The organism is Amycolatopsis sp. NPDC052450, assembly GCF_044547565.1.
Taxonomy (GTDB): Bacteria; Actinomycetota; Actinomycetes; order Mycobacteriales; family Pseudonocardiaceae; genus Amycolatopsis.
Map to the genome: position 1 here is coordinate 1 of NZ_JBIUAQ010000037.1, position 54,540 is coordinate 54,540.

The following is a 54,540-nucleotide window of genomic DNA, read 5'->3' on the forward strand; positions in this document are numbered from 1 at the left end:
CCGTAGCGACCCCGCCGGCGGGGCGCGCGTGTTAAACACCCCCGTCGGTGCTTGGGTTCAGTCCCGGTGGCCGGGGGGGGCCGCCCCCCCCCCCCGGCCCCGCCCCGCCTCTTTACGCCCGGAGCGCGTTTAGCCCCCTAATCGCGATCCGGGGCGCGCGTCGCCTTTAGCGGGCTAAACGCGATCCGGCGGCGGGGTGCGTTCAGCCCCCTAATCGCGATCCGGTCGTCGCGGAGGGGTTCCGCACGGAACCCGACCGGGTGTACAGACGTCTCAGAGCCCGAGGCGTGGGGTGACCGCGTGTGCGCTAGCGTTCGAGCATCACAGCCGCCTCGTTTGTCCCGGGAGTCCCGCGCGCCCCGGGGTGCCGGTCGAACGACAGGAGAGCATTCGGATGTCCTATCCCAGCGGTGGGCCCGGCTACCCCCAGCAGGGTGGCGGCCAGCAACCCCCTCAGTCCCACCCCGGCTCGGGAGCGTTTCCGCAGCAGCAGGCGCCGTCACAGGCCCCTCCGCTGAACCTGGCGCTGCTGCTCGCGCTCGCCGTCGCCGTCCTCGGCCTGGTGCAGTTCTTCATCGGTTTCTCCGACGAGGCCGACGCCGCCGGGCAGGTCTCGGTCTTCCTCCTGGTCAGCGGTCTGCTCGCGGGTTTGCACGCGCTGCCGCGTGGCCCGAAGACGCTGCCGTTCGCCGCGTTGTTCAGCGTCCTCGGCGCGTTCGGCGCACTGGACCTGATCATCGGCTACGGGAGCGGCCGTGAGGAGGTCTCGGTCCCCGGCATCCTCACCGTGGTGCTGATCCTCGGCATCCTGCAGATGCTGGTCGCGGTCGCCGCGCTGCTGTTCGAGCACGACGTCATCAAGCTGCCCGCCGCGAAGCCGCAGCAGCAGGCGCAGCAGGCCCCGTACAGCCAGCAGTTCCCGCAGCAGGGCCCGCAGGGTCCGTTCGGCCAGCAGGGTCAGCAGGGCCCGGCCGCCACCCAGGTCCAGCCGTTCCCCGGCGCGGGCCAGCAGGGTCAGCAGCAGGGCGAGCCGTCCGGTCCGTTCTCGCAGCCGGGCGGGTTCCAGCCGCCGGTCACGCAGCCGCCGGGTCAGCAGGCCACGACGTACGCGCCGCAACAGGGTCAGTTCTTCCAGCAGCCGCCGTCCTCCTCGCCGTCGGAGTCGGGCCAGAACCCGGGCACGCCGCCCGGTGGATTCGGCCAGCAGAGCTGATCTTCCGAACCTGAAACACCCGCTGTGACTCTCCGTGTCACAGCGGGTGTTTTCGTTTTTCCGGGTTACCCGACCGGGTGGGTTGGGCCACGTGCGCTGTCCGGTGGCGGCGTGCCTCACCCGGACGGCTCAGTCCGGATGTCATGGTGCGGATCATGAAGCTGCTCACCCGCGACGAACGCCCGCCGGGCGAAGAGCCGGTGAGCGACCTCGTCCCCGAGCCGGAGGTGTCCAGGGCGAAGCGGGTTCGTGTGTTGCTCGCCGCGGCCTGCGCACCCCTGCTTTCCTCCTATACCGCCGTCGCGGCCGTCCTCGCCGTGGTGTCGTTCGCCGCCGACCGGTCCCGGTTCTCCGCCACCGGAGCGCTGCTCGCCGCCGGCCCGGGCTGGCTCGCTTCGTGGCAGGTGGAACTCGAACTCGGCGGTCATCCGCTCGGCGTGCTGCCGCTGCTGCCGACGCTCGTGGTCGGCTGGCTCGCGGCGAGGACGGCCGCGCGCGCCGCCCGTCGCCTCGGCGGACGGACTCCGGCGGACGCCGTCCCGGTGGTGACGGTGATGGCCGGGGCGCACGCGTTGTTCGGTGTGCTCATCGCCCTGATGGCAGGCGGTTCGCCGATCGGGGTGAACTCGCTGACCGCGTTCTGCGTGCCGGGGCTCCTCGCCGGGCTCGCCGCCGTCGCGGGAATCGCCAGGGTCTGCGGGCTTCCGGCCGTAGTGCGGGACCGGTTCGACCCGGTCGCCGTCCACGGCCTGCGGGCGGGTGCGCTCGGCCTCGCCGCGTTGATCGCCTGTGGCGCGGTGGTGTTCACCGCGGCCACCGCGCTTTCCTGGTCCACTGTGGACAGTCTGTTCGAGCCGGGCTTCGGCGTGAGCCTCGGCATGTTCGTGCTTTCCGTGGCGTACCTGCCGAACGCGGTCGTCGCCGCACTGTCGTTCACCACCGGACCGGGCTTCTCGATCGGCTCGGTGACCGTCGGCATGTTCGGCTACCAGGAAGGCAAGCTGCCCGGGGTGCCGGTGCTGGCGGGGATCCCGTCGCACCACGCGGTCTGGTGGCCGGCGTTGCTGCTCCTGCCCGCGCTGGCCGGTGCGCTGGTCGGCTGGCGGATCCGCGCGATCGACGAAGACCCGATGCTGAGGATGCGGGCGGTCGCCGTCGCGGGCGCCCTCGTCGCGTTCGGCTGCGTCATCCTCGGGACCCTGTCCGGCGGAAGGCTCGGCGACGGGCCGTTCGACCCGGTCAGCGTGCCGGTCGGGGTCGCGTCGGTGATCGCGTTCTGCTGGATCGTCGTCCCCGGCGGGTTCGTCGCGTTCTTCGCCGGACCACACGAGGCTCCCGAACCGCCGGGTGAACCCGAGGACATCGCCGAAGTCGAAGAAGAAGCCGTCGAGCCCGAAGACGACGAACTCACTGAGGAAACCGAAGCCGAAGAGGCCGAAGAATCGGCGGAGGACGTCGACGAGACCCCGGCGGAACCAGAGCCGGAAACCGAGCCCGAGCAGGACGTTGCCGTCGATGACGCTGTGACCGAGTCCACCGACGGGTCCGGCGACGAAAGGGCCCCCGGCGACGACCGTTAGGGTTGTCGCGACCAGGTGAAGCGCCGTACGCCCGAGTGCGTACCGCCGTGGCAAGGAGCCCGTTCTGGCTAGTCGGTTGGACCTGCCCACTCCGGTGAAGCTCGTCGTCCTCGCGTCCGGTTCCGGCACGCTGCTGCAGGCCGTGCTCGACGCGGTCGAAAAACCGAACTTCCCGGCGAAGGTGGTCGCCGTCGGAGCGGACCGCGCCGGGATCGCGGCGCTCACCCGGGCCGAACACGCGGGCGTGCCGTCGTTCACCGTGCGGATGGCCGACCATCCGGACCGCGCGGCGTGGGACAAGGCGATCACCGAAGCCGTCGCCGCCTACCAGCCGGACCTGGTCGTTTCGGCGGGGTTCATGAAGATCCTCGGCGCCGAATTCCTCGCGCGGTTCCCCGGCCGCGTGATCAACACGCATCCGGCGTTGCTGCCGTCGTTCCCCGGCGCGCACGCCGTGGCCGACGCGCTGGCGATGGCCGTCAAGGTCACCGGGTCGACGGTGCATTTCGTCGACGCCGGAGTCGACACCGGGCCGATCATCGCGCAGGAGCCGGTGATCGTGGAGCCCGACGACGACGAAGACGTCCTGCACGAGCGGATCAAGGCCGTGGAACGCAGGCTCCTGGTGGAAACGATCGAAAAGCTCGGCCGGAGCGGGTGCGCGGTCGAGGGACGAAAGGTGAGGTTTTCGTGAGTACCGCACAGGGACAGCGTCCCGTCCGGCGCGCGCTGATCGGCGTCTCCGACAAGGCAGGCCTGCTCGAACTCGCCACCGGGCTGCACGCGGCCGGTGTCGAGATCGTGTCGACCGGCGGAACGGCGAAGGTCATCGCGAACGCCGGGGTGCCGGTGACGCCGGTCGAGCAGGTCACCGGGTTCCCGGAGTCCCTCGACGGCCGCGTCAAGACGCTGCACCCGCGCGTGCACGCGGGCCTGCTCGCCGACCGCGACCGCCCGGAGCACGTCGAGCAGCTCAAGCAGCTCGACATCGCGCCGTTCGACCTGCTCGTGGTCAACCTGTACCCGTTCACGGAGACCGTCGCCTCGGGCGCGAGCCCGGAGGACTGTGTCGAGAACATCGACATCGGCGGCCCGGCGATGGTGCGTGCCGCGGCGAAGAACCACAACAGCGTCGCCGTCGTGGTCGACCCTTCACGCTACGAGTGGGTGCTGGACCGCGTCGCCGCCGGTGGTTTCGAGCTGGCCGACCGCAAGCGGCTCGCCGCGCAGGCCTACGCGCACACGGCGGCGTATGACACCGCCGTCGCCTCGTGGTTCGCCAACGTCTACGCGCCCGCGGACGACTCCGGCTTCCCGGACTTCACCGGCGCTTCGTGGGAACGCGGCGACGTGCTGCGCTACGGCGAGAACCCGCACCAGAAGGCCGCGCTGTACAAGCACTGGCGGCCGGGCCTCGCGCACGCGGAACAGCTGCACGGCAAGGCCATGTCGTACAACAACTACGTCGACACCGACGCCGCGCGCCGCGCCGCCTACGACTTCGAAGCCCCGGCCGTCGCGATCATCAAGCACGCCAACCCGTGCGGGATCGCCGTCGGCGAGGACATCGCCGAGGCACACCGGAAGGCGCACGCGTGCGACCCGGTTTCTGCCTACGGCGGGGTGATCGCGACCAACCGGCCGGTGAGCCGCGAGGCCGCCGAGCAGATCTCCGAGGTGTTCACCGAGGTCGTCCTGGCGCCGGACTTCGACGCCGAGGCGCTGGAGATCCTGCAGCGCAAGAAGAACGTGCGGCTGCTGAAGCTGCCCGCGATCACGTCGCCGGATCCGATCGAGTTCCGGCCGATCTCCGGCGGCATGCTGGTGCAGACCGTCGACACGATCTCCGCCGAGGGCGACGACCCGGCGAACTGGACGCTGGCCACCGGCGCGCCCGCCGACGAGCGGACGCTGGCCGACCTCGAGTTCGCGTGGCGCTCGCTGCGCGCGGTGAAGTCGAACGCGATCCTGCTGGCGAACGACGGCGCGACCGTCGGCGTCGGCATGGGCCAGGTCAACCGGGTCGACTCCTCGCGGCTCGCGGTCTCGCGGGCGGGCGACCGGGCGAAGGGCTCCGTCGCCGCGTCGGACGCCTTCTTCCCGTTCCCGGACGGGCTTGAGGTCCTGCTCGAGGCCGGCGTCCGCGCCGTCGTCCAGCCGGGCGGCTCGATCCGCGACGCCGAGGTCATCGCCGCCGCCGAGGCCGCCGGGGTCACCCTGTACCTGACGGGCACGCGCCACTTCGCCCACTGACGCCGGATCGCCTTTAGCGGGCTAAACGCGATCCGGCCCCGGACTTGCGTTTAGCCCCCTAATCGCGATCCGGCCCCGGACTTGCGTTTAGCCCCCTAATCGCGATCCGGGGGTGCCCGGGGCGTTCTCGGTGCCCGGCCGCGGCCGTCGTGCCATGCTGGCCGCGGATCGCGTTTAGCCCGCTGAACGCGATCCGGACGTACGTGAATCGGTAGGGGAGGATCGGTGCACCAGCCAGCGCAGGGGTACGGCCAGGGGCCGGGTTTCGGCCCGCCATCTGGGCAGGGCTACGGACAGCAGCCGGGTTACGGCCCGCCCCAGCCCGGCTACGGACCGCCTCCCGGTTACGGCCCGCCCGGCTACGGGCAGCCGCCCAAGAAGAAAAAGACCGGGCTGATCGTCGGCCTGGTCGTGGGCGGTGTCGTCCTGCTCGGACTCGGCATCCCCGGCGGAATCTTCGCGTCGGAGTACTACTCGTCGGTCGGCAAGGCGCCCGTCTCGCAGCAGCCGCCCGCCGAATGCCAGGTCTCTCCGGAGGTCCTGAACAAGGCGGTCACCACCAGCTACCAAGGCGTCCGCGAGAACGAGATCAAAGCGGGCAAGATCGTCATCAAGCAGTACGGCTGCTCCTGGTTGCCGCCGGAGAGCGACAACGTCCACGACCGTTCCCTCCAGATCATGGTGTACCGCCACGAGGGGCCGGATGCCGAGAAGCGCGCGGCGGAGTCTTCCGCCGGGTCGGCCGCGCCGTCCGAGCGTCAGCAGCAGGTGCAGGGCATCGGGGAGAAGGCGGTCCTCGTCACCCTGGACACCGACAGCGCCTTCAGCGGCGCCGAGCTGCGGTACACCCAGGGCGTGTACGTCGTCATCGTCACCTACAAGGGCTGGGACAAGGGGTTCTTCACGAACTCGCCGATCCCGCCGGCAGAGTCCGCCGAAGCGGCGAAGTCCGTCGGCGCCGAGATCGCGAAGAAACTGCCCCGTTAGCCGTACAGGCCGTTCAGCCAGGCTGTCCACGCCTTCTCGGCCTTGTCCGCGTCGGCGTCTTCGGCGAACAGGTGGTGTCCGATGCCGACTGGCCAGCCCCAGACGTTCCGGCCGTAGAAGCGGTACAGCGCGTTTTCGGTCCGGACACCGATGAAGGCAGGCGTCAGGTAGTCGACGACGCCTTCGACGCCAGGGACCTCCAGGTACACCCGGTCGCCGACGGCCGTCGCGCCGAGGGCGGCCCGCACGGCCTCGAACGCTTCCGGAGCCTTGGACGCTTCGGGCGCGTCGGTCTTGAAGTACTTCGCCTGACGTCGGTTGAAGTGCGTCAGGTACTCGCCCAGCGAGTGGTAATAGAAGGACGTGTGCTGCTCGCACGCGTCGTATTCGACGTCCCAGTCGTCGAGGACCGTGGTGTGCTCGTAGCGCAGGTACGTGCCGCCGTCCTTCGGTTCGAGGACGTATTCGAGCGTGTTGAACCAGCCGTTCTCGTTCTCGGCGTAGGTGACGAAGTGCTGTGACGGCTTCCAGACGGTCACCATGCCGCCGTTCGGGGTGAGGCCGGACTCGGCGCCGCCGTCGCGGGGTTCGTATCGGATCGGCCAGAGCCAGCCGCCGCTGCCCGTGGTGATCGCGGCCCAGGTGTCGGCGGGCGTGGTGGGCAGGAAGCCCTCGAAGCGGACCTCGGATTCCTTCGTCATGGCTGTTCCTCTCTCGTATGCCTGCAAGAGAGCGACGCCTGGCCGGGGGCCGTTTCGACAAACGGATCGCGATCAGCCCGCTAAAGTCGACGTGACGCAGGTCACATTCGAGGGTGTCGAGGCATGGGGGACGGCGGCGTCCCTGGGGTGTCCGCGAAGGCAGCGACCCCGAGGAGAGCGACATGCAGCAGAGCACGATCGACGAGATCCTGAACCGCCCGCTCAGCCAGGAGCTCCTGGCCCGCGACCTGGCCCGGCTGGCCTACACCGCGCTCGACGGCACGCCGCGGTCGATCCCGATCGGCATCCACTGGAACGGCGAGGAGCTCGTCCTGTGCACCCCGACGAACGCGCAGAAGTTGCCGGCGCTTCGCCGCAATCCCGCCGTCGCGCTGACGATCGACACCGAATCCCACCCGCCGAAGATCCTGCTCATCCGCGGCACCGTCGAACTGGATCACGTCGACGGCATCCCCGACGAGTACATGCAGTGGAACGGCACCTACGAGATGACGCCCGAGCAGCGGGTCGAGTGGGAGGAAAACGTGCGGTCGCTCTACGACGGCATGGTCCGCGTCGTGGTGACGCCGACCTGGGTCAAGCTCATCGACTTCGAGACCACCCTTCCCTCCGCCGTCGAAGAGCTCCTGCGCCGGCAGGCAGCGCGTCAGAGCGCCTGAAAGGAACTGTCATGGCCCTCAAGAAACTGGAACACGCCGCCGGACGGCCACGGAGGGCTGGAGCTGATCAAGTACCGGACGCCTGAGGGGCAGGCCGATTCGCGCCTGCCGATGAACACGCCGGGCATCCGCCATTTCGTGTTCTCGGTGGAGGACATCGATGACGTCCTCGGGCGGCTGTGGCGGCACGGCGGCGAACTCGTCGGCGAGCTGGCGGAGGAGCTCGTACGCCAGGAAGCGTAGGCGAAAAGCCGCGTCTCGACGGATTCTCGCGAAGTCTCGCGCTGTCAGCATTTCGCCATGACGTTGACAGGAATCCTGGCCGCCGCGCTGATCGTCACCGGCGCGCCCGCCATCACCGCGGACGACGTCCGTGTGCACACCGGAGTGCTCGAAGGTGCCCGGTACCGGGTCGAGGTGCCGGCGAACTGGAACGGCAAGTTGTTGCTGTACAACCACGGGATCTATCCGCCGGGCCATGTTCCCGAGGAGATCGAACTCGCCAACCGGGCGGAGGCGAAACCCGTTCTCCTCGGCGAGGGGTACGCGCTGGCCGCGTCGCTCTACAGCAAGCCGATCGGCTTTTCCGCTCGCGAAGCCGTGCACGATCAGACCGCGCTGCTGTCCTGGTTCGACCGCATCATCGGCCGCCCGGCGCAGGTGCTCACCTGGGGAGCCTCCGGCGGCGGGCTCAACGCGGTCCTGCTGGCCGAGCGGCTCCCGCACCGGATCGACGGCACGCTGGCGATGTGCGGTCCCCTCGCGGGTGGTTCCGCGTTGTTCGCCCAGGCACTCGATCTGGGGTTCACGGTCCGGACGCTGCTGGCGCCCGAACTGGAGGTCGTCCGCATCGCCGACCCGGGAGCGAACCTCGCGAAAGCTCGTCAAGTGGTCGCGAAGGCGTTGGAATCACCCGATGGACGGGCGCGGCTCGCTCTCGCCAACGCGTTCGCCGACGTCCCCGGCTGGTCGACGGCACACCGTCCTCGTTCCGCCGACGTCGCCGCGCAGATCCGCCAGCAGACGGAGTTCGTCTTGGCGGTCTACGACCAGTTCTCCTGGGGTGCTCACCGGGCCGATGTGGAGACGCAGGCAGGCGGGAACCCGACCGGGAACACCGGAGTGGACTACCGCGCCCTGCTCGCCCGGTCCAGTGAACGTGACCTCGTGACCCAGGCCTACCGTGACGCCGGCCTGGATCTCGGCGCCGATCTGACCGCGCTCGCCGCCGCGCCCCGCGTGAAGGCCGACAAGGCCGCCGCCCGGTGGCTCGACCGCGTCGGGACGCCGACCGGACACGGTCGCCGGCCCGTCGTCACGCTGCACCCGATCGGCGACGGCGTCGCCCCCGAACACGAGCGGACCTATGGCGACCGCGTCGATCCCGAGCGGATCCGGCAGCTGTTCGTGAACCGGGGCGGTCACTGCCAGCACACCGCCGCGGAGGAATTGACGGCGTTGCGCGTGCTGCGGGACCGCGTCGAGACGGGCCGCTGGCCGTCGACGTCGCCGGAACGGCTGAACGCCGAGGCGAACCGGTTCGGCCCGGAGTTCCGTTTCCTCTATGACTGGCTGCACGGTGAAGGGGGCACCGCCGCGGCGGGTTTCCGGCGGTATCACCCGGCGCCGCTTCCTCGCGTGGCCTGACGGTCCGGCTCTCACTCCCCGTGGTAGCGCAGGCCGGTGCGCTTGAGGACGACCCAGTGCTCGCCGGGCCGGTCCGCGACGACCGGATACCACCGCGGAGCGACCGCGGCGGTCAGTTCGTCCCCTCGTTCGATGAGGGAGCTCACCGCGGGTTCGCCCACCACGATGAGCGCGGACCAGTCGACGTGCGCCAGCAGGTTGTCCTCGGTGACCCCGAACCGGTCATCCAGCAGGGTGACCAGGTCGTGCCCGGTGTCCGGGCCGGAGTGGACTTCGCCGACCTCGGGCACGTCTTCGACGACGGGCTCGACGTCATCAAAGTCCTCGTCTTCATCTTCTTCGTCGTCTTCGCGTTCTTCGGACCACACGTAGTGGTCGAGCCTCGAGATGGCGTTGCTCAGGTCGAAGGCCTGCTCGTCGGTCATGCACAGTGTCACGGTGTGCCCGTCGGTCAACGTGAACGTCAGTTCCGCTTCCGGGTGGCCGCTGGTGCCGGGCTCCGCTTCGACCATGCCCGCCACGGTCCCGGCCAGTGCGGAGTCCGCCGGGCTCGTGCCCCACCCCAGCGACGGCAGGTTCGCGGCCATCTCCAGCACGCAGGTCGCGGCGGTCCAGAACGCGTCCTTGTCCCGGAAGTCCTTGCGGCTGCTGGTCAGGGTCCGTCCGCCGCCCAGCGGCTCGGTGCGGGCGTCCACCTGGCCCCGTCCGGTCCCGTTCTCCCAGATCGCGGTGACCGTGACCTGGTTGGCGAGGCGTTTGCGGTAGTTCTCGATATGGCCCTCCCTGGCGAGTTCCCAGCCGTTCACCGTCTCGGGCCAAGCGTCGTCCACTGCGGGTTTCCTTTCCTGACACGGGGATTCCCGGTCTCGGACGTGACAGGTCCGGTGATCGTTCCCGGTTCGCTTGACAACCGCTGCGCCACCCGGTCTACTGGAGTCATCGAACAAGCGTTCGAAGTGTCGCCTTCCCCGCGACGCGTCCGGTGCCGTCCACAAAGGACGGTCCAGATGTCGTGGGGAGGCGGGTCCGTTGACAGCGGAGGTGGTCGAGGCACGGGCCTTGCCGTTGGCGAGGCTGGCGGCCTTGCCAGGAGTGAGCACGGCCAGTGGCGTGGCTTCCGCGGCCGAACACGCGAGGACGACGGGAAGGGTGCTCCCGGTGTCCCCGGCGTTGTCCGGTCTGCTGCCCGCCGCGGGGCTCCGGCGCGGGAGCACCGTTTCGGTGCTGGGGTCCACGTCACTGATGCTCACCCTGCTGGCCGCCGCGACCGCCGGCGGTGCGTGGGCGGTCGCGGTCGGCCTGCCCGCGCTCGGGGTGGTCGCCGCCGCGGAACTCGGGGTCGAGGTGGGCAGGCTGGCGCTGGTCCCCCGCCCCGGTGCCGAGTTCCCGGCGGTGACCGCGGCCTTGCTCGACGGCTTCGATCTCGTGGTCGTCGGTCCGGGGCTGGCCCGGCCCGACGTGGCGAGACGGCTGTCCGCCCGTGCGCGCAACCGTGGTTCGGTCCTGCTTTCGCTGGGGTCCTGGCCCGGCGCGGAGGTCGAGCTGAGCTGCCGTCGCTCGAGCTGGACCGGCTTCGACGGCGGGGGCGCGGGTCATCTGCGTGCCCGTGAGGTCGAGGTGCGGGCCGGTGGCCGGGGTGCGGCCGCCCGGCCGATGTCGGCCTTGCTGCGGTTCACCGGCGAGGGCGAAGTCGAGCGTGCCGACTTCCCCGCGACCAGGTGGGGGACGGCATGAACCCGCCTGTGCGCATGCTGGTGCTGTGGTGCCCGGACTGGCCGGCGGTCGCCGCCGCGGCCGTCGCGGGTGAACCCGTCGGCCGCCCGGCCGCGGTCTTCTCGGCGAACCGCGTGGTCGCGTGCACCGCGGTGGCCAGGGGGTACGGGGTCCGCCGCGGGATGCGGCGGCGCGAGGCCCAGTCCTGCTGCCCGGAGCTGGCGGTCTTCGGTGAGGACGACGGTCGTGACGCCCGGCTCTTCGAGTCCGTCGCACGGGCGGTGGAGGAGCTGGCCGTCGGTGTCGAGGTGGTCCGCCCCGGGATCGTCGCCGTTCCGGTCCACGGCGCGGCCGGGTACTTCGGCGGTGAGCACGGCCTCCTGGAACGGCTGGTGGACGAGGTGTCCGTGGCGGCGGGGGTGGAAAGCCAGGTCGGCGTCGCCGACGGCCTGTTCGCCGCGACGCTCGCCGCCCGTCGTTCGACGCTGGTCGAGCCCGGTGGGACGGCGGAATTCCTGGCTCCGCTGCCCATCCGCGAACTGGACCAGCCCGAAGCGGGCCGGACCGAGCTGGTCACCTTGCTCAAGCAGCTCGGCCTTCGCACGCTGGGCGCCTTCGCGGCGCTCGAAGAAAGCGACGTCTCCGCGCGCTTCGGAGCGGAGGGTGTGCTCGCGCACCGGCTGGCACGAGGACGGTCCGAACGTCCGCCGTCACGCCGGCGTCCGCCGCCGGAACTCTCGCTGGCGAAGGCGTTCGACCCGCCGATCGACCGGGTCGACGCCGCCGCGTTCGTGGCGAAAGGGCTCGGCGAACGGTTCCACGCCGGGCTCGCCGCGCACGGGCTGGCCTGCACCCGGCTCGGTATCTACGCGACCACCGAGACCGGTGAGCAACTCGGCCGGGTGTGGCGTTGTGCCGAGCCGCTGACCCCGCTCGGGGTTGCGGACAGGGTGCGCTGGCAGTTCGAAGGCTGGCTGAAAGCCAAGGACCGCCCCCATTCCGGCGTCGTGCGGCTGCGGCTGGAGCCGGAGGAGACCGTCGAAGGCCGGTCGCTGCAGCTCGGGTTGTGGCAGACGGGAGCGACGGGCGTGCTGCGTCCGTCCACAGAGGACGAAGGTCTGTCCGGTGAGCGGGCAGGCCGTGCGCTGGTGCGGGTGCAGGGCCTGCTCGGCCCGGAGAGCGTCTTCACCGCGGTGCTCGACGGCGGCCGCGATCCCGCCGAGCGGGTCCGGCTGGTGCCGTGGGGCGACAGGCGGGAGAAGTCGGCGCAGGCGGACGCGAACTGGGCCGGGAGGCTCCCGTCGCCCTCTCCGGCCACGGTGTTCGTCCCGCCGGTTCCCGCTCAGGTGCTGGACGGGAACGGGCGCGCCGTGGAGATCACCGCGCGGCGCCGGGTCAGCGCCGCGCCGTTCCTCGTGAGCTTCGAGGGCGGTGAGCCGCGCGAGGTCCTCGCCTGGGCGGGGCCGTGGTTCGTCGGCGTCCGGGCCGGGGCGGGGCACGCGCGGTCGGGGACCCGGATGCGGTTGCAGGTGCTGCTGGCCGACGGGGCCGACGCCGAGGAGGCGGTGCTGCTCCGCTTCGAGCACCACAAGAATCCGATGTGGACACTGGAAGGGAAGTACGACTGAACATGGACGAGGAGTACACGCGGCTGGTGCGACGCTGGCTGGAAGAACCGGCCATCCCGGTACAGCGTGCCGAGTTGGACACCGCATGGGCGGCGTGCGTCCCGCGCGCGGAAGTGTTCGTCCCCGCGCCGAGAAGCTCGACCGAGAACCGGTGACCGATGGGCTGGAACAACCCTCCGCGGCCGTGGAAGGACCTCGCCCGCGAGCTCGCCGGCGAGGTCCCGCCCGGTGACGGCGGCGACAGCCCCGCGTGGAGTGCCAAACGTGAGGGCTATCAGCCGCCCGCGGACCTGTCCGGGCTGATCGGCGACGACGACGGGGCCACCGCGCGCCGGGTGCCGTACGCCGAACTGCACTGCCATTCGAACTTCAGCTTCCTCGACGGGGCGAGCCATCCCGAGGAACTGGTGGAGGAGGCCGCGCGGCTGGGCCTGGACGCGATCGCGCTCACCGATCACGACGGCATGTACGGCGTCGTGCGGTTCGCCGAAGCGGCGCGGGAGCTGGGTGTGCACACCGTCTTCGGCACGGAGCTCAGTTTCGGCCTGTCCGGGCCGCAGAACGGGTTCGCCGATCCCGAGGGCGAGCACCTGCTCTTGCTGGCCAAACAGCAGGACGGCTACTTGAGCCTGAACCGGGCGATCACCGCCGGTCAGCTGTACGGCTTCGACAGGCAGTCGTTGTCCCCGAAGGAAAGGGCGGAGAAGGGCAGGCCGGTTTATGACCTGCGCGCGGTCGCCGAAGAGGTCCGAGGGAAGTGCGTCGTGCTCACCGGTTGCCGCAAGGGCGCGGTGCGTAAGGCGCTCGTCACCGACGGCCCCGCCGCGGCCGTCGAGAGACTGAAGGAACTCATCGACTGCTTCGGCCGCGAAAACGTCTATGTCGAGCTGATCGACCACAGCCTTCCCTTGGACAGCACGCACAACGACCTGTTGAGCGATATGGCCAGGGAGTTCGGTCTCCCGACGGTGGCGACCACGGCCGCGCATTACGCCCGGCCGGAGCGGGCCCCGCTCGCCGACGCGCTCAGCGCCATCCGCGCCCGGCGGGGCCTGGAGGACATGGAGGGCTGGCTGCCCGCCGCGGGGACGGCGTTCCTGCGGTCGGGGGAGGAGATGGCCGAGATCTTCGAGCGGTATCCGGGTGCGGTGCAGCGGGCGGCGCTGCTCGGCCGGGAGTGCGCGTTCGAACTCCACCACATCGAGCCGAAGCTGCCGCCGTTCGACGTTCCGGAGGGGCATACCGAAGCGTCCTACTTGCGGTACCTCACCAGGAAAGGCGCGGAGGAGCACGAGAAGAACAAGGACGAGGAGTACCGCGAAAAGGCCAGGAAGCTGATCGACCACGAACTGGAGGTCATCGAAGAACTGGGGTTTCCCGGCTACTTCCTGATCGTCTGGGACATCGTGAACTTCTGCCGGACCAACAAGATCCTCTGTCAGGGCCGGGGATCGGCCGCGAACTCGGCGGTCTGCTACGCGCTCGGCATCACCAAGGTCGACGCCGTGCGCTACGGCCTGCTCTTCGAACGGTTCCTCGCCCCGGATCGCGACGGGTACCCGGACATCGACCTCGACATCGAATCCGACCGCCGTGAGGAGGCGATCCAGTACGTCTACGAGAAATACGGGCGGCTGAACACCGCGCAGGTGGCGAACGTGATCACCTACCGGGCCCGGTCCGCGGTCCGGGACGCGGCACGGGCGCTGGGGTACTCGCCCGGCCAGCAGGACGCGTGGAGCAAGCAGATCGACCGCTGGGGTGCGTTGCGCGCCACGGAAAAGGACCACGATCACGACATCCCCGAGGAGGTCGTGGAACTCGCCTGCGCGCTGGAGGACTTCCCGCGGCATCTGGGTATCCATTCCGGCGGGATGGTGATCTGCGAGCAGCCGGTGAGCGAGGTCGTCCCGATCGAATGGGCCCGGATGGAGAATCGCAGTGTCGTGCAGTGGGAGAAGGAGGACTGCGCCGCGGCGGGGCTGGTCAAATTCGATCTGCTCGGCCTCGGAATGTTGTCGGCCCTGCATTATATGATCGATCTTGTCCGTGATCACAAAGGGGAAGAGGTCGACATCTCCGAATTGGATCTCAAGGATCAGAACGTCTACGAAATGCTCTGCCGCGCCGACGCGATCGGCGTCTTCCAGGTGGAGAGCCGTGCGCAGCTGGCCACCCTTCCTCGCCTGCGCCCCAAGAAGTTCTACGATCTGGCCGTCGAGGTCGCGCTCATCCGTCCGGGCCCGATCCAGGGTGGTTCGGTGCATCCCTACATCCGGCGCAAGAACGGCCAGGAGAAATGGGATTTCGACCATCCGAAGCTGGTCAACGCGCTGGAAAAGACCCTCGGTGTGCCGTTGTTCCAGGAACAGATGATGCAGATCGCCCTCGACGTCGCCGATTTCACCCCGGCGGAGGCGGATCGGCTTCGGCACGCCATGGGGTCCAAACGTTCCGAACAGAAGATGGAACGGCTCAAACGGCGTTTCCTCGAAGGCGCCGCGAAGAACGACATCGGGGGAGAGCTGGCCGAGAAGATCTTCGGCAAGCTCAAGGCGTTCGCGAACTTCGGTTTCCCGGAAAGCCACGCGCTGAGTTTCGCCTTGCTGGTGTTCGCGAGCGCGTACTTCAAGTACTACCACCCGGACGCGTTCCTGGCGGGGTTGCTGCGCGCGCAGCCGATGGGGTTCTATTCGCCGCAGTCGCTGGTCGCCGACGCGCGGCGGCACGGGGTGCGGGTGCTCGGCCCGGACATCAACGCGAGCCTCCCGCACGCGACGCTGGAACCCTTGCCGGAAGGGGGAAAGCTGCTCGCCGTGCGGGGTGGCCTGTCCACCGTGCGGATGATCGGCGAGAAGCTGGCTAACAAGATCGTCGAGGAACGGGACCGTGACGGCCCGTTCGCGGACCTGGTCGAGGTCGCCCGGCGGGTACGGCTGACCAAACCGCAGGTCGAGGCGCTGGCGGCGGCAGGCGCGTTCGGTTGTTTCGGCGAGACCAGGCGGAGCGCGCTCTGGGCGGCGGGTGCGGTCGCCGACGAAAGCCCGGAGAAACTGCCGGGGCTCACCACCGGGGTCAAGGCGCCGATGTTGCCCGGCATGGACGAAATCGACGTCGCGGCCGCGGACGTCTGGGCCACCGGGGTGTCGCCGGACAGTTTCCCGACCCAGTTCATCCGCGAGCACCTCGACGAACTCGGCGTCGTCACGGCGGCGGGCCTGCGCGAGGTCCCGCACGGCACCCGGGTGCTGACCGGGGGCGCGGTGACCCATCGCCAGCGGCCGGCGACCGCGGGCGGCGTCACCTTCCTGAACCTCGAAGACGAGACGGGGATGATCAACATCATCTGCACGATGGGGGTGTGGCAGCGTTATCACCGGGTCGCCCGCGGCAGTCCCGCGCTGCTGATCCGCGGCGTGGTCGAGCGCACCGGCGAGGTGGTGAACGTCCTCGCCGAACAGATCCGGCACCTGCCGCTGCGGATCACCGCCAAGTCCCGTGACTTCCACTGAACCCTCTTGACGATCATCGGAGGGTCATGCTGAAGTTGATCCAGCGTCGCAGTGCACCCGGCAAAGAGACCGTCGCGGGCATGGAGGCGCCAGACCATGGGAAATCATGGAAACCCCTTCTCGGACGAACGGCCGGTTGACGGCGTTCGGAAATCAACTTGTTCAGGTTCACGACTGGCTGCGTAAAGAGCTGGCCGCGTTGCACGACGACCTCGGGTCGGTCGCGGACGGGCGTGCCGAGCGGCTGCGCGATCTCCGAGCGCATTGCCTCACCTTCTGTTCGGCGCTGACCAGGCATCACACCGGGGAAGACGGCGGCGCTTTCCTCGTGCTGGCGGAGAAATTTCCCGAATTGCGGCCGTCGCTCGAAGAGCTCGCGCACGACCACGAGGTCATGACCGGGATCATCGAACGGCTCGAAGAGCTGGTCGCCGGGGTCGGCCCCGGGTCGAGTCAGGACGAGATCCTGCACGTCCAACGGGAACTGGACGGGCTCACGGCGATCATGGAGACGCATTTCCGGTACGAGGAGAAGCGGATCGTCGAGGTGCTCGACTCGCTGGACATGCCGGAGTGGCAGGAGTCGAAGCCGACTTTCCTGCTCAAATCCCATTAGGACACGATCTGTCCTATACGGGCTCTAGCGTTCTTCTCATCGCACACGACGACCGAGGAGAACTCCGATGAGCAACCCGATCCCCGACGGCTACCACACGGTCACCCCGTGGATCATCTCGCGCGACACCGCGGGCGTGATCGACTTCCTCAAGCGCGTTTTCGACGCCGAGCCGCTGGGTGACCCGGTGTACGTCGAAGGCGGGAAGATCGGGCACGCGGAGGTCCGGATCGGCGACTCGGTCGTCATGCTGTTCGACTCGCGTGACGACTGGGTCGACACCCCGGCGTATCTGCGGCTCTACGTCGAGGACAGCGTGGAGACGCAGCGCCGGGCCGTCGAGGCGGGCGCCGAAGAGGTGACGAGGCAGACCGAACTCTTCTTCGGCGATCGTGTCGGCCGGGTCCGTGACCCGTTCGGCAACCTGTGGTGGATCCAGACCCGGCTGGTGGACCTCGACCATCCGGAGATGGAGCGCCGGATGAACGACCCGAAGTTCGTCGAGGCCATGCGCTACGTCTCCGGTTCGGAGATCATTCCCAGTCGCTGAGGTCGGTAGGGTGGCGACAGCGACGCGGAGGTGAGCCGGTGGATCGCCACCCGCTCCGGGGCAACCCCGGGGAGTACGAAGACAGCGAGACAAGGCGCCCCGCGCGAGGGCGGCATGCTCCGCGTGCGAGTCCGCGCGGATGACAGGAGAAAGAGTCACCTCCGCGTCGCTCCTCGAACCCATGCCGGTCTGGCGATTCCAGGTGGCCCGCTGGGCGACCTTCGACGACTGCGCCGCCGCACTCGACCTGACGCCCGGCGAACTCTCGTGGTTCGCCGACGCGAAGGGCTGGAACAGGCGTGCGGCCGAGCCGGTCCGGCACTACACCTACCGCTGGATCCCGACCGCTTCGGGCGGCGTGCGGCTCATCGAGAGGCCGAAGCCGCGGATCGCCGAACTGCAACGCCGGATCGTGCGGCACGTCGTCGAGGCGTTGCCGGTGCACGAGGCGGCGCACGGGTTCCGGCGCGGACGTTCGGCGATGTCCTGCGCCGCGCCGCACGCCGGGCGGGAAACCGTGGTCAGGATGGATCTCGAAGGGTTCTTCCCGACGGTGTCCGCGCGCCGGATCTCGGCGCTGCTCGCCCTCGCCGGGTATCCGGCCGCCGTGGCGGAGGCGCTGGCGGGCGTGCTCACCACGGCCGTTCCGCCCGATGTCCTCGCCACCGCGCCCGAGGGGCGGCGGGATCCGGCGCGTGTGCGGCTGCTGAACAATCTGGCGGCCACGCATCTGCCGCAGGGTGCGCCGTCGTCGCCTTCGGTCGCGAACGCGGTCACGCACCATCTCGACCGGCGGCTCGACGGCCTCGCGCGTGTGCTGGGCGCCGCCTACACACGGTACGCCGACGATCTGGCGTTTTCCGGGGATTCCCTGCCGCTGCACCGGTTGCTGCCCGGTGTCCGGCGGATCGTGACCGGCGAAGGCTTCCGGCTGCGAGACGACAAGACCTCGATCGCCGGAGCACACCAGCGGCAACGCGTCGCGGGCCTGGTGGTCAACAGCGCGCCCGCCGCGACGCGCGCCGACTACGACGCCCTGCGCGCACTGCTGCACAACTGCGCCCGAACCGGTCCGGAGGAGCAGAACCGGACTGCGCATCCGGACTTCCGGGCCCACCTGCTCGGCCGGATCGGCTGGATCGCAGCGTCTTCGCGGGCACGGTCGGTGAAGCTGCGCTCGATGTTCGACAGGATCACCTGGCCCTGAGCGGGTATGCGATCCTGGACGAGTGATCGAGACTGCGGAGGACTACCGAGAAGCCGTTCTTTCCGAGCAGTGGTGGGAAAAACGCAGTTTCGTCGGCTGTGATTTCACCGAAGCCGACCTGCGCGGGCTGCGCACCCAGGGGTGCACCTTCGACCAGTGCGACTTCACCAAGGTCGACTTCGAGGGCTCGCGCCACGAGGCGTCGGCGTTCCGGTCGTGCACCTTCGATCGCAGTGTGCTCGCGAGCACGCGGTGGAGCTCCTGTTCGATGCTGGGATCGTCCTTTGTGGACTGCCGGTTCCAGAAGGTCGCCTTCACCGAATGCGATCTCTCGCTGGTCTCGCTCAGCAAGGCCCGTTTGTCCAAAGTGGACTTCGGTGGCCTGCGCCTGCGTGAGGCGAACCTGCTCGAAGCGGATCTGACCGGCGCCGACCTGCGAGGTGCGGATCTCACCGGCGCCCGGCTGGCCGGCGCGAAACTCGAAGGCGCCGACCTGCGTGGCGCACGGCTCGACGCCAACGGGCTGGTGCAGGCGAACCTCGCCGGTGTCCACGTGGACACCGAAACCGCGGTCGCCTATGCCGCCGCGCACGGCCTCGTCATCCACTGACCCCGCGTGCAATGAAGGGGCCTTTCATCGCAAAATTTGCGATGAAAGGCCCCTTCATTGCACAACGGACTAGTCGATCGGCGGTTCGCCCGGGTCCAGCTCGATGAGGTCGCCCTCGGCGAGCAGCTCTTCGATGGACGCCGGCAGCAGGTACGCCGAACCGCCACCGGGCTGGTTGAACCACGGGATCGCGACACCGGCGAGCGCTTCGAGCGGACGCTGCACGCGGTACACGTGGTACGGCCGGTTCACCCACTCCGGCACGAGCGAGCGCTCCTCGAACGGCGTCCCGGCCGCGTAGGTCAGGTTGCCGTTCGGGCCACCGAAGCGGTCCAGCTCACTGCCCGCGGGCAGCTCGCGCAGCTCCTTGCCGCGGAACAGCGTCAGCGGCGGCTCGCCGTTGAGCGGCGAGATCGGCCAGTTCTGCTTGGCGTCGGGCGCACCGGCGGCGTTCGCCGCGACCGGCGGACGGGCCGGTTCCTCGCGCCGCATCGGCGGCGGCGGAGGCGGCGTGACCGGCGGCTCACGCCGCGGCGGCGCGGGCGGCGGGCTCGCCAGCACCGGGTTCGGCCGCGCCGGGGGCGGCGGCGGGACCGGCGCGGGGGCGGGCTCGTCGTCCAAATCGTCGCCGAGCAGTTCCTCGGCCGTCGTGAACGCGGTCTGTTCCTGTGCCGGGATCGATTCCCGCGGCGGCACCGGATGCGAACCGGTCGCGATCTCGGGGGAGAGCGTCGCCAGCACGGGCGGCGCCGGAGCCTGCTCCTCGACCGGCCGCTCTTCCACGGCGGGCTCTTCCTCGGGCGGCGGAGCGCCGTTCGGGTTCAGCAGGACCTTGCCGAGCATGAACGCGGCCGCGTCCTCGGCGTCGCCGAACACCGCCGGGTTGGCCAGTTTCCCGTCGTACCAGCCGACCCGCCAGCCGCCGCCGTCGACCTGCTCGACACTCCAGCCGTGGTCGGTGGGGGAGCCGATGCGGTAGACGTCCTCGGGCACGTCGAGGTCGTCGAACTTCGCCTGCAGTTCGTTCAGCACCGGCACGGGGTGCTCGGCGCGGCGCGGCCGCTCCGGGGCCGCGCGGCGCGGGGCGTCCTCGCGCCGCGGCTCGGGCTCGGGGCGGGACACGGGCACGGGTACCGGCGGCGGGGCATCGACCTGCGTGATCTCGTTGTCCGACGGCGGGGGCACGTCCGGCTCCGCGTCGTGCGTGAGGAGGGGCAGCTCAGGACCGGCGTCGGCCTGCTCGACCGGCGTGTACCCGGTGGTCGTCTCCTCCTCGGGCGGCGCGTACGGCTGGTCTTCTTCCTGCCGGGCATACGCGTCCTGCTCTTCCACGAGGGGCGGCGGCTCGTAGGCGTCGACCTGCGCGGGCCGCGCGTACGTGGTGGCCTCCGGGTCGGCGACCTGCGGTTCCGGCGCGGGTTCGGCGCGCTGATGCGACGCGTCGTCCTGCCGTTCCTCGTCGGCGTACACGTCCTGTTCGGACTCGTGGAACTGCGCCTCGTCGTGCGCGTACGGGTCTTCGTAGCGGCCTTCGTACTGCTGCTCGGCGGCGGCCTCGTGGAAGTCCTGTGCCTGGTAGTCCTGGGTGTCGTAGTCCTCTTCGTACCGCTGGGCCTGCTCGGCCTGATCGGGAACGGTGGACTCGGCGGCGGGGACGGCCGCGGCCGCCGCGACCGGTGCCGCGGCAGCCGCGGCCGCCGCTACCTGGTCCGGACCCTGCTGATGCGGCGGCGGGACAGGCGGCTGAGCGGGCTGGTTCGGACCGGGCTGTCCGGCAGCGCCCTGGCCGGCCTGTTGAGGCGGCACCGGGCCGTTCTGCGGCGGGCCCTGCGGAGGCGGGCCGACGGGCATGCCGTTGGGGCCACCCGGTCCACCCGGGCCGTTGGGGCGCTGTTGCGGGGGCTGATTCCCCCGGGTGAGGTACCCCGCCGCGGCCTGCAGCGTCGGGGCGTCGACCTCGGGCAGCGTGAAATCGTTCTGCCGGACGTGGTCGATCAGGTCGAGTTCCGGTGAGACGCCGTACTCGCGCAGGTAGAAGTTCACGGCGGCGGGCCAGATCCACTGCCCGTCGCTGTGGAAGGCGACCGGGACGGTGGCCTCGGGGGTCTGCGCGAGCCGGTCGATGTCGTAGCCGCGCTCGGTGACCACCAGCGGTGCGCGGTCGAGGTAGTCGAGCAGCCTGTCCTGCTCCTCGATCTCCAGGTCGGGCCGGTTGATCACCGGACGCCCGGCCGGGCCGATGGTGTCGAAGATGCGGGCGATGCGGAAATGCGGCCCGGGCTGCTCGGGGCCGAGGCCGGACATGCGCCGGATCAGCCATTCGGGCACGTTCTCCTCGGAGCGGGGGAACATGCGCAGTTCGTCGGAGAGCGCCTGCGGAGGCGGCGCGAGACGCCACTGGGGCTCGTCGCGGTTGTACTCGAGGTTGTAGCTGGACGGGTGATCCAGCTGGTAACGGGCGTTGAACCAGGTGCCGCGGCCGTCGCGATACATCCCGGCGCGGAGCCTGCCGAACAGCGTCGCGATGTCATGCGTCGCGACCCACTCGTGCGCGGTGCCGTCCTCGGTGATGATCTCGCCGGTCATCTCGTGGTACCTGCCGACGGCTCGGTACTCGGCGGTCACCTTCCGCCAGTCGCGCGGCGCGGCCCGCAGCAGGGCGAGGCCGATCTGTTTGACCAGGGTGTCCTGCTCGGTCGCGTTCAGCTGAGTCGTCGGTTGTGCCACGGTCACATTTTGACCGTATCCGCGCTCGCGTGCACCCCGCATGTGGGTTTTGCCGCTATTGACAGTTCAGAAGACGCCCTGACCTGGTGTCTGCTCACTCACCCGGGATACTGGCGGCGTGAACCGATCTGCCCGCGAGACCCTGAAGGACGAGGACTGATGGCGGTGGCCGGACAGCGGCGTGACCGTGGGGCACTGCTCCATCACCTGCCGTTCCTGGTGGTGATGCTGGTGGTGGCCGTCGCCGCTCTGCGGATCGGCCAGTACCACTGGCGGCAGGGCGCCGCGCTGATCGGCGGCGCGCTGCTGCTCGCCGGCCTGCTCCGGGCGGCACTGCCCGAGGCGAAGGCCGGGCTGCTGGCCATCCGGGGCAAGCCGGTCGACGTCCTGACCTACGGCGCGCTCTCCGTCTTGATCCTGTTCATCGCGTTCACGATCACCGGCGGGCCCCTGTCCTGACTCGGCTCAGGAGGCCATGGCGGGGCTGAGCCGGGCTTCGCGGCGGTCCAGGCCGCCGGACACCACTGCCAGCGAGAGCCCCAGGACGGCCAGCGACGCGCCGACCCAGTTGGGGGCGACCAGGCCGAGGCCACCCGCGATCACCAGGCCACCGAGGTAGGCGCCGATGGAGTTCGCGATGTTGAACGCCGACTGCACGGCCGCGGAGACCAGCGACGGCGTCCCGCCCGCCTTCTCCATGATCCGGGCCTGCATCATCGGGCCGATCATGAACCCGGCGAGGCCGACGAAGAAGATCGTCACCGCCGCGCCGACCTTGCCGTTCGCGGTGAAGGTGAAGATCGCCAGCACCGAAGCGAGCCCGATCAGCGAGACGTAGAGACTCGGCATCAGCGCCTTGTCGGCGAGCCTGCCACCGAGGTAGTTGCCGATCGTCATGCCGACCCCGGCCAGCGAGAGCAGCAGGGTGACGTTCGACGGCGAGTAGCCGGTGACGTCGGTCAGCATCGGCGCGATGTAGGACAGGCAGGCGAACACGCCACCGAGACCGAAGGTGACGATCGCGAGGGCGAGCCACACCTGCGGGCGGCGGAAGGCGCCGAGTTCGCCACGCAGCGACGGCTCGACCGGTTTGCCCTGGTGGGGGACCAGTTTCGCGATCGCGGCCATGGCGAGCAGGCCGATCACGGCCACGACACCGAAGGTCGCGCGCCAGCCGACCTTCTGGCCGAGCAGTGTCCCGAGCGGCACGCCGACGACGTTGGCCAGCGTCAGGCCCATGAACATCATCGAGACGGCCTTCGCGCGTTCGCCCTGCTTGGCCAGGCTCGACGCGACGACCGCGCCGGCGCCGAAGAACGCGCCGTGCGGCAGGCCGGCGAGAAAGCGGAAGGCGACGCCGAGCTCCTGGTTCGGCGAAAGCGCGAAGAGGGCGTTGCCGAGGGTGAACAGGCCCATCATCGCCAGCAGCATCGTCTTGCGCGGCAGCCGGACCGCGGCGGCGGTGAGCAGCGGGGCGCCGACGACGACGCCGAGGGCGTAGCCGGAGATGAGGTAGCCGGCGGACGGGATCGACACGCCGAAATCGGCGGCGGCTTCGGGCAGCACGCCCATCATGACGAATTCGGTGGTCCCGATGCCGAAGGCACCGATGGCGAGCGCGAGCAGCGCGACGGGCACGGCTCTCCTTCCGGGGTCGTACTGGAGGTAAACGATTACTCGCCCAGCGTCGCGGGTGGGGAGCTGAATCGATTTAGGTCTCGGACACAAAAGAAGACAGCGCATGCGGCACCGCTGTCCTTCGTCCAGTTCAACCGATCGAAGGGGCCTTTGTCATCCCGGTTTCGGGTGAGGCTGCCCACCCTCAGCGGCGCGCGGCGAGCACTCCCTGGAGCAGGCCGGGGAAGAGCTCGTCGAGATCGTTGCGGCGCAACGAGTTGTAGCGGGCGGTGCCCTGCTGGCGGCCCATGATGACGCCCGCTTCGCGCAGGGTGCGCAGGTGATGGGTGAGTGTGGACTTGGTCACGGCGACGTCGAAACCGCTGCACGAGATCTCGGTTTCGGATTCGGCCAGCTGGCGGACCATGTCGAGCCGGACCGGGTCCGCGAGCGCGGCGAGGACCGCCTCGATCCGGATCTCGTCCAGTCCGGGATAGACGTACTGGGTGGTCGTCGTGGCCATCCGTCCATAGTACGACGCCCCTCGAACTTTCCGCGAGTTCGTAGTACGGTCACCATCGAACTACGACCACCATCGAACAACGACCCCAAGTCGACTTTCGCGGGCTAACCGCGATCTGGCACCGGCCAGGCGCCCCCGGGCCCGGAGCGCCTTCAGCGGGCTAAACGCGATCCGGTGCCGGAGCGGGAGGCGACGGAAAAAGGGGTCTGGAGCTGGGGAGTCATGACCTTCGCACCACCCAGGACCGCGGTGCTGGCGCTCGGCACCTTCGCGGTCGGCACCAGCGGCTACGTCGTCGCCGGGCTGCTGCCCGCGCTGACCGGCGAGCTCGGGGTCTCCGAGACAGCCGCCGCGCAGCTGGTCACCGCCTTCGCCATCGCGTACGCGGTCGGTTCGCCGCTGTTCGCCGCGCTCACGGGCCGCTGGGAACGGCGCACCCTCCTGGTCGCCGCGCTCGTCGTCACGGCCATCGGCAACGCGCTCGCCGCCCTCGCGCCCGGCTACGTGACCCTGCTCCTCGCGCGCGTGGTCACCGCGATCGGCGCGGCGGTCTTCACGCCGGCCGCGAGTGCCGTCGCCGCCGACCTCACTTCGCCGGAACGCCGGGGCCGCGCGGTCGCGCTCGTCTTCGGCGGGCTGACCGTCGCGACGATCCTGGGTGTTCCACTCGGCAGTGTCCTTTCGCAGAGCGTCGGCTACCAGGCCGTCTTCGCGCTCGTCGCGGTCTTCTCGCTCCTCGGCGCCTTCGCGGTGCGGCTGGTCCTGCCCGCGGTCCCGGCGCCGCCGCCGGTCCGGCTGGCCGAACGGTTCACCGTCGCCAAGGACCCGCGCGTCCTCGCCATGCTCGGCGCGACCGTGCTCGGCTGCCTCGCCGCGTTCTCCGTCTACACCTTCATCTCGCCGGTCCTGTCCGCCACGGCGGGCGTCCACGGCACGACGGTCAGCCTGCTGCTGTTCGTCTACGGCGCGGGCGGCGCGCTCGGCAACGTCCTCGGTGGCCGCGCGGCCGACCGATGGGGTGCCAGGGGACCGCTGCTGGTCGTGTTCGGCGGGATCACCGTCGTGCTCGCGCTGTTGCCGCTGGTGGCGACCACCGTCGCGGGCGCGGCCGTCGTCCTCTTCCTCTGGGGACTGGCCACCTGGTCGGTCAACCCGCCGATCCAGCACCGGCTGATCGAGCTCTCCCGCCAGAACGCCGGGCTCGTCCTCTCGCTCAACGCGTCCGCGATCTATCTCGGCGTCGGCCTCTCCGGCCTGGTCGGGGGAGCCGTGCTCAGCGGCGGCGGCCCCCTCCTGCTGCCCGAGATCGCGGCGATACTGACCGCGATCGGCGCGGCCGTGGTCGTGGCAGGCTGGCGGAGCCGCGTGAAGCAGCCCGCGCTGGCCGAGTGACGCCTATTCGGCGCGAGTCTGGACTTCGCAGTCGGGGCCGGGGAAGACCAGCCCTTCGTGCCCGTCCGCGAACCGGACGAGATACGGCGGAGCACCGTGTTCTCCGCGTACCTCGAGGATTTCGCCGTGTCGCTCGGCCGAGCCGACCGTGCGTCCGTGCACGTGGATCTCGTCTCCGACGGTCGCCTGCATGAGAAATCACCTCCGACACTCCAAGGTTAGGAGCGTCGGAGGGGTTCGTACAGGTGCCCGCCACGATCGGTCGAGTGCGAAGGGAAATCCGCGGGCCCGCCGTGAACGTCGTCGATAGGCTGACCGGATGACCGACGTACTCGACAAGGTGGCCGGGAAGAGCGGCGAACTGGTGCTCCGCCGGGCCGGGGAAGATTTCGAGGTCATCGCCAACGGCGTCTTCCTGATGGACACCCGGAACGGTGAATCCGAACGGTTGCTCGTCTCGGTGGCGGCCGATCTGGTGCCGGGCAAGGCACGGATGCTGATCGGCGGCCTCGGTGTCGGCTATTCGCTGCGCGCCGCGCTCGACCACCCCGGTGTCGGCGAAATCGTGGTCGTCGAGCGCGAGCCCGCCGTGATCAAGTGGAACCGCCAGGGCCCGCTCAAGGACGTCCATGGCGACGCGCTGTCCGACGGACGGGTCACCGTCGTCGAGGCCGATCTGGTGAAGTGGTTGCGCCGTACGGAAGAGCGGTTCGACGCGCTTTGCCTCGACATCGACAACGGTCCTGAGTGGACGGTCACGGACGGCAACGCGAAGCTGTATCTGGAAGACGGGCTCGACATGCTCGCCACACGGCTGCGGCCCGGCGGCGTGCTCGGGGTGTGGAGCGCCGAGTCGGTGCCGTCGTTCGCGAAGCGGCTGCGGGCGCGGTTCGGTGAGGTGCGGGAGCTGAAGATCCCGGTGCCGCAAGGAGAACCGGACGTGCTGTGGTTCGCGCGGGTGTAGCGGACGCGGCGCGGGTCAACGCGCGCTGGTGCGACGTGGTGTGCCGAACGGGTACTTTCACCGCCCACGTCTGGAAGTCGGCGCACCGGACGCCGCCGCTGTACCCGGACGCGGTGACCCTGACGCCGGACGTGACCGTAGCTGAGGTGCTGGACGGGATCGACACCTCGCCGGGCTGCTCGATCAAGGACAGTTTCGCCTGCCTGGATCTTTCGCAAGCGGGCTTCGAGGTGTTCTTCGAGGCCACGTGGATCACCCGTACGGCTCAGGTGCCGCTCGAACCGGGCTGGTCCCGCGTCGACGACCGGTTCGACGATCCGTCCGTCGCGGTGTGGTCCGACGGCGTCTCCGGCGTGACCGCCAACCGGGACGGCGGCTTCGCCGGACTGTCCAATTTGTACACTCAAGGCGATCCCGACGACGCGTGCCGCGGCGCGACCTCGGCCGTCGCGGCGAGCTTCCCCGGGTTGCCGATCACCGGCTACGAACGCGGCGACGACCTCGACGCCGCTCTCCGCAACGGCTACACGGCTCTGGGGCCGCTGCGGGTCTGGCTGAAATGATCGCCGTATGGAGATCACCACCTGGCACCTCGAACAGACTTCGCCGGAGGACCTGAGCGCGGCGAAACCGCCTGCCGTCCCGGTGACGGTCACCCGCGCCGAGCTGGTCAGCCCGGAGCTGAACCGCTACCTGTACACCGCCGTCGGCGGCGACTGGTTCTGGATCGACAGGCTCGGCTGGACGTGGACGCGGTGGGTCGAGTGGCTGGACAGGCCGGGCGTCGAGACCTGGGTGGCGTACGCGCAGGGGACGCCGTGCGGCTACTTCGAACTCGACGGCGCTGTCGACGGCACGGTCGAGCTCGCGTACTTCGGCCTGATGTCGTCCTTCGTCGGGAAGGGCATCGGCGGGCACTTGCTGACCGTCGCGCTGCGAGAGGCGTGGGCGCTCGCGGAGCGCTGGCCGGGCAAGGCGACGACGCGCCGCGTCACGGTCCACACCTGCACGACGGACGGCCCGGCCGCGCTCAAGAACTACCAGGCACGCGGCTTCCGGCTGTTCCGCACCGAAGTCGAGCAGGCCGAACTGCCCGCCGAGACGCCGGGACCGTGGCCGGGAGCCGCGAAGAGGTAGTGAGGGAAGGTCGAACGTGTCGTGGCGTGGGGCCGGTGTCGCTCGTGCGTCTGGTAGTGGGGGCCTTCATGTACTTCGGCAACACGCGAGTTCCGCCTATAAACACGCGAGTTCCGGGGCTGAGCACGAGAGTGCGGTGTCGCGTCACCCAGCCCGCAGTCGCGCCAGAGACACGACACGTTCGCTAACTACTTGGCGGGCGCCTTGGCGGCGGCCTTCGCCGCCTTCTTGAACGCTCGCACCTCACCGAGGGTTTTCGCGTCCACGACGTCGGCGATCGAACGTCGTGAGCCGCGGTCGCCGTATGAACCGGTGGCCGCGCGCCAGCCCTTGGGCTGCACGCCGAGCTGCTTGCCGAGCAACGCGAGGAAGATCGAGGCCTTCTGGTCGCCGAAGCCGGGCAACGCCTTGAGTCGCCTGAGGACCTCGGGGCCGTCCGGCTTGGGGCGGCCGGCGGTCCAGATCCCGGCGGCGTCGCCGTCGTAGTGTTCGACGACGTGCTCCGCGAGGTCCTTCACCCGCCGGGCCATCGAGCCGCCGTAGCGGTGGATCGCGGGCGGGACGACACAGAGCTCGACGAAGGTTTCGGTGTCCATCGCGTGGATCTTCTTGATGTCGAAACCGTCCATCCGGTCCGCGATCTTCTGCGGGCCCCGGAACGCGTGTTCCATCGGGAACTGCTGGTCGAGGAGCATCCCGACGAGCAGGGCGAACGGGTCTTCGGTCAGCAGCCGGTCCGCTTCCTCGTCTCCGACCAGGTGCAATGCGCGCGTCATGCGCCCAGGATCTCACGATCGGTACCCAACGTCACCTGCGGCACTGCGGCGCTACCACTGATCCAGAACGGTGGTAGAGCCTTCGTTCCCTGGAAAATATGGTGTGGAGTGGGCTAAGTTCCCGGGTTCAACGAAGGTATGAGGGTGGGAGCTCGACGTGCAAGAAGACCTCTTCGAAAACGATCTTGATGTGGATGGCGCCGACGATCAGTCGGAGCCTTTGGAGATAAGCCTTGCTGAACGTCGATTAGTTACTCAACCTTATGACCTCTCGCTCGCGACATTGGTTGACGACATTGACCGTAGTCGACTTTTGTTGAATATTGAGTATCAGAGGAAGTATGTCTGGGATCGAGCTAAGGCAAGCAGGTTGATTGAGAGCTTTTTGATCAACATTCCGGTCCCGGTTTGCTATTTTGCGGAAAATGAGGACGGAACATACGAGGTGATCGACGGGCTTCAGCGAATAACTACAATTAAGAAATTTCTGGAAGATGACTTTCCTTTGCGAGGCGTTTCTGTTCTTCGAGAGTTGGACGGACTGTTGTTTTCGCAGATGTCTCCCAAGGATCAGCGAAGGCTTCAAAACCGAACTGTGCGCTGCATTGTAATCACGGAAGACTCGCATCCTGATATCAAGTTCGATGTCTTCGAGAGGTTGAACACGGGTTCTGCACGGTTGGCGCATCAGGAGCTGAGGAATTGCATCTATCGGGGAGAATTTAACACTGCCCTTAAAGAGCTCGCGGAGAATGATTACTTCACAGGTATTCTTGGGGGGCTGCAGAATCAGCGCATGGAGTACGCGGAACTGGCCCTGAGGTTCTTCGCGTTGTATGACGACTTTAGTTCATATAGGCCACCTCTGCGGCAGTTGCTGAATGGATACATGCGCGACCATAGGAAAGAACGTCCGCGGAAGGGTGAGCTTCAAGTTTTTGAAGACACATGTAGGACAGTTTCTTACATCTTCGGCAAAGAAGCTTTCCGCTTGCCTGCCAAGAGTGCTGGCAAGCAACTTGGCGCCTTTAACAAGGCGCTCTTCGATGCGATAATGCTGCCTTTGGCCTTCGCTGATAGGCCGCAGGCGATGGAAAGTGGAGATGAGGTTCGAAAACTTCGGCAGCGACTAATTGTCGATGAGGAGTTTGGCACAGCGATTGGGCGGGCGACGGCGGATCGTCTTAGGATGCGAACGAGGACTCATGCGTTTGCTGACGGTTTAAAGCGTATTGGCGTGGCCTGTGACCTTCCGCCGATTGCGCTGAAGTGATGCTTCGGATGAGAGTTTACAAAACGGAATCCTTGGAAGCTTTCGTTGACAGTATTCAGGAAGTCGAGATACTTCTAAGCGCTGAAGAGCGCCCAGAAAAATCTCTACCCGAGCCTGGTTCGCGGCGAGGTAGCCGTGACTTGAAGAACGCCCTATCGAGGGCGGGGCATGTAATGCTAGTTGCTCATTTCGAGGGGTTTGTCAAGTCGTCGCTGACAGAGTTTGTGGACGCGATCTGTGATGCCAAACCGCCTTCGCGAAGGGTGCCGGATGCACTGCTGGAGCTCTTTACTAAAGAGAGAATACAAGAACTTTCTCGGATTGAAGATGGAAAACAAAGAGCTTCACGTACTCGTCGCCTATTTGCTGTCTACTCAGATCTTTGGGATGAGGATCGGAGCATAAATCCTAAGCTGGTTTCCGGAACGATACTCGCTCGTCAGTTCACTAATGCTGGCCCCGAATCGCTGGGGGCGGCATTGATGCTAATCGGGGCCGAGGATCCTATTGACGAGATTCAAGCAGACGTGCGCGCTCGGGGAGAGTTCGCAAACGTCAACGTTGGCGTCAAATTGCAGGAGATTGTCGATAAGAGAAATAAGATCGCGCACGGGGATCTCAGTGAAAAACCCATGTATTCCGAAGTGCGCGACTATCTGCTATTCCTTTTGAAGGTTGCGGAAGCGATTGATAAATTGATTGCGAGAAGAATAGATTTCAGCTGTTCGCTGCGCTAGTTGTCGCCAGCCGGGCCGCCGCGCGCGTCCTCATCCGTGCGGATCGACCAGCAGGTCCGCGGCCGCGGTGGTGATGGCGGCCGACACCGCCGCCAGCGCGGGCGAGTCGAGTTTCCACTGCTGCCAGAACAGCGGCACGTCGATCGGGTGATCCGGGTCGAGGCAGGCGAACGTGCCGTCCCGCAGGCGGTCGCCGATCTGCGCGAGCGGCACCATGCCCCAGCCCATTCCGGCCGCGACGGCGTCGAAGAATCCTTCGGAAGAGGGAACGTAGTGCCGCAGTGGGCTCGCGATCGTGCCGCGCTCGCGGGCGAAGCGGTCCTGGAGGTCGTCACGGCGGTCGAAGACGACGACAGGTGCTTCGGCGAGGTCGAGGTCGGTGCCGAGGGCCGGGCTCACGACGGCCAGGTAGCGCATGTGCCCGAGCCGGTGCACCGAACAGCCGGCGACCGGATCGGGTGACGACGTCACCGCGGCCATCACCAGCCCCTCCCGCAGCAGGGTGGTGGTGTGGTCCTGATCCTCGCGGTGCAGTTCGAAGCAGATCTTCTGCTCGGGCGGCACCCGGGTGAGCGCCGGCAGGAACCACGTCGCCAGCGAATCGGCGTTCACCGCGATCGGCAGCCGGACCGGTTCGTCGCCCGCGGTCAGCCCGAGTTCGGCCCGCGTGTCGGCTTCCAGCAGCGCCAGCTGACGGCCGAACCGCACCACCGCCTGCCCGGATTCGGTCAGCCGCACCGGTTTCGTGCGGATCAGCAGGACCCGGCCGGTGCGCTGTTCGAGCGCCTTGACGCGCTGGCTGATCGCCGACGGCGTCACGTGCAGCGCCGAGGCCGCCGCGTCGAACGTGCCTTCGTCGGCGACGGCGAGCAGCGTGCGGACCAGGTCGAGGGGCAGGTCGGTCATCATGAGCGCTAATGTTACGTAAGAATCTTTAGCTGTACTGTTGACGCCGGGATTTCTACCGTGGTCGGCATGGGAGACGTTCTGTTCAGCGCGGTCGCCGGGTTCGGCGCGACCATGGCCCTCATCGTCGCGATCGGCGCGCAGAACGCTTTTGTGCTGCGTCAGGGCATCCGGCGCGAAGCGGTCCTCGTCGTGGTGCTGATCTGCATCTTCTCGGACGCCATCCTGGTGAGCCTCGGCGTCGGCGGGGTCGGCGCGCTGGTGGGGACGTCACCCGAAGCGTTGACGATCGTCGCCCTGGTCGGCGGCGCTTTCCTGCTTTGCTACGGCGCTCTCGCGGCCCGTCGCGCGTTCAAGCCGGCGGCGCTGGAAACCGGTGGCCCGGAGACCGGCGGATCGCTGCGCCGCATCGTGCTGACCACGCTGGCGATCACCTGGCTGAATCCGCATGTCTATCTCGACACCCTCCTCCTGCTCGGCGCGGTCGCGGCCGGGCACGGCAGCGACCGGTGGGCGTTCGGCGTGGGCGCGGTGTCGGCCAGCGTGCTCTGGTTCCTCGCGCTCGGTTTCGGCGCGCGGCTGCTCAGCGGGTTCTTCCGCAAGCCGTCGGCGTGGCGGGTGCTGGACGGCCTGGTCGCCGCGACGATGATCGCCCTCGGGGTGACGCTGATGGCCAGTGCCTGATCACGGCAGCCGGGCGAGCGTTTCGGCGGTGAGCACGAGATCGGCCGCGGCCGCCGAGTCGCGGATCGTCGCCGGCCTCGTCGAGCCGGGGATCGCGATCATCGACGGCGACTTCGCGAGCAGCCAGGCCAGGCACACCTGGTGCGGGCTGACCCCGAGCTCTTCGGCCACGGAAAGGAACTCGCCACCGATCCCGCGGAGCGGGCCCCACGGCAGATAGGCGAGCCCGAGTTCGGTGCACAGGGCCAGTTCCGGTTCGTGCGAAAGCTGCGCGGGCGCGTGCTCGTTCTGCACCGAAACCAGTGTCCCGCCGAGGATTTCCCGCGCTTCGATGATCTGCGCACTGGACACATTGGACAGTCCGGCGAGCCGGATCTTGCCTTCGTCGGCCAGCTCCTTGATCGCGCCGACGGATTCCGCCCACGGCACGTTCTCGTCGGGTTTGTGCAGCTGGTAGAGCCCGATCGTGTCGACGCCGAGCCGTTTCAGCGAGCCCTCGCAGGCGTTCTTGAGGTGCGTGGGTGTCCCGGTGACGGTCCACGAGCCGTCACCGGGACGGCCGCGGCCGCCCTTGGTCGCGACGAGCACCGCGTCCGAGCCGCTGTGGCCGGCCAGCGCTTCGGCGATCAGCACCTCGTTGTGCCCGGTTTCGTCCGCGTGCCAGTGGTAGGAGTCGGCCGTGTCGATCAGCGTGACACCGGCGTCGAGCGCGGCGTGGATCGTGGCGATCGCGCGGTCGCGGTCCGGCCTGCCCTCGATCGACAGCGGCATCGCGCCCAGCCCGATCGCGCTCACCTCGACGTCTCCGATGCTGCGGTAACGCATGTGCTCAAGCCTTTCTGGCGTCTTCGACGGCTTCGTTGAGCCAATCGGTGGTGGTGGAGAACGAGAAGCCGAGGGCGGTCGCGCGCGAGGTGTCCAGGACGGCGTACCGGTCGAAGGAGAACGGCGAAGCGTCCCGCTCGACGGTCCGGAACCGGGGCTCGACCGAGATCGCACGGGCGATGTCCACGACGGAAAGCTCGCCGTGCGAACCGGCGTTGACCGGACCTGTGAAGTCCGCGAACACCGTCCAGGCAAGGAAATCCGCGATCTCGCGCGCGTGGATGAACGTCGACGGCCGCGGTTGCGCGTGGATCTCCACGGCGTCCCCCGCGTCCAGCCGTTCGACGTAATGCCGCAGCCGTCCGGTGAAATCCTCGCCACCGAGGACGTGCGCGACCCGCACCGAAGCGAACGCCGTGTCTCCGGCCGCGAAGACCGCCTCGGCCTGCCGCTTGCCTTCGCCGTAGTGCGCTTCGAGGAAATCCTCGGCGTGCCAAGGAAGTCCGAGGTCGGCCGTCGCGGGGGAGACCAGCGTTTCGGCCATCGGGGTCTCCGTCCGGATCTGGTCGTAGACCTCGATCGTGGACGTCATCACGTACCGGTCCGCGCGGATGACGCGGCGCGCGATCGACGCCTGCACCGGGGTGTAGCAGACCTGGTCCAGCACGACGTCGAAGGAACGAGACCCCAGCGCGGCCTTCAGTCCGCCTTCGTCGTCGCGGTCGGCGATCAGGTGGGTGACGCCGGAGGGCGCCGGGGTGGAGCCGCGGTTGAGGACGGTGACGTCCAGCCCTCGGTCGCGCAGCCGCTCGACCACGTCGCGGCCGAAGTACCGGCTTCCGCCCAGAACGAGCACTTTCTTCATGTCCACCAGTGTTACGGTGGCGATCCGGGCGATTGAAGGGGAGAACATGGGTGAATCGGCGGAATCGCTGAAAGAAGCTCGGTCGAATCGTGGTTTCACTGAAAGCTCACTGGACGTGATCGACAGGCGACTCCTTGAACTCCTTCAGGAGGAAGGCCGCATCACCCTGAGCGAGCTCGGGCGCCGCGTTTCTCTGAGTCCCGCCGCTGTCGGCGAACGCGTCAAACGGCTCGAAGCCGACGGCACGATCACCGGCTACGCGGCGCTCGTCTCGCCGTCCGGGATCGGCCTCGGGCTGCGGGCGTTCGTGCGGATGGCGCCGCACAGCGGGTTCACCGTCCGGCATCCGCGCACCCGGAAACTCATGGACCGGCCGGAGATCCTCGAACTGCATCACGTGGTGGGGGAGGACTGCTGGATCCTCAAGATCGCCGTACGCGACACCGCGCACCTGGAAGACCTCCTGGAGGATCTGTCCACACTGGGCGCCACGACGACGTCGATCGTCATGTCCAGCCCGATCGAGCGGCGCGTACTGCTGCCCTTGTGATGCCTCACAAGAGGTGGCGCGTAAGTCTGGTTCTTCTCCCGGTCCGGCTCGCCGGTTTGTGACGCATGATGACTCGCATCACACATACTGACGAGTAACCGGAGGCAGGATGCGGGCCAGAAGGATCCTCACCACGCTTGTCGCGGCCTTGACGTTCACGATCGCCGTCCCGGCGGTGGCGAGCGCGGCGCCGTCGAGCGGCTGGAACGACTGGTCGTGCAAGCCCAGCGCGAGCCATCCCGAGCCCGTCGTGCTGGCGCACGGCCTCGGTGGCAACGCGACGACCAACTGGTTCTACCACGCGCCGAAACTCAAGGACGCCGGTTATTGCGTCTACTCGCTGACCTACGGCGCCACCGTCCTGGGCGGACAGTTGTTCGGCGGACTCGGCTCCATGCGGAAGAGTGCCGTCGAATTCGGCACTTTCGTGGACCGGGTGCGAGCGAGCACCGGCGCGGACAAGGTCGACATCGTCGGGCATTCCGAGGGCACGACGATGCCCGCGTACTACCTCAAATTCGAAGGTGGCGCGGAGAAGGTGAAGCATTTCGTCGGCTTCGGCTCGAACTTCAAGGGCACGACGCTGAACGGCCTTTCCGGACTCGCCAAGACCGTGCTTTCGCTGCCCGGCCTCGATCTGCTCGCCGACGGCGTCTGCGGGGCGTGCCGCGAATACCTCGCGCCGTCGGACTTCCTCGACGACCTCGCCCGCGGCGGCGTGAGCGTGCCGGGGCCGACGTACACGAGCATCGTGAGCCGCCATGATCGAGTGGTCACGCCGTACACCAGCGGGGTGCTCGACGAGCCGGGTACGACCGACATCGTGCTGCAGGACCGGTGCGGCGCGGACGTTTCCGGGCATCTGAGCCAGGCGATCGACCCGAACGTGACGAGCCTGATCCTCAAAGCGCTCGACCCGGAAGGCGCCCCCGCGCCGAAGTGCGTGCCGTTCTTCGCGCCGCTATAGAACGCTGCAGGCATCAGGGCCTGGTCGCGTGCACCACGAACACCGACCGGATCCGGTCCGGCGTTTCGACGTCGAGGCGTTTCACGGTCACCTCCGTGAAACCCGCTTCGGAGGCCAGTTCCGCCGCCTCGTCCTCGGTTTCCGGCAGCTTCAAGTCGGTGGGGACGATGGCGGCGAACGCCTCCGACGGCCGGAACGCCGACGCGAGCGGCAGGCTGAAAGCCACCCGGCCGCCCGGGCGCAGCGCCCGCAGCCAGTCGCGGAGCGCGGCCGCGCCGAGGAAATGCAGCGAAGACGCGCACAGGACGGCGTCCGCGCCTTCGTCCTCCACCGGCGACGGAACCGCCGAGGCGACCTGCCACGTGATGAGCCTGCCGGGATCGTGCGTCGCCGCCTTCCGCTCGGCCTGGGCGATCATGCCCGGCGAGATGTCGATCGCGAACACTTCGCCCGGCTCCAGGCGCAGCGCGGCGAACGCGGCCACACCCGTACCGGTCGCGACGTCGAGAACGCGTTCGGGCGCCACAAGGCCGAGGCCGTCGACGAGCGCGTCGGCGACCAGGCCGTGAAAAGTGTCTTCGTCGTAGTGTGCGGCGATGCCGTCGAACAGGCCGGCCGCGATCTCCTCGCTCACGACGCCGACCCTATCCGGGAGGCGGCGCCTGCCGGCGAAACCCAGGTCGACGCGGTGATACCAGCACAACTCCGAGTCGCCTTCGAGCCAGCACAACAGGACGTCGACGCCGTCGAGCTCGGCAGGGAAGTCGATCAGGAGCGGGGCGAACCCCTTCAGCTCCGCGCCCGTCCGCTGGACGGTCGTCATCAGGTCGTCCAACCGGGCCTGCGCGGCCTTCCACTCCGGCATCCCGCCGAGCATGGTCGCCCGGCCGCCGGGGCGCAGCGACGCGGCGAGTTCGGCCGCGTCGGCGCGAAGACGCACAAGCTCGTCGAGCACGGGGCGTAGCCGGGCGAGCTCGGCGCGGGCTTCGGGAACGGTGAACAAACCCATACGCCGATGGTCCCAGCCCGCTCAGCGGCGCCGCCGGGCGAGTCTCGACGCGAGGCCCGCGCCGATCAGGAGGAAGCCCGTCGCGAGCAGGCCGCCGATGAAGAGCCAGCTCGTGACGCCGTAGGTGACGTCGTTCTGCGGCAGGTACTTCACCAGGCGGAAGCCCCATTCCGGGACGGCGATGGTCGCCACGCCCGGCGCGACGCCCCAGACGAGACCGCCGAGGATCGGACCGGTCGCCGAGAGCGCGCCGAGCAGCCCCACCGCCAGCAACAGGAGTCCGCCGCCCACGAGCAGGCCGATGCTCAAGACGTCACGCTGGGTGCTGAGCGTGGCCTGGACGAGCATCTGCTGCCGCAGGCCGCCCCAGGACAACAGGCCGAGGGCGACCGGCGTCAGGATCAGACCGCCCGCGCCACTGAGGACGCGACGCACGCCTCGGCCCGCGCGCGGGTCTTCGACGCCCAGGTCGTCGTCGAAGGGCGGCTCGTACGGTTCATACGACTCGACGTCCTCGTACGGCCTCCGCGGGTCCTTCGGTTCCTGCTCGTACTCGCCGTACTCCTGGTAGTCCTCGTCGTCGTACTCCGCGACGTACCGGTGCGATGACATGGGCGGGTCACCTCCCTTAACCGGACTACGGACGTCAGCCCCCTTCGGTTCACTTCGATCTCCGCGGAGCGCGTTTAGCCCGCTAAACGCGATTCGGGCGGCGCCGCGCGAGGGTGCCGACCAGCCCTGCCCCGATGAGCAGGAATCCGCTCGCGAACAGGGCGCCCATCACCAGCCACGTCACCAATCCGGTCCCGAGGCTTGCCCCGGTCACGTCGTAGGTGAGGCTCATGATGTCTTGCGGGCTCAGCAGGAACGTCAGTCCCGGCAGCACGCCCCACATCAGTCCGCCCACGATGGGCCCGATCCCGGACAGTGCCCCGAGGAGCGCGACGCCGACCAGGAGCACGCCGCCGAGCACCAGCAAGAACAGGCTGAGCGGGTCTTCGCCGACGGACAGGAACTGCGCGAGACTGCGCTGCAACTGTGAGCCGCTGTAGATCACCAGGCCGAGAGCGACAGGCGTCAGCAGCACTCCGCCGACCGCGCTGAGCACGCGCGGCACGGCCCGGCTCGCTTGCCTAGGCTGGGCGGCGTAAGGCTCCGGGGCCTGAGGTTGCTCGTACGGGGGCACGGCGTAGGGGTTGTTCGTCATGGGAGCGCCCTTTCCGGTGGGCCGGCAGAGGAGTTTTGTTCGATGATGTCGCGGCCCGCGCCGTTCCGTGACGGCCGGATGGCCGTCGTCCGACCGGGTGACGTCGGTCACAACGGCCTCGTGGAGACTTGATACCGACCACTACTGGAACCATCCAGGACCGTTAAGCAGTACGCTTGTACCGCTACCGGAGAGACTGAAGAAGAACGCGAAGATCCGCGGAAGGAGCACCGCTGCTCATGGCCAAGATCAAGGTCCAGGGCACCGTCGTCGAGCTCGACGGCGATGAGATGACCCGCATCATTTGGCAGTTCATCAAGGACAGGCTGATCCACCCGTACCTTGACGTGAACCTGGAGTACTACGACCTGGGTATCGAGGAGCGGGATCGCACCGACGACCAGGTCACCATCGACTCGGCCAACGCGATCAAGAAGCACGGCGTCGGCGTCAAGTGCGCCACGATCACGCCGGACGAGGCGCGCGTCGAAGAGTTCGGCCTGAAGAAGATGTGGCTCTCGCCCAACGGCACGATCCGCAACATCCTCGGCGGTGTGATCTTCCGCGAGCCGATCGTCATCCAGAACATCCCGCGCTTGGTGCCCGGCTGGACCAAGCCGATCATCATCGGCCGTCACGCGCACGGCGACCAGTACAAGGCGACCAACTTCAAGGTCCCCGGTCCCGGCACGCTGACCATCAGCTACACCCCGGACGACGGCTCCGAGCCGATGGAGTTCGAGGTCGCGAAGTTCCCCGAGGGCGGCGGCGTCGCCATGGGCATGTACAACTACCGCAAGTCCATCGAGGACTTCGCGCGTGCCTCGCTGCAGTACGGCCTCGACCGTGAGTACCCGGTCTACATGTCGACCAAGAACACCATCCTGAAGGCCTACGACGGCATGTTCAAGGACGTGTTCGAGGAGATCTACCAGGCCGAGTTCAAGGCCGACTTCGACGCCAAGGGCATCTCCTACGAGCACCGCCTGATCGACGACATGGTCGCCGCGGCGATGAAGTGGGAAGGCGGCTACGTCTGGGCCTGCAAGAACTACGACGGTGACGTCCAGTCCGACACGGTCGCACAGGGCTTCGGCTCGCTGGGCCTGATGACGTCGGTGCTGCGCACCCCGGACGGCAAGACCGTCGAGGCCGAGGCCGCGCACGGCACGGTGACCCGGCACTACCGCCAGCACCAGCAGGGCAAGCCGACCTCGACCAACCCGATCGCGTCCATCTACGCGTGGACCCGGGGCCTCGAGCACCGCGGCAAGCTGGACTCGAACCCGGAGCTGATCGGGTTCGCGAACAAGCTGGAGCAGGTCGTCGTCGAGACCGTCGAGAGCGGCAAGATGACCAAGGACCTCGCGCTGCTGATCAGCAAGGACCAGGCCTTCCAGACCACCGAGGAGTTCCTCGCGACGCTGGACGCCAACCTGGCCAAGAAGATCGCCCAGGGCTGAGTTTCATCCAGTACGTGAAGGCCCCCTTCCTCGCCGGAAGGGGGCCTTCGCGCACTTGTGACGGTGGGTAGTACGCCCGCCGTCCGGTTGGCGCCTCCGGGTGGTTGGCCATCCTGGATCTGGGCGACCGCCCCGGCTTCTGCCACTCTGGACCGGACAGAAAACGATTCCCTTGTTCGAGGAGTGACCAGCATGGCCATCCCGAAACCGGTCTTGTTCATCGGCGGCGGACTGGCGCTCATCGTCGTCGTCGCCATCTCGGGACAGGACAGGGAGTCCAGCGCGTCGAGCCCGACCGGATGCCAGGTCGTGGTGACGGCCGACGTGCTCAACGCGCGCGACGCCCCCGGCGGGCAGAAGATCGTCGGCAAGTACGTCAAGGACGCGAAGATCGACGCGCAGCCGGTGGTCGAGAACGGCTTCCGCAAGATCGCCGAGGGCAAGTGGGTCTCCGCCGAGTTCACGACCCCGGTCCAAGGCGCCAAATGCGGCCCGTGACCTGCGGCTTCGCGTTTAGCCCGCTAAAGGCGACACGCCCGCGCCCTGCGGCTTCGCGTCTAGTCGGCTAAAGGCGACCGGGTGCCCTGACCTGCGGGATCGCCGTTAGCCCGCTAAACGCAAGTGGGCGCCTTCCTCGGCCGCCAGCACCTCGCCGCTGAACTCCTTCCGCGCTTCGGCGACCGAGACCTCGCGGTCGGAGCCCGGCCAGAAGTGGGTCAGCAGCAGCCGCCGGGCACCCGCGCGCTCGGCCCAGTACCCCGCCTCGCTCGCCGTCGACACCAGGCGCGGCGTCTCGTCGGGAGAAGGGCCCTGAAGCGTGGCGTCCGCGATGAGCAGGTCGGCGTCGCGCGCCAGCTCCGCCAGGATCGGGCTCGGCCCGCTGTCGCCGGTGTAGGCGACGGTGAGCCCTGGCGCGGTCAGCCGGACGCCGTGGTTCGGCACATGGTGCGGCAGCGGGAACGTGGTCATCCGGAACGGCCCGACCTCGCGTGGCGTGCCGAGTTCGTACACGTCGAAGATCGTCGTCGGATGCGGTCGCGGTTCCATCGCTTCGAGTCGCCGCACCGTGCCCGGCGTGCAGTGCAGCGGGATCCTCGGCTCGTCCGGCAGCCCGTAGGCGCGGGCACGTCCGAGCGCGCTCACGTCGGCGCAGTGATCGGGATGTTCGTGCGTCACCACCACGGCGTCGACCCGGCCGCCGGGGCAGTGTTCGAACAGCCGTGACGCGGCGCCGTAACCGAGGTCGAGAACGACCTTGAAACCTTCGTGGACCAGGAGGAAGCCGGCGCAGGCCCGGCCCGGTTCCGGCCAGGCGCCGCAGCTGCCCAGCACGGTCAGCTCGCTCATGCGGGCAGTCTCGCAGAGCGCACGCCGTGCCGGTTCTGTCGGACCCCCCGGGTAGCGTGCGACGGGTGCTGACCGTCTCCACTGTGAATGTCAACGGCCTCCGTGCCGCCGCGAAAAAAGGCTTCGTCGAGTGGCTGGGCTCGACGAAGGCCGACGTCGTCGCCTGCCAAGAGGTCCGGGCCGAGCTCAAGGAGCTTCCGGCCGGTGCCGCCGCGCCCGAAGGCTGGCACGTGGTGCACGCGCCGTCGGTGCAGAAGGGGCGCAACGGCGTCATGCTCTTCAGCCGGGCCGAGCCGGAAGAGGTCCGCATCGGGTTCGGTGAGCCCGAATTCGAGGACAGCGGCCGGTACGCCGAGATCCACCTGCCGGACGTCGTGGTCGCGAGCCTGTACCTGCCCAGCGGCGACGTCGGCACCCCGCGCCAGGACGAGAAGGAGCGCTTCATGGCGGCGTTCCTGCCGTACCTCGTCGACCTGCGCGCCAAGGCGGCGGCCGGCGGTCGTGAGGTCGTCGTCGTGGGCGACTGGAACATCGCCTACGACAAGACCGACCTGAAGAACTGGCGCGGCAACCAGAAGAGCTCGGGCTTCCTGCCGGAGGAGCGGGAGTGGCTCGGCCGCGTGTTCACCGAGGCCGGGTATGTCGACGTGCAGCGCAAGCTCGATCCGGAAGGCCCCGGCCCGTACACCTGGTGGTCGTACCGCGGGAAGGCGTTCGACAACGACTCGGGCTGGCGCATCGACTGCCAGATCGCCACCCCGGGCCTGGCCGAGCGGTGTACTTCCGTCGTGGTCGAGCGCGCCGAGTCCTACGACCAGCGCTGGTCCGACCACGCGCCGGTGACGGCGACGTACGGGGACTGAGCGGACGGCCGAATATCCTGGATCACGGCTGTTCGCCGTGACCTCCGGGATCCGGTCAGGCACAATCAGGCTGAGGAGGTGGCGGGCGTGCACGAGTCGATCGAGCTCAAGAAGCGCGAAATCGAGGAGCTTTGCCGAGCACACTCGGTGCGCCGCCTCGATTTGTTCGGCTCAGCCGTGAGTGACAGGTTCGACGTGGTGTCCAGCGATGTCGACGTGCTCGTCGAGTTCGACGCAGGACCGGGGTTTGATCACTTCGGGACGTACTTCGACCTGAAGGAAGGCCTTGAGCAGGTGCTCGGTCGCCCGGTCGATCTCATCAGCGTGACCAGCATTCGAAATCCGTACTTCAAACAGCAGGTGCTGGAGACACGGGAGCTTCTCTATGCAGCGTGACGCTCACGCTTACCTCTGGGATGCCTTGAACGCGGCGTCAGTTCGAAATCATCGGAGAAGCGTTGAACCAGCTGTCCAAATCGGATAGCTGTCTTGCGGCACAAGTGCCTGACCTCGGCCGTATCGTCGCGTTTCGCAACATCCTCATCCATGGTTACGCGACGGTCGACGATGCCTTGGTGTGGCAGGTACTTACTGAGAGACTTCCCGGATTGATCGGTGTCCTGCGGCGGTTGCGAGATGCGGAGGACCGACCACGCGCCGGCGACGTACTCCGGATAATCTGCGCGCGGGAGATCCGGGGGTTGCGATGGAAACGAACGAGGCCAGGCGTATCGAGGCGACGAACGCCGAGCGCTACGCCATGTCCGGCCAGTACGGGTGGGAGTTCAGCCCGGACGCGCCGAACCTCCTGGAGCGGTGGACGGTGTTGCCGTTCAACCAGCGCGGGGACAAGCGGATGGCGTTCGGCGCGCTGAGCGGCGCGTATCAGGGGCTGCGGTTCAGTGTCTTCGACTACCACCGCCGCCCGACGGTCACGAGCGTGCACACGCGGTGGACCAACAAGAAGGTCAACGAGCTCGACACCATCTCGATCGACACGATCTGGGTGGTCACGCTGCCCGCGCCGATGCCGAACTTCCAGGTCGTGTCGAGCATCGAGTCCGCCTGGGACGTCGAGCAGTACCCTGAGCCCGCGACGGCGGACCGGAAGTTCAACCGCTGGTACAAGCTGATCGACACCGACCCGAACATCGCGGTCGGAGTGCTGACGCCGCAAGTGGCCGCCACGATGCGGTCCTCGAAGCTGCACACCTGGTCGCTGGTGGGCGCGGAACTGGTCTACGTCGAGAATCCGACGTTCGGCCGGATCAAGCCGGACGAGATCGTCGCGACGCTCGGCAAGCTCGCGCAACTGGTGTCGCTGCTGCCGTTCCACCTCGGCGGCGGACAGCCCGCCGCCCCGCCGCCACCGCAACCCCAGTACCCCCAACAACCCCAGTACCCGCACCAGCCGTATCCGCCGCAGAATCCCGGGTATCCGCAGCAGTATCCGCCCCCGCCGCAGTACGGCCCGCCGCCGTATCCGCCGCAGCATCCGGGATATCCGCCGCCGCAGTACCCGCCGCCTCACTACCCGCCGCCGCACTACCCGCAACCCGGTCATCCGCCGCCGGGTTACCCGCCGCGCGGTTACTGACGGGCCTTCGCGCTCTCCGTCCACACTGGACTTTCGACGAAGTGGTTGTCGAACTTTTCCTGGCTGTCCAAGAGATCCTGGACGGTCGCTTCGCCGTGTCCGACCTTTTCCAGTAGGCGGAAGAAGTCGAACCGTTCGACGCCGGGGATGAACACGATCAGGACGTCCGCCGTCGAGTCCGCAGCCGCGCGGAAAGCGTGTGTGGTCAGCGGTGGGACGACGAGCATGTCGCCCTCGGCGACGGTGACGATCTCTTCTCCCACAAGGACTTCGAGCTTTCCGCCGAGCATGAAGAACATTTCGGAGGAACCGGTGTGATAGTGCGGCGCCGCTCCATCGGCGCCGACGCCCAGCTGTGTTCTCGCGCTGCTCAGGACTCCGCCTGTGGTCGAGACGTCGGCTAGCAGGGTGACGAAGGTGGGGGCCGCGCCGACGGTCTCGGTTTCGGCGGCGCGGACGAGCACGGCTTCGCGGGTTTCGACGCGTTCAGTCATGCCGACGATAGTTCCACCGCTGATAGTTCGCTGTCAAACTATCTCTCGTCGAATAGACTGCGTCCGTGAGCGAAGAGCGAAACGCGGATGCGATCGACGCGGTGGTCGGCGCATGGCGGCGCGAGCGGCCGGAACTGGACTTGACGGCGATCGGCGTCGCCGGGCGCCTCGGCCGGGTGGCGATGCTGACCACGCCGATGGTGGAAGGCGTGTTCGCGAAACACGGCCTGAAACAAGGGGAGTTCGACGTGCTCGCGGCGCTCAGGCGATCCGGGAAGCCGTACACGCTGATCCCGTCCGAGCTGTCCGCGACGCTGATGATGTCCAGGGCAGGGATGACCAGCCGCATCGACCGGCTCGAGGCGGCGGGGCTGGTCGAACGAGCGCTGGACCCCGAAGACCGGCGCAGCTTCCGGGTCACGCTGACCGAGCGCGGATTCGAAGTCGTCGACGCCGCGATGACCGAGCACACGGCGAACGTCGCGAAGCTCCTGTCGCCGCTGGGTGAGGACCTCGGTGTCCTGGACGCCGCGCTGCGCCGCCTGCTGGTGTCCCTCGACGAAAACTGAAGGGGCCTTTCGCCGCGTCAGATGCGGCGAAAGGCCCCTTCGGTTCCCTGGATGGATCAGCAGTACAGGTTGCCCCCGGGGCTGACGCCGAGGATCCCGGTGAACTGCTGGTACTTGTTCACGCGGCTCTGCACCTGGGCGGGGTTGCCGCCGTTGCACTCGATGCTTCCGTTGATACTGCGGATGGTCTCACCGAAACCGCGGCTGTTGACCATCGCGTTGTGCGGGGTCATCGTGCCCGGGCCGTTCTGGGTCATCCAGTACCAGATGCCGGTCTTCCAGGCGACCGCCGCGTCGTTCTGCACCAGCCACGGGTTGGTCAGCAGCGGCAGGCCCAGCGCGTCGCCGGCGGCCTTGTAGTTGAAGTTCCAGCTCAGCTGGATCGGGCCGCGGCCGTAGTACGCGGCGTTGCCCGCGGGGCAGCCGTAGGACTGGCTCGTGTCGCAGTAGTGCGGGTAGTTGGCCTCGTTCTGTTCGACGATGTGGACGAGGCCGCCGGTCTCGTGGCTGACGTTCGCCAGGAAGGCGGCCGCTTCCTGCTTCTTCACCGTGTCGCTGCCCGTGCCGGCGAAGGCCGGGTAGGCGCTGAGGGCGGTGACCAGGCCGTTGTAGGTGTAGAAGGAGTTCCGGCTCGGGAACATCTGGTTGAACTGGGCCTCGCTGACCACGAAGCCGGACGGGTTCGGCGGGTTGGTCGTGCCGCCGCCGCAGGCGCCTTGATCGGCCCAGACCTGCGCGCTACCAGGCGTTTCGTTCTGTGTCCACCACTTCGCGGACCAGTTGTGCCCGTTGTGGGAGGCGGTGTTGCCGCCCCAGTAGACCGAGCTCGCGTTCCACGGCGCCACGCAGTCCGCGGCGGAGGCGGACTGGGCCGGGACGACCACGGCGACCGTGGTGGCGGCGAAGGTGGCGGCGACCGCCGCGAGAATACGTCGAAGAGACATCGGTGGCTCCTTCGTACGAGGGGACCATGCAGGGAGATTGGTCTATACCTTTTAAGGGGTATGGCCAACAGGTATAGACCATTGCGTACAAGAAACCAACCGGGGAAAGTCGGATCGTGCCTGTTCGGCCCCTTGGTGACAGCCGAATGGCGTAACGCTGTCCGCTTTTGTCAGAAACCGGCTCCGGCGTCGACAACTCTAAGAAGAGGGGTGCTCGAAAGACCCCCCCTGTGAGGGGCTAGTCTCGTGCCCCGAGTTGATCAGAACCCACAGGTCTTGACACGCTCGGTAGTTTTTTGACCAGCAGCCTGGAAATGCTCACTCGTTCGGGTTAGCGTTCCGGTTCGGCAAAGTCACGTCACGGGAGGCACTCCGGTGCGGAACCCAGTTCATCTCCTGATGCGATCGGCCCTGCCCGCGGCCAGGGCCGCGGCGGTCATCGCGATCCCGGTCGCCCTGCTCGTCGCGGGCGCCGGTCCGGCGTCGGCCGCGGAGTCGGCGTCGCGCTCGGAGATGGCGTTCGGTCTTCTCGGCCCGGTCGGCTTGATCGCCGTCGCGCTCGGCATCGTCGGGATGGCCTTCGGTGTGTTCCGTCAGCGCCGGAAGGCGCGCGCGGCCGCCGTCGCCCCCGCTCCCGTTGCTCCGGCCCAGTCCGCCGCCCCGCCCGTCGCCGCGATGGCCGAGGCCGTGCTCGCGGACGACGGCCTCGCCCGCCAGCAGCGCTCCTGACCTGCGTTTTCCCGGTCCGGATCGCGTTTAGCCCGCTAAAGTCGACACGCCCCCGGATCGCGATTAGCCCGCTAAAGTCGCCTGGGCGTCAGGTCGGCCCGGATCGCGTTTAGCCCGCTAAACGCAGGTCGGCGGCGGGGCCGGGCGGATCGCGATTAGCCCGCTAAAGGCGACGCGGCGGATTTCTTGGGTAGGTACACCTAGTCCCGCCCGGATTGTTTAGCCGCCCGCTGATCGCCACCCTCAGGTCCATGACGGTGACGCGGCGTCGCAGCCGGCCCGGTGACCCCTTCCCGCTCGCTCTGGACCGGGCGATCACGGACAGCGGTCTCGGCCTCGACCGGATCCGGCACCGGCTCGCCCGGCAGGGCGTCCGGGTCAGTGTCGCGACCTTGAGCTACTGGCGGACCGGAAGAAGCCGCCCCGAGCGGTGCGACTCCCTGAAGGCGGTCGCGCTGCTGGAGCGGCTGTTCGAGCTTCCGCACGGTTCGTTGCTGAACCGGCTGGGCCCGCGTCGCCCCCGGGGACGGTGGGGCGACGCGGGAACCGGATCAGACTCCGGAGTTGGTGCGGATCCAGCTGCGGAAGTAGGGGACGTCCACGTAGATCGACGGCCCGGTCGCGCAGGTGCTGCTGTTGTTCCCGGCGCGGCTGGTGGCGCCGACCAGCTGCCAGACACCGCTGACCTGCTTCACCTGCGGGCCACCGGAGTCGCCGTAGCAGGCACCCGAGTTACCGTTGGGGTTGTTGGTGCAGATCTCGCTGGCGCCGCTGATGCCGCTGCACCGGGTGTCGGCGACGATCGAGGTGTTCAGCTCCTGGAGGTTGATCGGAGCGCCACAGCCACCGCGGACGGGGCAGGTCTGGCCCCAGCCGATGATCCGCGTCGCGGTGCCAACGGCCCCGGACGAAGCGGCGATCGTGACCGGCGCCTGCGACACCGCCGTCGAGAGACGCAGCAGCGCCAGGTCGGCGCTCGGGTGGGCGATGCGCTGGGCCACGCGGGCGACGGTGCCGCCGCTGGTGCGGTTCGTGGTGCCGACGCGTACCTGGTACGGCGTGCCACAGTGGGCCGCGGTGACCACCCAGGTCGAGCTGATCAGTGAGCCACCGCACTGGTGGCCACCGGAGCTCGACTGCTGGGACACCATGAACGAGTAGACCTGGGTCGCGTTTCCGCCGCCGACGATGTTCGGCTGGACGCCTCCGGTGGGCTCGGCGGCCGCCGCGACGCCGGAAAGCGAGAAGACGGCCGCAGCCGCCATGGCCAAGCCCATCAGTAGGGATCGTGCCTTCATCTGGGTTCTCCTTCGGTGTGGCCGGAAGATCCGGTGCCATGAACGCTAGGAATCGGGCACCGCGCTCAGAACCGTCGGAAGTATGTGGCGTTTAACCGTTTAGACCGTTCGGCCGGGGTGAGGCCGGATGACCCGCCCGGAGGTGGCCTGAGAGAATCCGGGCGTGTCCGACGAACTGAAGCGCCCGCGGGTGCTCTCCGGGATCCAGCCGACCGCCGACTCGTTCCACCTTGGCAACTACCTGGGTGCGCTGCGGCAATGGGTGCGGCTGCAGGACACCCACGACACCTTCTACATGGTCGTCGATCTGCACGCGATCACCGTCGAGCAGGATCCGAAGGTGCTGCGTGACCGCACGCGCCGCTCGGCCGCGCAGCTGCTCGCGCTCGGCGTCGACCCGGCCCGCAGCGCGCTGTTCGTCCAGAGCCAGGTGCCCGAGCACGCCCAGCTGGGGTGGGTGCTGGAGTGCCAGACCGGGTTCGGCGAAGCGAGCCGGATGACGCAGTTCAAGGACAAGGCCGCGAAGCAGGGCACGGATCGCGCCAGCGTCGGACTGTTCACGTACCCGGTTCTGCAGGCCGCGGACATCCTGCTGTACCAGGCGAACGAGGTCCCCGTCGGGGAGGACCAGCGGCAGCACCTGGAGCTGACGCGCAACCTCGCGCAGCGGTTCAACAACCGCTACGGCAAGACGTTCACCGTGCCGGAGCCGCATATCGTCAAGGACACGGCGAAGATCTACGACCTGCAGGACCCGACCGCGAAGATGAGCAAGTCCTCGTCGACCGGCAACGGCCTCATCGAGTTGCTCGAAGACCCGAAGAAGTCGGCGAAGAAGGTGCGCTCGGCGGTCACGGACACGGGCCGCGAGATCGTCTTCGACACCGAGAACAAGCCGGGCGTCTCGAACCTGCTGACGATCCTTTCCGCGCTGACCGACCAGCCGGTCGCCGAACTCCAGAACTCCTACGAGGGCAAGGGGTACGGCGATCTGAAGAAGGGTGTCGCGGAGGCGTTCGTCGAGTGGGTGACGCCGGTGCAGGAGCGCGTCCGGTCCTACTTGGACGACGTCACCGAGCTCGACAAGGCGTTGGCCCTCGGCGCGCAACGGGCAAGGGAAGTCGCTTCGGTGACTTTGCGCGACGTCTACGAGAACATCGGATTCCTTCCCCCGGCAGGCTGATTCGCGCTGCGCGGTCGCCGCCGCGTGGTTAGCGTTTCAAGGTGGCGAAAGATGACGGCGCGAAGCCGGATGAGGACAAGCTGTTACCGCGGTTGAGGCGGAAGTACGGCTGGCTCGATCACCTCATCCGGGCGAACGACGCGTTCACCGAGCGCTACGGCAACCACTACGCCGCCGCCATCACCTACTTCAGCGTGCTTTCGGTGATCCCGATCCTGATGGTCGCGTTCGCGATCATCAAGATCGTGCTCGCGGGCGATCAGGTGGTGACGAACCAGCTCGTCGACGGCATCAAGAAGTCGGTCCCGGAGGGGCTCAGCGATCTGGTCGGCAGCATCATCAAGGCGGCGCTGGACTCGGGCGGCGGTATCGGCGTGTTCGGCCTGCTGCTCGCGCTGTACTCCGGCGTCGGCTGGATGTCGAACCTGCGTGACGCGCTGACCGCGCAGTGGGGGCAGGAAAAGCAGAAGCTCCCGCTGGTTTCGACGACCATCAAGGATCTGCTGTCCCTCGTCGGTCTCGGCCTCGCGCTGGTGGTCTCGTTCGGTCTCACCGCGGCGGGCAGCGGCGTCGGGCGGTTCCTGCTCGAACTGGTCGGGCTCGAGAACCAGGGCTGGGCCGTGTTCCTGTTGAAGGTCGCGACGATCGTGCTCGGCCTGCTCGCGAACACCCTGGTCTTCCTGTGGGTCATCGCGAGGCTGCCTCGTGAGCACGTCGCGCTGCGCAGCGCGGTCAAGGGCGCGATCTTCGCCGCGGTCGGGTTCATCGTGCTCCAGCAGGCCGCGACCCTTTACCTCGGCAGTGTCACGAAATCACCGGCGTTCACGTTGTTCGGCCCGGTGATCGGCCTGCTCGTGTTCGCGAACCTCGTCTCGCGGTTCCTGCTGTTCGTCACCGCATGGACGGCGACGGCGAAGGAGAACTTGAAGACGGTCATCGAGCCGCCGGCCCCGGTGCTGATCCACCCGAGGGTGACCGTGCAGCAGGGGCCGGGACTCGGTGCCGTCGGCGGGGCTTTCGCGACCGGCGCGCTCTTGGGCTGGTTCGGCCGCCGAAAGTCCTGAAGTTCCGGTTACTGGCCGGCGTTCTGGGAAGCCTGCTGTACGACGGGCTGTGCCTGCGCGGCCTTCTTGTTCCGGACGAGGCCCGCGACGAGCAGGGCCACGCCTAGAACGCCCACGACGATGCCGAGCACCGGCTGGTAGTCCTCCGCCCACATCAGCAGGACGAAATCGGGGGACACCCGCGGCCGTCCCCCGAACGGTTCACGAGTGGAGACCGAAGGACAGCGGCCGCTGTCCGCCGATTTCGGCTACTCGCCCGCCATGGCCTTCTTGCGCTGGTGACCGACGACGAACGACGCCACGATGATCAGGAAGACGGCCAGCGTGATGATCCAGCCCGTCACCCCGAACGGGTCTTCGGCCGCGGCCGCGGCGCCACTGTTCGACGCGCCGTCGGCGTTCGGCACGGCGTTGGCCGGATCCGCTTCCACCGCGGCCGTCGGCCGGTATTCGATGCGCCCCACCGATTCCGCCTTGGCCTCGCGCAGCGCGAGGCCGTAATCGAGGAGCTTCGCGGCCTGTTCGGTGACCCGCGTCGGGCGCTGCTCGGCGCGGAGCATCACGATCCCGACCCGGTGACCGTTCTGGACCGCGCTGCCGGCGTAGGTGTGGCGCGCGTCGTCGGTGAATCCGGTCTTTCCGCCGGTGAATCCGGGATAGCTACCGAGCAGTTTGTTGTCGTTGTAAATCGTGACGACCGGTTTTCCCGCGGTGGGCGGGATTTCGAAGCTCTTGGTTTTGACCACCTTGGCGAATTCGGGGTTCTTCATCGCGTGGTGGAAGATCAGGCTCATGTCGTAGGCGGAGGTCGACATGCCGGGGCCGTCGAGTCCGGACGGCGTCGCGGCCCGGGTGTCCGTGGCGCCGATGCGGGTGGCCAGCGCGTTCATCTTCGCGAGGGTCGCGTCCACGCCACCGAGCACGGTGGAGAGCGCGTGCGCCGCGTCGTTCCCCGAGTGCATCAGCAGTCCGTGCAGCAGCTGGTCCACTGTGTACTGACCGCCCGCGGCGATGCCCATGCAGGTGCACTCCTGCTCGGCGTCCTCCTTGGTCGGCACGACGACCTTGTTCGGCGGCAGTTCGGTGACCACCACCAGCCCGAGCAGGACCTTGATCAGCGACGCCGGCCGCTGACGGGCGTGCGGGTCCTTCGCGGCGATGACGTCACCGGTTTCGAGGTCCTGCAGCACCCAGGACGCGGCGGTGCTTCCCTCGGGCGGGTTCAGCGCGCGCTTCGGCAGCACGATCCCGCATTCGGCCATCCGGTCGCCCCCCACCGGGACCGGCGGGACCGGCAACGGCTCCGGCGCGACCTCGCCGGGGCGCGGTTTCTCGGAGGTGTCGATCGGCGCGGGAGGCGACGTCTTGTTCGCGCACGGCTGCGCCTGGGCTGGTGGCTTCGGAGCGGCTGTGGCCACCGGCGTCACCGCGAGGGCGAGCACACCGGAAACGAGGACCATGAGCGACCGGGAGATAGCGCTGTGCACCCGAGCAATGTAGCGTCGCCGGGCTCGCTGCATACTCAGGGGCATGCGCATTTCGCGAGGTACTTCGATGTTCCTGCTGGGTTTCGGCGTGTGGTCGTGGATCATCTGGATCACGTTCGCCAAGAATCTGTGGGACAGCGACCGCGCCTGGGCCGCCGACGGCTCGCCCACCGCCTACTTCATCGTGCACGCGGTGCTGACGGTCGTCTCGTTCGTGCTCGGCACCATCATCGGCCTGATCGGTCTGCGCACGCTTCGTGGCGCCAAGTCACGGGACGCGGAAAAGGCTGACGCCTGATCAGGTTTGTCGTCCTTTTGACGGTGGTGGCCGGGCTCCGCCTCCCTTACGTTCACCTCACCGAATCATGGAGGTTGAATGTCCCGGATCAGACGTCTGCTCGTCCCCGCGCTCGTCGCGGCGGCGGCGGGAAGCGTGTTCGCGGCCCCGTCGGCGAGTGCCGCGCCCGCGCCGCAGTGCGACACCGCGAGCGCGCCGTTCAACTACGTGGTGCTTTACAACCCGCGTACCCCGGAGCGCAAGGTCGACGCCGAGCTGCGCGCCAAGTGCGGCGAGAAGGTCGCGTACTACCCGGAGATCGGGGTCGCGGTGGCGACCTCGCGCAACGCCGACTTCCAGGCGAAGATCGGCGTCTTCCGCGCCTACTCGGGCGGCCGTGACGTGGCGTTCCCGCCGGCGGCCGCGTCCCGTTCGACCCGCTCCGCGGTGGTCGACACCAAGGAGAACGAAGAGACCACCAGCGTCGCCGTCGAAGAGGACCTGTCGGCCCAGCAGTGGGATATGCGGGCGATCCAGGCTCCCGAGGCGAACAAGGTCTCCGGTGGCAGCCGCTCGGTGACCGTCGGCGTGCTGGACTCGGGCATCGAGCCCACCCACCCCGGGCTGAAGGACGCCCTGGACCCGAAGACGTCCGCGGGCTGCAACTCCGGCGCGCCCGACACCACGCCCGCCGCCTGGGCCCCGACGAACTCCGACCACGGCACGCACGTCGCCGGGACGATCGCGGGCAAGGACACCGCGCGCGGCTTCACCGGCGTCGCGCCCGGCGTCAAGCTGGCGTCGGTCAAGGTCGTGAACGACGACGGCCTGATCCTCCCCGAAGCCGCCGTCTGCGGGTTCATGTGGGCCGCGAAGCACCGCTTCCCGGTGACGAACAACAGCTACTACATCGACCCGGGCATGTTCTACTGCACGAAGGAGCCGGGCGACGCGGCCGCGTTCGAGGCCGTCCGCCGCGCGGTGGCCTACTCGACCGGTCGTGGTGTCCTGAACGTCGCCGCCGCCGGCAACAGCGGCTTCGACCCGGACAAGCAGACCACCGACCCGAACCGTCCCCACCCCATCGACGAGAGCTGCGGCATCCTGCCCAAGGCCATCGACGGCGTCGTCAACGTCTCGGCCATCGGCTACGCGGGCACGAAGTCGTCGTACAGCAACTACGGTGACGACGTTTCGGTCACCGCCCCCGGTGGCGACCGCGCCCAGCTGCCGCCCGCCGGCCAGGGTGTGGGCTGCCCGCTGTCGACCATCTTCAACGGTGCCTATGGCGCCAAGTGCGGCACCTCGATGGCGTCCCCGCACGTCGCCGGTGTCGCCGCGCTGCTGGCGTCCCGCTACCGCCACGCTCCGCCGCGGCTGCTGACCTGGCTGCTGGAGCACCAGGCCGACGCGGTCGAGTGCGGCACCGCCGCACCGGTCTGTGAAGGCCCGGCGAAGGACAACTCGTACTACGGGCACGGCCGCGTCAACGCTCTGGACGCGGTGAAGTAGATCTTTTCGTTTGCCGGGGCCCGTCCGCGTTTCGCGGGCGGGCCCCGGTTTCGTTCCCGCACTTGCGCGAAAGCGAGATTCGTTCGGTGATCGCCCGATCACGTGCCGGGTTTTTCGGTATTGACACCGTCCGGACGGGGTAAGCTCTTGAGTGAAGCTCAATGGAGTGACGCACTGCGCGCGTCTCGATCGGCCTGCGTTAAGGTGCCCACTTCCACATCGCTCGATGGGGATGTCAGGTTCGACCTCGCGAATGGATACATGATGACCGGCGGTTCTGAGACGGGCGGCAACTAGCCCATCGCCTGGCTCCGGCATGAGGTCGAGCTTTCACCCGTGCCGGAGCGTCAGCCGTTACGCGTGTAGTCCGCGACGAAGCCCATCCGCTGGCTCAACTGGGGCTCGCGAGCGGAGAACTCGACTATCACGTCGTTGTTCCGCACCTTCTTCTTGAAATTGCGCGCGCCCTGATTGCGCACGGTGAGAGATGCGGGGTTCGGCACGTTGCGGAAGACGACGCGGTGGGTGAACTTGCAGACCTCCTTGTCGAAGACCACGTCGAAGTCCTCCGGCTCCGCGCCGCTCATCAGATCCGCCGACATCTTCGGCCACCACCACTCGACGGTCACGAGGTCGCCGTCCGCGACACGGTTTCCCAAGTGGACATAGATGTCGAGACGCGGTTTGCCGGTCTTCGAGTTCTTCCACACGGACGTGGCCTTCGCCCGCGTGCGTTCGGACGCGCTTTCCGGTCTCGCGTGGTACGCCTTGCACGAGATGCGCCGTTTCGCCCTGGCGGTCAGGGGAGTCATCCCGTAGTAGGTCATCTTCAGCGAAACGTATCTCGGCTTGCCGTCCGCGGCGGCGTTGAGGATCATGTTGCGTTTGCAGTAGACGTCACCGTTGTTCTCGACGATGGTTTCCTGTCGCCACTCGCGGAGGACGATCGGTGAATCCGTGTGCATACTGTCGGCGTAGTCGTGAAGAATGTTCTCCACGTTGACGAGTTTGTTGCGTTGTCGTTGCGTTCCCGCGAACGAAACCAGTGCGGCCATAACGAACAAGACGCCGGCGGCGGTGGCGAACACCGTTCTGAGCCAGGCGATGCCGAGTACCTGGCCGAGCAGGCCGACAAACCCCAGCATGGAGACTGTGCCGCCGAAGACGCGGATGTAACCGTGTTTGTAAACGAGTTCTTCGATTTCCGCGATCAAAGGGAGGAATCGCTGCGAAAGGAGCGCACGCAGCTCCGAACCTGCCGTCATCGCCTCGCCGCCCCTCGATCACCCGGCTTGGTGACTCTCCAGACTATCTCAGTCACGCACCGTTTCCAACGGCTCTCTTGGCGGTGAAGCGCCTTTCGTCGGATCCGCGATCGGGTCCCACTGGTTACGTTGTGAACACCTTCGACAGTGGGGAGTTCACGATGTCGGTGTTCGGTCGGTTGGTTCCCGTGGTGGTGGGGCTGGCGATGCTCCCGCTTGTCAGCACGCCCGCGGCGGTCGCGGCTCCGGCGGCGCCCTGCAGCGACGAGCCACGGGAGCTGCCCATCAACGAGTTCACCGACTATCGCGAGATGGTCCGCGAACTCGGCAGGCTCGAGCGCGTGAGCAAGGGGCGGGTGGCCGTCAAGGAGGCCGGGCGGTCCAACCGCGGGCGGGTGATCCACCAGGCGACCGTCGGGACCGGCCCGAAGGTCTTCGTGGTCTCCAGTGAGATCCACGGGAACGAGAAGACCGGCACCGACGCGCTGTTGCGCATCCTCGACTACCTCGGCACGTCGGAATCGCGGGACGCCGAGCGGCTGCGGAAGACCATCACCTTCGTCGCGGTCCCGAAACTGAACCCGGACGGCGCCGAACTCGACCGGCGAGGCAACGACCTGTCGTGGGCCGAAGTGCAGCGGAAGTTCCCGCAACTCAAGGACCGGCCGCCCGCCTGGAACTACCTCAGCGACGTCCTCCAGGGCGACGACTACCGGAAACGGCCGGGATTCGACGTCAACCGCGACTTCAACCCGGACCTGAACTACGTCCCGCGCGCGGAGGACTTCCCCGGCGCGCCGGATCAGCCGGGCTGGTTCATCACGCCCGAGGCGCGGGCGCTGCGTGCGGTGTACGCCGGGCTGACCGCTCAGCGGGGAAAGGTCCCCGACGTCTACGTCGACCTGCACCATCAGGGCGCGTGCGTGCGGCAGGAAGGCAGCGACCGGCTCCTCGACGTCGGCATCGACTACCCGCCGCTGCCCGACAAGTTCTTCGAGCCCGGCCAGAAGTACGCGAAGTACCGCGATGTGTACACAAAGGACGAATCGCGGCAACTGGCGATCAGCGCGTTCAACGGGATGACGTCGCGCGGGTTCGTCGGGGCGCGGTACCCGCACGGCGCCGATCGTGATCTGCCGGGGCAAGCGCGGTGTTCGTTCGCCTTGAACGGGACTGGAACGGTGCTGTTCGAGGTGCGCGGGCAGACGCAGACGCTGGGGCAGCAGCACCGGGAGCACTTCACGCGTGCCGTGATGGCGGGGCTGTACAACATGCTGCGGGACGTGAGCACGGGCGCCGTCGACTACATCGACCCGGAGGCTTTCGACCTGCTGCCCGGGACCGCCGACTCCGGTGCCGACAGCCACTCGCTGGACGCGCGCGTGCTGGAGT

General features: G+C 68.2%; 59 protein-coding genes (1 of these 59 only partly in view). 39 read left to right on the top strand and 20 right to left on the bottom strand.

From position 1 onward, the window contains the following. The first annotated feature begins 394 nt into the window (after positions 1–394). The 5 genes from ACIHAO_RS37060 (at position 395) to ACIHAO_RS37080 (ending at position 6,033) form a co-directional block, all read left to right on the top strand. Positions 395–1,213, top strand: coding sequence for a DUF5336 domain-containing protein (locus tag ACIHAO_RS37060; RefSeq protein WP_396565994.1), 819 nt, complete (start codon positions 395–397; stop codon positions 1,211–1,213). A 143-nt stretch (positions 1,214–1,356) separates the two neighbouring features. Then, positions 1,357–2,793 (top strand): DUF6350 family protein, encoded by a 1,437-nt coding sequence (locus ACIHAO_RS37065; RefSeq protein WP_396565995.1) that lies wholly within the window; start codon positions 1,357–1,359, stop codon positions 2,791–2,793. A 76-nt stretch (positions 2,794–2,869) separates the two neighbouring features. Further along, positions 2,870–3,487, top strand: a complete 618-nt coding sequence (gene purN, locus ACIHAO_RS37070) for a phosphoribosylglycinamide formyltransferase (RefSeq protein ID WP_396565997.1) — start codon at positions 2,870–2,872, stop codon at positions 3,485–3,487. Beyond that, positions 3,484–5,046 (top strand): bifunctional phosphoribosylaminoimidazolecarboxamide formyltransferase/IMP cyclohydrolase, encoded by a 1,563-nt coding sequence (gene purH / locus ACIHAO_RS37075; protein ID WP_396565999.1) that lies wholly within the window; start codon positions 3,484–3,486, stop codon positions 5,044–5,046. Before purN ends, purH begins: the two co-directional genes overlap by 4 nt. Positions 5,047–5,271: 225 nt before the next feature. Then, positions 5,272–6,033: a hypothetical protein gene (locus ACIHAO_RS37080; RefSeq protein WP_396566001.1), complete on the top strand. Its 762-nt coding sequence runs from the start codon at positions 5,272–5,274 to the stop codon at positions 6,031–6,033. Here ACIHAO_RS37080 and ACIHAO_RS37085 read toward each other — a convergent pair. Next, positions 6,030–6,734 carry an SRPBCC domain-containing protein gene (locus tag ACIHAO_RS37085; protein ID WP_396566003.1) on the bottom strand — a complete coding sequence of 235 codons (705 nt, stop codon included), beginning with the start codon at positions 6,732–6,734 and terminating at the stop codon, positions 6,030–6,032. The genes ACIHAO_RS37080 and ACIHAO_RS37085 overlap by 4 nt on opposite strands. A gap of 182 nt (positions 6,735–6,916) precedes the next feature. Here ACIHAO_RS37085 and ACIHAO_RS37090 point away from each other — a divergent pair, with 182 nt between their 5' ends. Genes ACIHAO_RS37090 through ACIHAO_RS37100 form a run of 3 tightly spaced genes read left to right on the top strand, consistent with a single transcriptional unit; the run spans position 6,917 to position 9,061 of the window. Beyond that, the gene (locus tag ACIHAO_RS37090; RefSeq protein ID WP_396566005.1) at positions 6,917–7,414 is read left to right on the top strand and encodes a pyridoxamine 5'-phosphate oxidase family protein; all 498 of its coding nucleotides are present in this window, start codon (positions 6,917–6,919) and stop codon (positions 7,412–7,414) included. 6 nt (positions 7,415–7,420) lie between these two features. Beyond that, on the top strand, positions 7,421–7,657 hold the full coding sequence (locus ACIHAO_RS37095) for a VOC family protein (protein WP_396566134.1): 237 nt from the start codon (positions 7,421–7,423) through the stop codon (positions 7,655–7,657). Between the two features lie 57 nt (positions 7,658–7,714). Further along, positions 7,715–9,061: a hypothetical protein gene (locus ACIHAO_RS37100; RefSeq protein WP_396566007.1), complete on the top strand. Its 1,347-nt coding sequence runs from the start codon at positions 7,715–7,717 to the stop codon at positions 9,059–9,061. A gap of 11 nt (positions 9,062–9,072) precedes the next feature. On the opposite strand, the gene ACIHAO_RS37105 is transcribed toward ACIHAO_RS37100, so the two are convergent. Then, positions 9,073–9,891, bottom strand: a complete 819-nt coding sequence (locus tag ACIHAO_RS37105) for a hypothetical protein (RefSeq protein ID WP_396566009.1) — start codon at positions 9,889–9,891, stop codon at positions 9,073–9,075. 229 nt (positions 9,892–10,120) lie between these two features. Between ACIHAO_RS37105 and ACIHAO_RS37110 the strand changes: the two genes are divergently transcribed. From ACIHAO_RS37110 to ACIHAO_RS37145, 8 genes are all read left to right on the top strand, one after another. Next, positions 10,121–10,795 carry a hypothetical protein gene (locus ACIHAO_RS37110; RefSeq protein ID WP_370309048.1) on the top strand — a complete coding sequence of 225 codons (675 nt, stop codon included), beginning with the start codon at positions 10,121–10,123 and terminating at the stop codon, positions 10,793–10,795. Further along, the gene (locus ACIHAO_RS37115; RefSeq protein WP_396566011.1) at positions 10,792–12,402 is read left to right on the top strand and encodes a DNA polymerase Y family protein; all 1,611 of its coding nucleotides are present in this window, start codon (positions 10,792–10,794) and stop codon (positions 12,400–12,402) included. The genes ACIHAO_RS37110 and ACIHAO_RS37115 overlap by 4 nt, the downstream gene beginning before the upstream one ends. Before the next feature lie 2 nt (positions 12,403–12,404). Then, positions 12,405–12,557 (top strand): hypothetical protein, encoded by a 153-nt coding sequence (locus tag ACIHAO_RS37120; RefSeq protein ID WP_167373507.1) that lies wholly within the window; start codon positions 12,405–12,407, stop codon positions 12,555–12,557. Positions 12,558–12,560: 3 nt separating this feature from the next. Continuing rightward, the gene (locus ACIHAO_RS37125) at positions 12,561–15,914 is read left to right on the top strand and encodes an error-prone DNA polymerase (protein WP_396566013.1); all 3,354 of its coding nucleotides are present in this window, start codon (positions 12,561–12,563) and stop codon (positions 15,912–15,914) included. A 106-nt stretch (positions 15,915–16,020) separates the two neighbouring features. Next, positions 16,021–16,530 (top strand): hemerythrin domain-containing protein, encoded by a 510-nt coding sequence (locus tag ACIHAO_RS37130; RefSeq protein WP_396566015.1) that lies wholly within the window; start codon positions 16,021–16,023, stop codon positions 16,528–16,530. Positions 16,531–16,597: 67 nt separating this feature from the next. Further along, on the top strand, positions 16,598–17,080 hold the full coding sequence (locus tag ACIHAO_RS37135; RefSeq protein ID WP_396566017.1) for a VOC family protein: 483 nt from the start codon (positions 16,598–16,600) through the stop codon (positions 17,078–17,080). A gap of 139 nt (positions 17,081–17,219) precedes the next feature. After that, positions 17,220–18,287 carry a reverse transcriptase family protein gene (locus tag ACIHAO_RS37140; protein WP_396566019.1) on the top strand — a complete coding sequence of 356 codons (1,068 nt, stop codon included), beginning with the start codon at positions 17,220–17,222 and terminating at the stop codon, positions 18,285–18,287. A gap of 22 nt (positions 18,288–18,309) precedes the next feature. Further along, a complete protein-coding gene (locus tag ACIHAO_RS37145; protein ID WP_396566021.1) occupies positions 18,310–18,897 on the top strand; it encodes a pentapeptide repeat-containing protein in 588 nt (195 codons plus the stop codon). A gap of 69 nt (positions 18,898–18,966) precedes the next feature. On the opposite strand, the gene ACIHAO_RS37150 is transcribed toward ACIHAO_RS37145, so the two are convergent. After that, positions 18,967–21,666, bottom strand: a complete 2,700-nt coding sequence (locus ACIHAO_RS37150) for a glycohydrolase toxin TNT-related protein (RefSeq protein WP_396566023.1) — start codon at positions 21,664–21,666, stop codon at positions 18,967–18,969. A 117-nt stretch (positions 21,667–21,783) separates the two neighbouring features. Between ACIHAO_RS37150 and ACIHAO_RS37155 the strand changes: the two genes are divergently transcribed. After that, positions 21,784–22,083: a DUF3017 domain-containing protein gene (locus ACIHAO_RS37155; protein ID WP_125788917.1), complete on the top strand. Its 300-nt coding sequence runs from the start codon at positions 21,784–21,786 to the stop codon at positions 22,081–22,083. A gap of 6 nt (positions 22,084–22,089) precedes the next feature. Here the strand turns inward: ACIHAO_RS37155 and ACIHAO_RS37160 are convergent, their stop codons facing one another. Next, entirely contained in the window at positions 22,090–23,262 is a 1,173-nt protein-coding gene (locus ACIHAO_RS37160; RefSeq protein WP_396566026.1) for an MFS transporter, read from the bottom strand. A gap of 184 nt (positions 23,263–23,446) precedes the next feature. After that, on the bottom strand, positions 23,447–23,764 hold the full coding sequence (locus ACIHAO_RS37165; RefSeq protein ID WP_396566028.1) for an ArsR/SmtB family transcription factor: 318 nt from the start codon (positions 23,762–23,764) through the stop codon (positions 23,447–23,449). Positions 23,765–23,986: 222 nt separating this feature from the next. Between ACIHAO_RS37165 and ACIHAO_RS37170 the strand changes: the two genes are divergently transcribed. After that, on the top strand, positions 23,987–25,156 hold the full coding sequence (locus tag ACIHAO_RS37170) for an MFS transporter (protein WP_396566030.1): 1,170 nt from the start codon (positions 23,987–23,989) through the stop codon (positions 25,154–25,156). Between the two features lie 3 nt (positions 25,157–25,159). Here ACIHAO_RS37170 and ACIHAO_RS37175 read toward each other — a convergent pair whose 3' ends face one another. Next, positions 25,160–25,348 carry a DUF1918 domain-containing protein gene (locus ACIHAO_RS37175; RefSeq protein ID WP_125788921.1) on the bottom strand — a complete coding sequence of 63 codons (189 nt, stop codon included), beginning with the start codon at positions 25,346–25,348 and terminating at the stop codon, positions 25,160–25,162. Positions 25,349–25,475: 127 nt separating this feature from the next. On the opposite strand from ACIHAO_RS37175, the gene ACIHAO_RS37180 reads away from it, so the two are divergent. From ACIHAO_RS37180 to ACIHAO_RS37190, 3 genes are read left to right on the top strand one after another with little or no spacing between them, the layout of a single operon-like run. After that, positions 25,476–26,120, top strand: coding sequence for a spermidine synthase (locus ACIHAO_RS37180; RefSeq protein WP_396566032.1), 645 nt, complete (start codon positions 25,476–25,478; stop codon positions 26,118–26,120). Continuing rightward, the gene (locus tag ACIHAO_RS37185) at positions 26,102–26,683 is read left to right on the top strand and encodes a hypothetical protein (protein WP_396566034.1); all 582 of its coding nucleotides are present in this window, start codon (positions 26,102–26,104) and stop codon (positions 26,681–26,683) included. Before ACIHAO_RS37180 ends, ACIHAO_RS37185 begins: the two co-directional genes overlap by 19 nt. Positions 26,684–26,690: 7 nt before the next feature. Continuing rightward, entirely contained in the window at positions 26,691–27,257 is a 567-nt protein-coding gene (locus ACIHAO_RS37190) for a GNAT family N-acetyltransferase (protein WP_396566036.1), read from the top strand. A gap of 188 nt (positions 27,258–27,445) precedes the next feature. On the opposite strand, the gene ACIHAO_RS37195 is transcribed toward ACIHAO_RS37190, so the two are convergent. Then, entirely contained in the window at positions 27,446–28,033 is a 588-nt protein-coding gene (locus ACIHAO_RS37195; RefSeq protein WP_396566038.1) for an HhH-GPD-type base excision DNA repair protein, read from the bottom strand. Positions 28,034–28,190: 157 nt separating this feature from the next. On the opposite strand from ACIHAO_RS37195, the gene ACIHAO_RS37200 reads away from it, so the two are divergent. Next, positions 28,191–29,306 carry a DUF262 domain-containing protein gene (locus ACIHAO_RS37200; RefSeq protein WP_396566039.1) on the top strand — a complete coding sequence of 372 codons (1,116 nt, stop codon included), beginning with the start codon at positions 28,191–28,193 and terminating at the stop codon, positions 29,304–29,306. A gap of 8 nt (positions 29,307–29,314) precedes the next feature. Further along, positions 29,315–30,043 carry an MAE_28990/MAE_18760 family HEPN-like nuclease gene (locus ACIHAO_RS37205; RefSeq protein WP_396566041.1) on the top strand — a complete coding sequence of 243 codons (729 nt, stop codon included), beginning with the start codon at positions 29,315–29,317 and terminating at the stop codon, positions 30,041–30,043. Between the two features lie 30 nt (positions 30,044–30,073). Here ACIHAO_RS37205 and ACIHAO_RS37210 read toward each other — a convergent pair whose 3' ends face one another. Then, positions 30,074–30,952, bottom strand: coding sequence for a LysR family transcriptional regulator ArgP (locus tag ACIHAO_RS37210; RefSeq protein WP_396566043.1), 879 nt, complete (start codon positions 30,950–30,952; stop codon positions 30,074–30,076). Positions 30,953–31,018: 66 nt separating this feature from the next. Here ACIHAO_RS37210 and ACIHAO_RS37215 point away from each other — a divergent pair, with 66 nt between their 5' ends. After that, positions 31,019–31,633, top strand: a complete 615-nt coding sequence (locus ACIHAO_RS37215) for a LysE/ArgO family amino acid transporter (protein WP_396566045.1) — start codon at positions 31,019–31,021, stop codon at positions 31,631–31,633. Here ACIHAO_RS37215 and ACIHAO_RS37220 read toward each other — a convergent pair whose 3' ends face one another. Both ACIHAO_RS37220 and ACIHAO_RS37225 read right to left on the bottom strand, forming a co-directional pair. Then, positions 31,634–32,458, bottom strand: a complete 825-nt coding sequence (locus ACIHAO_RS37220) for an aldo/keto reductase (RefSeq protein WP_396566047.1) — start codon at positions 32,456–32,458, stop codon at positions 31,634–31,636. 4 nt (positions 32,459–32,462) lie between these two features. Next, positions 32,463–33,323, bottom strand: a complete 861-nt coding sequence (locus tag ACIHAO_RS37225; RefSeq protein ID WP_396566049.1) for an NAD-dependent epimerase/dehydratase family protein — start codon at positions 33,321–33,323, stop codon at positions 32,463–32,465. A 115-nt stretch (positions 33,324–33,438) separates the two neighbouring features. Here ACIHAO_RS37225 and ACIHAO_RS37230 point away from each other — a divergent pair, with 115 nt between their 5' ends. Together ACIHAO_RS37230 and ACIHAO_RS37235 are read left to right on the top strand one after the other, a co-directional pair. Beyond that, a complete protein-coding gene (locus ACIHAO_RS37230; protein ID WP_396566051.1) occupies positions 33,439–33,873 on the top strand; it encodes an Lrp/AsnC family transcriptional regulator in 435 nt (144 codons plus the stop codon). Positions 33,874–33,982: 109 nt separating this feature from the next. Then, the gene (locus ACIHAO_RS37235) at positions 33,983–34,840 is read left to right on the top strand and encodes an esterase/lipase family protein (protein WP_396566053.1); all 858 of its coding nucleotides are present in this window, start codon (positions 33,983–33,985) and stop codon (positions 34,838–34,840) included. Between the two features lie 13 nt (positions 34,841–34,853). Here ACIHAO_RS37235 and ACIHAO_RS37240 read toward each other — a convergent pair whose 3' ends face one another. The 3 genes from ACIHAO_RS37240 to ACIHAO_RS37250 all read right to left on the bottom strand — a co-directional run bounded on the left by ACIHAO_RS37240 (position 34,854) and on the right by ACIHAO_RS37250 (position 37,056). Continuing rightward, on the bottom strand, positions 34,854–35,849 hold the full coding sequence (locus tag ACIHAO_RS37240; RefSeq protein WP_396566055.1) for a DUF2203 family protein: 996 nt from the start codon (positions 35,847–35,849) through the stop codon (positions 34,854–34,856). Positions 35,850–35,870: 21 nt separating this feature from the next. After that, positions 35,871–36,461 carry a hypothetical protein gene (locus tag ACIHAO_RS37245; RefSeq protein ID WP_396566057.1) on the bottom strand — a complete coding sequence of 197 codons (591 nt, stop codon included), beginning with the start codon at positions 36,459–36,461 and terminating at the stop codon, positions 35,871–35,873. Between the two features lie 82 nt (positions 36,462–36,543). Then, positions 36,544–37,056: a hypothetical protein gene (locus tag ACIHAO_RS37250; protein ID WP_396566059.1), complete on the bottom strand. Its 513-nt coding sequence runs from the start codon at positions 37,054–37,056 to the stop codon at positions 36,544–36,546. A gap of 239 nt (positions 37,057–37,295) precedes the next feature. Between ACIHAO_RS37250 and ACIHAO_RS37255 the strand changes: the two genes are divergently transcribed. Beyond that, positions 37,296–38,519 (top strand): NADP-dependent isocitrate dehydrogenase, encoded by a 1,224-nt coding sequence (locus tag ACIHAO_RS37255; protein ID WP_396566061.1) that lies wholly within the window; start codon positions 37,296–37,298, stop codon positions 38,517–38,519. 192 nt (positions 38,520–38,711) lie between these two features. Beyond that, the gene (locus ACIHAO_RS37260; RefSeq protein WP_396566063.1) at positions 38,712–39,017 is read left to right on the top strand and encodes an SH3 domain-containing protein; all 306 of its coding nucleotides are present in this window, start codon (positions 38,712–38,714) and stop codon (positions 39,015–39,017) included. 105 nt (positions 39,018–39,122) lie between these two features. On the opposite strand, the gene ACIHAO_RS37265 is transcribed toward ACIHAO_RS37260, so the two are convergent. Continuing rightward, entirely contained in the window at positions 39,123–39,866 is a 744-nt protein-coding gene (locus ACIHAO_RS37265) for an MBL fold metallo-hydrolase (RefSeq protein WP_396566065.1), read from the bottom strand. Between the two features lie 56 nt (positions 39,867–39,922). Here ACIHAO_RS37265 and ACIHAO_RS37270 point away from each other — a divergent pair, with 56 nt between their 5' ends. From ACIHAO_RS37270 to ACIHAO_RS37285, 4 genes are all read left to right on the top strand, one after another. Beyond that, positions 39,923–40,729: an exodeoxyribonuclease III gene (locus ACIHAO_RS37270; protein WP_396566067.1), complete on the top strand. Its 807-nt coding sequence runs from the start codon at positions 39,923–39,925 to the stop codon at positions 40,727–40,729. A gap of 87 nt (positions 40,730–40,816) precedes the next feature. After that, complete coding sequence (locus tag ACIHAO_RS37275; RefSeq protein ID WP_396566069.1) at positions 40,817–41,125, top strand: nucleotidyltransferase family protein; 309 nt, start codon at positions 40,817–40,819, stop codon at positions 41,123–41,125. A gap of 62 nt (positions 41,126–41,187) precedes the next feature. Then, positions 41,188–41,604 (top strand): DUF86 domain-containing protein, encoded by a 417-nt coding sequence (locus tag ACIHAO_RS37280; RefSeq protein ID WP_396566071.1) that lies wholly within the window; start codon positions 41,188–41,190, stop codon positions 41,602–41,604. Continuing rightward, entirely contained in the window at positions 41,490–42,326 is an 837-nt protein-coding gene (locus tag ACIHAO_RS37285; RefSeq protein ID WP_396566073.1) for a hypothetical protein, read from the top strand. Before ACIHAO_RS37280 ends, ACIHAO_RS37285 begins: the two co-directional genes overlap by 115 nt. On the opposite strand, the gene ACIHAO_RS37290 is transcribed toward ACIHAO_RS37285, so the two are convergent. Next, positions 42,320–42,820: a cupin domain-containing protein gene (locus ACIHAO_RS37290; protein ID WP_396566075.1), complete on the bottom strand. Its 501-nt coding sequence runs from the start codon at positions 42,818–42,820 to the stop codon at positions 42,320–42,322. The two genes, ACIHAO_RS37285 and ACIHAO_RS37290, sit on opposite strands and share 7 nt — an antisense overlap. Positions 42,821–42,885: 65 nt before the next feature. On the opposite strand from ACIHAO_RS37290, the gene ACIHAO_RS37295 reads away from it, so the two are divergent. Continuing rightward, positions 42,886–43,389 carry a MarR family winged helix-turn-helix transcriptional regulator gene (locus tag ACIHAO_RS37295; RefSeq protein WP_396566077.1) on the top strand — a complete coding sequence of 168 codons (504 nt, stop codon included), beginning with the start codon at positions 42,886–42,888 and terminating at the stop codon, positions 43,387–43,389. Between the two features lie 56 nt (positions 43,390–43,445). On the opposite strand, the gene ACIHAO_RS37300 is transcribed toward ACIHAO_RS37295, so the two are convergent. Beyond that, on the bottom strand, positions 43,446–44,333 hold the full coding sequence (locus tag ACIHAO_RS37300) for a glycoside hydrolase family 19 protein (protein WP_396566079.1): 888 nt from the start codon (positions 44,331–44,333) through the stop codon (positions 43,446–43,448). A gap of 399 nt (positions 44,334–44,732) precedes the next feature. Between ACIHAO_RS37300 and ACIHAO_RS37305 the strand changes: the two genes are divergently transcribed. Then, the gene (locus tag ACIHAO_RS37305; protein WP_396566136.1) at positions 44,733–45,062 is read left to right on the top strand and encodes a hypothetical protein; all 330 of its coding nucleotides are present in this window, start codon (positions 44,733–44,735) and stop codon (positions 45,060–45,062) included. 551 nt (positions 45,063–45,613) lie between these two features. Here the strand turns inward: ACIHAO_RS37305 and ACIHAO_RS37310 are convergent. Beyond that, the gene (locus ACIHAO_RS37310) at positions 45,614–46,360 is read right to left on the bottom strand and encodes a trypsin-like serine protease (protein WP_125680084.1); all 747 of its coding nucleotides are present in this window, start codon (positions 46,358–46,360) and stop codon (positions 45,614–45,616) included. Positions 46,361–46,523: 163 nt separating this feature from the next. On the opposite strand from ACIHAO_RS37310, the gene trpS reads away from it, so the two are divergent. After that, a complete protein-coding gene (gene trpS / locus ACIHAO_RS37315; protein ID WP_396566081.1) occupies positions 46,524–47,543 on the top strand; it encodes a tryptophan--tRNA ligase in 1,020 nt (339 codons plus the stop codon). 41 nt (positions 47,544–47,584) lie between these two features. Continuing rightward, positions 47,585–48,607 carry a YhjD/YihY/BrkB family envelope integrity protein gene (locus ACIHAO_RS37320; RefSeq protein ID WP_396566083.1) on the top strand — a complete coding sequence of 341 codons (1,023 nt, stop codon included), beginning with the start codon at positions 47,585–47,587 and terminating at the stop codon, positions 48,605–48,607. A gap of 8 nt (positions 48,608–48,615) precedes the next feature. On the opposite strand, the gene ACIHAO_RS37325 is transcribed toward ACIHAO_RS37320, so the two are convergent. Together ACIHAO_RS37325 and ACIHAO_RS37330 are read right to left on the bottom strand one after the other, a co-directional pair. Then, positions 48,616–48,786 carry a hypothetical protein gene (locus ACIHAO_RS37325; protein WP_396566085.1) on the bottom strand — a complete coding sequence of 57 codons (171 nt, stop codon included), beginning with the start codon at positions 48,784–48,786 and terminating at the stop codon, positions 48,616–48,618. 69 nt (positions 48,787–48,855) lie between these two features. After that, the gene (locus ACIHAO_RS37330; protein WP_396566087.1) at positions 48,856–50,094 is read right to left on the bottom strand and encodes a D-alanyl-D-alanine carboxypeptidase family protein; all 1,239 of its coding nucleotides are present in this window, start codon (positions 50,092–50,094) and stop codon (positions 48,856–48,858) included. A 43-nt stretch (positions 50,095–50,137) separates the two neighbouring features. On the opposite strand from ACIHAO_RS37330, the gene ACIHAO_RS37335 reads away from it, so the two are divergent. Both ACIHAO_RS37335 and ACIHAO_RS37340 read left to right on the top strand, forming a co-directional pair. Continuing rightward, positions 50,138–50,392 carry an SCO4848 family membrane protein gene (locus tag ACIHAO_RS37335; RefSeq protein ID WP_026467335.1) on the top strand — a complete coding sequence of 85 codons (255 nt, stop codon included), beginning with the start codon at positions 50,138–50,140 and terminating at the stop codon, positions 50,390–50,392. A 78-nt stretch (positions 50,393–50,470) separates the two neighbouring features. Then, positions 50,471–51,883 carry a S8 family peptidase gene (locus ACIHAO_RS37340; protein WP_396566089.1) on the top strand — a complete coding sequence of 471 codons (1,413 nt, stop codon included), beginning with the start codon at positions 50,471–50,473 and terminating at the stop codon, positions 51,881–51,883. A gap of 347 nt (positions 51,884–52,230) precedes the next feature. Here the strand turns inward: ACIHAO_RS37340 and ACIHAO_RS37345 are convergent, their stop codons facing one another. After that, positions 52,231–53,148: a hypothetical protein gene (locus ACIHAO_RS37345; protein WP_396566091.1), complete on the bottom strand. Its 918-nt coding sequence runs from the start codon at positions 53,146–53,148 to the stop codon at positions 52,231–52,233. Between the two features lie 161 nt (positions 53,149–53,309). Between ACIHAO_RS37345 and ACIHAO_RS37350 the strand changes: the two genes are divergently transcribed. Further along, a protein-coding gene (locus ACIHAO_RS37350; RefSeq protein WP_396566093.1) for a M14 family zinc carboxypeptidase crosses the window boundary here: on the top strand, positions 53,310–54,540 show its 5' portion. It continues 2 nt past the right edge of the window; only the first 1,231 of its 1,233 coding nucleotides appear in the window; it begins with the start codon at positions 53,310–53,312; the stop codon is cut by the window's right edge — 1 of its three bases falls inside, at position 54,540.

Coding starts and splice junctions, on each gene's coding strand:
- ACIHAO_RS37060 (WP_396565994.1), top strand. CDS start 395: ATGTCCTATCCCAGCGGTGGGCCCGGCTACCCCCAGCAGGGTGGCGGC.
- ACIHAO_RS37065 (WP_396565995.1), top strand. CDS start 1,357: ATGGTGCGGATCATGAAGCTGCTCACCCGCGACGAACGCCCGCCGGGC.
- ACIHAO_RS37085 (WP_396566003.1), bottom strand. CDS start 6,734: ATGACGAAGGAATCCGAGGTCCGCTTCGAGGGCTTCCTGCCCACCACG.
- ACIHAO_RS37090 (WP_396566005.1), top strand. CDS start 6,917: ATGCAGCAGAGCACGATCGACGAGATCCTGAACCGCCCGCTCAGCCAG.
- ACIHAO_RS37100 (WP_396566007.1), top strand. CDS start 7,715: ATGACGTTGACAGGAATCCTGGCCGCCGCGCTGATCGTCACCGGCGCG.
- ACIHAO_RS37115 (WP_396566011.1), top strand. CDS start 10,792: ATGAACCCGCCTGTGCGCATGCTGGTGCTGTGGTGCCCGGACTGGCCG.
- ACIHAO_RS37120 (WP_167373507.1), top strand. CDS start 12,405: ATGGACGAGGAGTACACGCGGCTGGTGCGACGCTGGCTGGAAGAACCG.
- ACIHAO_RS37125 (WP_396566013.1), top strand. CDS start 12,561: ATGGGCTGGAACAACCCTCCGCGGCCGTGGAAGGACCTCGCCCGCGAG.
- ACIHAO_RS37130 (WP_396566015.1), top strand. CDS start 16,021: ATGGAAACCCCTTCTCGGACGAACGGCCGGTTGACGGCGTTCGGAAAT.
- ACIHAO_RS37135 (WP_396566017.1), top strand. CDS start 16,598: ATGAGCAACCCGATCCCCGACGGCTACCACACGGTCACCCCGTGGATC.
- ACIHAO_RS37140 (WP_396566019.1), top strand. CDS start 17,220: ATGACAGGAGAAAGAGTCACCTCCGCGTCGCTCCTCGAACCCATGCCG.
- ACIHAO_RS37150 (WP_396566023.1), bottom strand. CDS start 21,666: ATGCGGGGTGCACGCGAGCGCGGATACGGTCAAAATGTGACCGTGGCA.
- ACIHAO_RS37155 (WP_125788917.1), top strand. CDS start 21,784: ATGGCGGTGGCCGGACAGCGGCGTGACCGTGGGGCACTGCTCCATCAC.
- ACIHAO_RS37165 (WP_396566028.1), bottom strand. CDS start 23,764: ATGGCCACGACGACCACCCAGTACGTCTATCCCGGACTGGACGAGATC.
- ACIHAO_RS37170 (WP_396566030.1), top strand. CDS start 23,987: ATGACCTTCGCACCACCCAGGACCGCGGTGCTGGCGCTCGGCACCTTC.
- ACIHAO_RS37175 (WP_125788921.1), bottom strand. CDS start 25,348: ATGCAGGCGACCGTCGGAGACGAGATCCACGTGCACGGACGCACGGTC.
- ACIHAO_RS37180 (WP_396566032.1), top strand. CDS start 25,476: ATGACCGACGTACTCGACAAGGTGGCCGGGAAGAGCGGCGAACTGGTG.
- ACIHAO_RS37190 (WP_396566036.1), top strand. CDS start 26,691: ATGGAGATCACCACCTGGCACCTCGAACAGACTTCGCCGGAGGACCTG.
- ACIHAO_RS37195 (WP_396566038.1), bottom strand. CDS start 28,033: ATGACGCGCGCATTGCACCTGGTCGGAGACGAGGAAGCGGACCGGCTG.
- ACIHAO_RS37205 (WP_396566041.1), top strand. CDS start 29,315: ATGAGAGTTTACAAAACGGAATCCTTGGAAGCTTTCGTTGACAGTATT.
- ACIHAO_RS37210 (WP_396566043.1), bottom strand. CDS start 30,952: ATGATGACCGACCTGCCCCTCGACCTGGTCCGCACGCTGCTCGCCGTC.
- ACIHAO_RS37215 (WP_396566045.1), top strand. CDS start 31,019: ATGGGAGACGTTCTGTTCAGCGCGGTCGCCGGGTTCGGCGCGACCATG.
- ACIHAO_RS37220 (WP_396566047.1), bottom strand. CDS start 32,458: ATGCGTTACCGCAGCATCGGAGACGTCGAGGTGAGCGCGATCGGGCTG.
- ACIHAO_RS37225 (WP_396566049.1), bottom strand. CDS start 33,323: ATGAAGAAAGTGCTCGTTCTGGGCGGAAGCCGGTACTTCGGCCGCGAC.
- ACIHAO_RS37235 (WP_396566053.1), top strand. CDS start 33,983: ATGCGGGCCAGAAGGATCCTCACCACGCTTGTCGCGGCCTTGACGTTC.
- ACIHAO_RS37240 (WP_396566055.1), bottom strand. CDS start 35,849: ATGGGTTTGTTCACCGTTCCCGAAGCCCGCGCCGAGCTCGCCCGGCTA.
- ACIHAO_RS37245 (WP_396566057.1), bottom strand. CDS start 36,461: ATGTCATCGCACCGGTACGTCGCGGAGTACGACGACGAGGACTACCAG.
- ACIHAO_RS37250 (WP_396566059.1), bottom strand. CDS start 37,056: ATGACGAACAACCCCTACGCCGTGCCCCCGTACGAGCAACCTCAGGCC.
- ACIHAO_RS37255 (WP_396566061.1), top strand. CDS start 37,296: ATGGCCAAGATCAAGGTCCAGGGCACCGTCGTCGAGCTCGACGGCGAT.
- ACIHAO_RS37260 (WP_396566063.1), top strand. CDS start 38,712: ATGGCCATCCCGAAACCGGTCTTGTTCATCGGCGGCGGACTGGCGCTC.
- ACIHAO_RS37265 (WP_396566065.1), bottom strand. CDS start 39,866: ATGAGCGAGCTGACCGTGCTGGGCAGCTGCGGCGCCTGGCCGGAACCG.
- ACIHAO_RS37285 (WP_396566073.1), top strand. CDS start 41,490: ATGTCCGGCCAGTACGGGTGGGAGTTCAGCCCGGACGCGCCGAACCTC.
- ACIHAO_RS37290 (WP_396566075.1), bottom strand. CDS start 42,820: ATGACTGAACGCGTCGAAACCCGCGAAGCCGTGCTCGTCCGCGCCGCC.
- ACIHAO_RS37300 (WP_396566079.1), bottom strand. CDS start 44,333: ATGTCTCTTCGACGTATTCTCGCGGCGGTCGCCGCCACCTTCGCCGCC.
- ACIHAO_RS37305 (WP_396566136.1), top strand. CDS start 44,733: ATGCGATCGGCCCTGCCCGCGGCCAGGGCCGCGGCGGTCATCGCGATC.
- ACIHAO_RS37310 (WP_125680084.1), bottom strand. CDS start 46,360: ATGAAGGCACGATCCCTACTGATGGGCTTGGCCATGGCGGCTGCGGCC.
- ACIHAO_RS37335 (WP_026467335.1), top strand. CDS start 50,138: ATGCGCATTTCGCGAGGTACTTCGATGTTCCTGCTGGGTTTCGGCGTG.
- ACIHAO_RS37340 (WP_396566089.1), top strand. CDS start 50,471: ATGTCCCGGATCAGACGTCTGCTCGTCCCCGCGCTCGTCGCGGCGGCG.
- ACIHAO_RS37345 (WP_396566091.1), bottom strand. CDS start 53,148: ATGACGGCAGGTTCGGAGCTGCGTGCGCTCCTTTCGCAGCGATTCCTC.